This is a genomic window from Pseudomonas sp. UF-293 (assembly GCF_058245595.1).
Map to the genome: position 1 here is coordinate 112481 of NZ_JBSICA010000004.1, position 57344 is coordinate 169824.

The window sequence follows — 57344 nt, forward strand, 5'->3', positions numbered from 1 at the left end:
AACAGCAGCCAGAACCGAGGCATGCACGTGGAGAAAGTCGAGATCCATAACAACAAACCTATGACTCAGCTGGAGATGGAAAACATGGTGAACATGGCGGTACCGGGATGAGCGAATACATCGACCTGCTGATCCACGACAACGACCTGGTGCTCGATCCGTCCCGCCAGCCCGAGCTGATCGATGACCGGGCCAGCATCGCCCAGGACATCGCCCACATGATCCGCGACAGCGGCCTGCTGGTGACGTTGGTGGCCGAGCGCAACCGCCTGAAACAGCGCGACTGCATTCAACAACTTGAGCTGCTGGTCGAGGCAGACGAACGCCTCGTACCGGGTACGGCACTGATTACCCAGCTTGAGCCTGGGCAGTTCCTGGTGACGGCCACAACCCTGAAATTCGGCAGTATCGAGGTGACGTTGTGAGTGACGTGGATTTCAAACAAGCCCTGTCCGACGCCGGCATTCCGACCACTGAGGCCGGCCTGCGCCAGGCGTGGGAAGCGGAAGTACTTGCCCAGGGCAGCAAACTGAGCAACACCAGCACCTGGTCACCGTTCTGGCGGGTAGTCACCGCGCTGGTGACCAAACCCGTACTGTGGATCCTCGATTTCTTTGTCTCCACGGTGCTGCCGAATTTCTTCGTCAAAACCGCTGTGGATGCTTGGCTGGACATGCTGGCCTGGGGCGTAAACGTCGAGCGCAAGGGCGCGACCAAAGCCAGCGGCCTGCTGCTGTTCACCCGTGTCGCCCCCGGCGGTGCGCTTGAGGTCGCCAAAGGCACGGTGGTGCAATCCGCCGCGATCAATGGCCACGTTTACCAACTGGTGACTACGGCGGTCGGAACCTTCACCGATGGCCTGATGCAGTTGCTGGTTCCGGTCGAAGCGGTGGATGTTGGCAGCGGCTTCAACTTGGCGCCCGGTTACTACGCCGTGTTACCGGTGCCGATTCCCGGCATCGCCCAGGTCGTCAACGCTGACGGCTGGCTGACCACGCCAGGCGCGGACAGGGAGCCCAACGATGAACTGCGTTTGCGTGTGCGCAATCAGTTCTCGGCGGTCAACCAATGGCACACCGACGCGGTGTACCGGGCGATGATTTCAGCGTTCCCGGGCGTGCGTCCGGATGGCGTGTATTTCGAACATGGCGCGCCACGTGGTCCGGGCAGTGCCAACGCCTTCGTGCTGTTCGATGCTGACGTGCCTGCAGCGACTTACCTGGAGCAAATCAACTCGCACATCCGGGACCAGGGCAACCATGGCCACGGTGACGATCTTCTGGTGATGGTCATGCCGGAAACCCTGCACGCGTTGCGGGTGACCCTCTGGCCGCGCTCCACCCTGAGCGATGCCCAGCGGCAAACCCTGCAGGACGAAACCGCGCTGTTCATCCGCGCGGCGTTTCGCGAAAGCACCGCCAGCGACTACCAGCCGACGCTGACTTATCCACAGTCGCGCTTTTCATTCAGCCGCCTGGCTGAAGAGCTGCACCAGCAATTCCCGGGGATCGAGTCGTTGCACTTCGACAACGACGACATCCTGTCAGAGCTGAACATCCCCCGGATCCAGAGTCTGGAGGTGCTGACGAATGATTAAGCTCGAGCTGAAATTCTGGTTGGCTGGTACCGAGCTGACCAAGCTCAAGGACGCCGCGCAGTCCTGGTGGGGCAAGGTCGAGGGCTGGTTGCGCTGGCCGCTGCTGCAGCTGGACGCTGGCACCTGCCATTTGACCATGCTCGATTTGCTGGCCTGGCAGCGCGACATCACCCGCTTCAAAGGCGAGCCCGAAAGCATGTACCGCTTGCGCGTGAAGTTCGCCTTCATCAACGCGGTCGACGCCGGCAGCACCGCCGGGATGAAACGCATCCTGCAGCGCTTGGGCGTCGGCTACATCGAGATCGAGGAGCGCATGCCCGATCGGGATTGGGACGTCGTGCTGCTGCGTTTCTCCGACACCCAGCTTTCACAGAACCCGGAACTGCTGCGGGTTTTGATTCAGCAATACGGCCGCACCTGCCGCCGTTATGACTTCGTGACCATCACGCCGGTGCCGTTTCGCATCGCTCTGGTCGACTTCAACGACGACCAGCAAACGCTGGTTGCCAGTCTTTAGGAGCCCCCATGGGAGCCAGTATTACCCTTGCGGGTGAAAGCCTGATCGCACAGAAACACGCCGCCCAGCTGGGCCTCGATGTCACGCGCTTTATTTTTGCCAACGTGCCCGGGCTTGATCCGAGCGGGCCGGTTGATCGCGCCGCGCCGAAACCTGCCGCCGCGCAGATCGTTCACGTTTACGATATTCCCAAGGAGAACGCCGGCTACGTGAACCCCAACCAGGTGGTCTACAGCTCGCAGATCGGCTCCGACGTCGGCGACTGGGACTTCAACTGGATCGGGCTCGAGACGGCCGAGGGCGTGCTGTTCGCCGTGGCCTATGTGCCGCTGCAGATCAAGCGTCGCAACATTCCGCCGCTGCAGATCGGCAACAACCTGACGCGCAACTTTCTGGTGGCGTTCGACGGTGCCCAGGCGCTGACCGGCATCACGATCGATGCCAGCACCTGGCAGCACGACTTCACCGTGCGCTTGGCCGGCATCGATGAGCGTGAGCGATTGAGCAACCGCGACGTCTTTGGTCGTGCGTGTTTCTTCGGCGCCTCGCTGCAGTTGGTGAAGGTCGGCAGCGCTTATCAGCTGCAACCGGGCAGCGCCTACGTCGAAGGCATTCGTCTGGTGCGCTCTGCCGCGCTTGCGGTAGTGCCGCCGGCATTCCCCACCACAGCGTGGCTGGACGTTTCCCTGCAGCGAGAACTCAGCGATGTCGTGGCCAGCTGGAACGTGGTGTTCGCTGCCGATCGTCCGGACTACACCGACAGTGCCGGCGTGCGCCATTACTGCGTGGCACTGGCGGATTTGCCGAGCGCCGGCACCGTCACCGATCGCCGAAGTGTCGAGCTGATCGACGGGTCGCTGGTGAAGCACTTCGCGGCGCGCACGGGTGATTACGAGTTCCTGCGCGCCCGCGCGACCACCAAAGAAGACGTGGACCTGGGCAATCTGCCGAACGCCAAGAGCGACGACCCCAGCACGAACAGTAGCGAGATTCTGGCTACGACAGCGGCACTCAACAGACTCCAGCAACAGGTCGGTGAATCGTTAACGGGCATGGTGGCTTCGTTCGCGATGAGTACAGCGCCAACTGGCTGGCTCAAGTGCAACGGCGCCGTGGTGTCGCGCACTACATTTGCCAGCCTCTTTGCGCGTATCGGTACGGTGTTTGGGGCCGGTGACGGCACCAGTACCTTCGGCGTACCTGATCTGCGTGGCCTGTTTCTTCGCGGCCTGGACGATGGACGCGGTATCGATGCCGCTCGGGTACTTGGCGCTTATCAAGAAATGATGCATCAGTCCCACACTCACACTGCGTCGGCCGGTGCAGATGGTAATCACATCCACGGCGCGTGGACTGATTCGCAAGGGGCGCACACCCACGTGACTGCAGGCGCGCCCGGCATTGGTCAAGGTGCGCCCGGCGTCAACTCGGTGCAACAGTCGAGCGGTGCGCATGAAACTGCATGGGCTGGAGCCCACTCGCACAACGTAGGTATGAATGGCAGCGGAAACCACTCTCACGCGATCACCGTTAATGCTGCCGGCGCCGCCGAAACGCGGCCAAAGAACATCGCCCTTCTTTTCTGCATCAAGTATTGAGACCGAGCATGACTGACAAACTCGTTTATCAGACAGACCATCTGGGTATGTTCATTGGTACCACTGAGGCTGACGAATCGCCTCTTGAACCGGGCGTGTACCTGATCCCCGGGGGCTGCGTTGAAACACCCCCACCTGCTGCTCCCGAACATCAAGTTGCTTGCTGGAACGGCGAGAATTGGCAACTTGTGGACTACTTGGGCGGCGTAGTGGTCTACAACACGGAGTCCGGCGAGCCCCGCACCCTGGAAGGATTTGAGCGGATACCGTCCGGATACACCATGAAAAAGCCCGGGCCGAATCAGGTCTGGAAAAACGGCGCTTGGGTGGATGACATCGACGCAGTGTTGACTGCACTGCAGGGCCAAAAACTGCTGATGATCGAAGCGGACTACGCGGCTTTTATCGCCGGTGGCTTCAACTCCAAGGCTTTGGGTGAGGTACACCGCTATAGCAGTGCCATTGATGACCAGGTGGATCTCAATGGCCAGGTGCTGCTGGGCGTGGACGACGTTTACCCATGTTGGGACGCCGAACAGGTGAAGGCATTTCGACCGCACACCATCGCCCAGTTGCAGCGTGTCAGTCAGGATCTGGTGCGTTTCAAGCAGGGTGCTCAGCAACACGCGGACAGCTTGCGTGAAACCTTGGACAAAGCTCGGCAAAGCAAAGATCTCAAGATGATGAAAGCCGTCACCTGGAAGCTTTCGGCATGACCTGGTCACCGGTGACCATGCGCTGGCCAGAACAAGCCACGCAATGGATGGAAGGACTGAGCGCAGCTCAGGATCTGGCCGGCGGCGAGCTGGCCAGCACTGCGTTACGTCTGGCGAGCCTCGACGGCATGACCAGCACGAACCCGGGGCCAGTCGGCGACGCGGCGAAAGGTGCGATCGCCGCCGGCCGTGCAGCGATGGCGGGGCAGTTGGGTGAGGCGCCTGCTTGCCTGGTGGTGACACCGTTCCAGAGCGGCATTGGCCAGGGACGCGGCAATCAGCGTTTTCTGTCTGCGCCGAATCTGCTGCAGCAGCTGGCCGGCAAACTGATCGACGCCACCGACACTGGTCGGCCGACCGGACCGCAGTACGCGCTGTCACTAATGTTCCTTGGCACCAATTACGCCCAACTGGCCGCCACGCTGTCGCGCTTCAATGCGCTGCTACCGATCCCGGACCTGGTGCGCACCGAACGTCGGGCCGGACATCTGTCGACGCTGGAGACAGACAAGTGGGTGATCCCCAGTTCTGGCCCGCTGCCGCGTTGGCAATCGCTGCCGCTTGAGCGCTGCACGTTGGTCAAAGCTGCGAAGCAATCGATGTCCGGCCAACTGGCGGTGCTTGAGAGCTACGCGGCGGACAGTTCACCGATGGCCGATCTGGCAGCGCTGGCCACACGTAAAGCGGCGCAGCAGCAGGGCCGGGATCAACAGCTGAATGACCTCAAGGCGCTGCTGGCCGGAGGCTCGGCAGATACCAGCATGCGCGCACGGCTGATCGGCCCGGGCGATGTCAATGAACTGCGCCGCTCGCTACTCGAAGGCGAAGCACCAGGTCATGAGTGGGTGCTGTCTGCAGGCGTGCTGCTGGTGGGGTCGCTGGAAGGCTTGAGCTTCGTGCGGGAGCTGGTCGGCCTATGACGCTATTACTCGACGGCGAGCAGGTTCTGGGCAAGCGGATGAAGATCACCGCCAACCTGCGCATCGAAGCCGATGACATGTCTGGCCAAACCAGCAATACCGAGACTGCCCACAAGGGCTTCAAGCCGAAAACCCTAGCGGTGTCGCTGATGATCCCCTTCGTTGATGCGGTGCAGATGCGCACGATCATGCGTCTGGCCGAGGCCACGGCCGGCGGTGGCCAGCTCAAGATGTACCGGATCGTCAACGATACCGCCGCAGCGTTCGGTATTCGTGAGGTGCAGTTTTCGGACGGTGTCAGCGCCCGGGAAGACGACACGCTGGCCGCTTGGCTGGTCCAGTTCACACTGTCGGAAAAAGCCTCGAACCCCGAGAAGGTCGAACAGCGACGGGCAGCGAACGGCGTCAGTGCTCAGTCTGCACCTGGTCAGGCGGTCGGCGGCGCCGCAGGCGGTGCGGCCGGTGGTGGGACTGGAAGCGAGGCCCAAGAAATGAGCGGCTTTGAAAAGACCCTCAAGAAGCTGGATGACTACCTGGCGCCCAAAACATGAAGCTGCATAAGGTTTTGACGATCGCCGGCCAGGTCTACCCGCTGATCAAGGACGAAGTGCGCCTGGACATCAAAAGCCCTGGCCGTGCGACGTTCACGGTGCAGGCCGGCGAATCGTTGAAAGGGCTGGTGACGCTGGATATCGGCTACAACGAGCGCACGCTGCAGCGTCACTTCCTTGGCTACGTCGAACGGTCGACCGCCGCCAACAGGACCCAGCAGCTGGTGGCTTGCCGCGAGTTATCCTCGATCCTGGCCAACCCTTTGCCGTTGAACCTGCGTCACGTCGACCTGCAGGCCGTGCTGGCCGAGATCAGCGATAAAACCGGGCTGGGCTTCCGGGTTCCGGACAAGGCTTATGCCAAGGTCAAAGCGCCGTATTTCTACAGCCTGGCGGCGGGTTATTTGGCGATGGACAGTCTGGCCAACGTCTTCAACATCCCCGACTTCATCTGGCAGCAGCAGGGCGACGGCGAAGTGTTCGTGGGCAGTTGGGCCGACAGCTTCTTCGGTACCCGCACTGCGCTGCAGCTGCCGGTCGAACTGTTCGACGGCTACCAGGGCAATCAAAGCGCGGTGATCGCGCCCCTTCCGGGGCTTCGACCAGGCGCAACCATCAACCAGGGCGAGCGAATCACCAGTGTGACGCTCGCCGGCAATCAAATGGCGATCAAATGGACGACGCAATAAAGCGCAGCGTAGCGCGCCAGTTTCCTGAATTGAGCGGCGGTTACCACCTGCCGCGCTTTGGCCGCGTGGTTGCGGTACCGGATGCGCCGGCGGCGCCCGGGCTGTGTGACGACTTCCGGCCGCGCTTTGGCGTCGACGTCGAAGTGCTGCTTGCCGATGGCGAGCCTGATCCGGATCTGCCGATCCTCGAAGGCCTGCCATTGCCGGCGCCGATGGGCGGACAAGAAGCGGGGATGTTTGGCTTTCCGGAGGAGGGAACCACCGTTGTGATCAGCTTCGCCTATGGCCTGCCACACAAGCCGTTTATCACGCAGATCCTGCCGCACGGTCTGAGTCTGCCCCGGGTGCCGAAGGGCGACCAGGTGTGGCAGCACAGCGAGGCATGCCAGCAGCGCGTCGACGCCGATGGCAACTGGTTGCGCCAAACCGATGGCAAGATCCAGGACAAGGCGATCGAGCGCGAGGTCGAAGCCCTGGACAACACCGAGGCCTTCCAGAATCACACTAGGACAGTGGACGACCATTCAACCGAGACCGTGGGCGGCATCAAAAAGATCGAGGCGCTGGGTGCGCTCAAGTTGCTGTCCGGTGGGTCTGCAAGTCTGGCGGCTGTGGGTGATTTGCACCAAGGCACTGGCCGCGACTTGAATCTGGTGGTTGGGCAAAAGTACAACGCCACGGTGGGCGACGACATGGACGAACGCATTCAAGGAATGCGTAAGAGCGTGGCGGCGGTGAGCCAGCACTTTCAATCACCAAAAACCTGGTTAGGGTCGGACAGCGTCAATGTACTGCAAGTGCTATGCGACCTTATAGAGTTGGTAGGCCAAATGAACATTCAGCTCGCTGGCCATGTGCATACCCCAGGGCCGACGCCTGGCCCAACCGATGTCGCAATGTTCAATGAAAAGCTCGCGACAGCGAGCCTACTAAAACTGAAGTTAAAGCCAATAATAAAAACTTAGATATTAGATTTTATTAAGTTTTTTTAGTCGTTGATATTCTCGCACTTGTCTATGCATGTAAAGTTTGAATTGCTTGTCCTCTTTAAGGTTTGGGGCGGCTACATGTTCAAATAGTGATTTCTTTATGATTTCTATTTGCGGGGTCAGATGCAATAAAAAGGCTGGGGCTTTTTCAATGAAAGGGTCTACTATAGTTAGTGTGTGGTGGGGCGATGAGCATAACCATTTGGTTAAGATTTCGTTTATATGCAAATCACCGAAGCCATAGCCGATGCATGTAAGATGCTTTACATGATAAATATCTGACCGGAATTTGTCGAACATTACAGTCAGTCCCTTGTGATAGGTGCTGTTTTGTTTTTGAAACTTGAATGCACCGGTAATCAAGCTTCGGTCAAAAAATTGCACTTCGCGAGCGGAATCTCTCATTGTAAGCATCTGAATTGTTCGTATTCCGTCCTCCATCTCGACTTTATGGTTCGCGTTGTTGAGATCTACGAGTAGTTGAATATGGTCACCGGGTAGCCTCCCAGGCGAGCAAAAACGGATGTAATCATTGCAGGAGTTAAATAGGTAAGTGTCTAACCCTCCGTGTAGTTTGTATAAATTTACTCCCCGCTCTCCCGGTGCAAAAAAGTCTAATTGACCATTGCTCATTTGCTCGCTAGTTAGTACTTCGAAGTTGAATGCGAGTGAGGCACCATTAAATGCATTTTCGCAGTAGGCTTTATTGCTGTAAAATCCCGCTTTTAAAGGCTCCGCCATGAAAGAGCAGATTTCCTCGATCATCACGTCGTGATTCAAGCTGAATATTCGTAACGGCTCGTCGTCTCGAAAATATCTGCGAATGCCTTCCAGATAGCTCAGCCCCAGAATAGTCATTTGCTTTTTACCTGAGTGTTCGCTGATCAAGTAACGAGACACCATGTCCACCAAATGAGTGCGAATGTTCTCATAACTCGCTTTAGATGGTCCCTGTCGCTGAGCCATAACTTCAATAGCACCGATAACCGCCTCATAGTGCAAGTCGCCGTGTGCTAGCAACTTTAGAAAAAAATCGGTTGAATCTTCACTCCAGTTTGAATGCTTGGAAAATTTTCTAACCAATTCAGGGGTGTGGTCCGCCCTCACAGTCTCGGTTAGCTCCACTACTAAGGGCATTCCGAGTTCGTAAGAAGCTCCTGCTCCTAGAAAAAGTCCCTGCATGATCGATTCCCTATAGATTCTGATAGCAGCGTAGAGCGTAGCACTCTGTCTACTTTTCAGCGTTGTCTACGTGTCTTGGACTACGTACAGAAAAATATCTGGTAACTCACATCCTTTTATCAATAGAGGGCGGTACACCTATTTGGTCGACTTGTTACGCTAATCGGCACCACCAGGATTGCGCATAAGCGCAACCATCGATGTATTCAATTCCGCTCAAGACAAACCCGGTCACAGCCATCCCCGCCAGCGTTGCGTCCAGCAGCCGTGGTAAAGGCTCTGGATCGAGAGGCATACCCACGTCAATACGGGCCACATTGGCACTCCGACCCAGCTCGGCACTGTTCTCCGAATTCACCATCACATTGCCTTTTATCGCTGGATAGCGCCGCCGTGCCTGAGGCGTCAGTGCAACGCCTCGACATCTCATTGGGGTGATCAACATATGCATACGCTGGCCCGCTTATCCCCCAAGTTCACGGTCAAAAAGGGCTTCGACCGCATAAGCCAGAGCGCCATCCGCTTGCTCCAGCAGATCGCTGAGCTCGTCACGGTCGATTATCTGATCTCGGTGCAAAGCGTAGGCATGTGTCAGCAGGGCTTTGTGATGAGACCCCGGATGCTCTAGCAAAGCAGCTTCATCACGCAGCAATGTGTGCCACAGCGCAACAGCGGTGGCGTGGTCGACCGACCTTTCAAGATGTTCTTCGATCATCGGTGCTCTCGCTGGATACTGTACGTATGAACAGTATATCCATGGATGGCATCTGAGCTATATCGGGCCGATGAAGTGCTGGTCTGTGCAGGCGGGGTCTGGCATTGGCGCAAACCGATGAGTGAAGAAAAAAACGCATGAAAAAGCACTTATCCCCCTCCCGCCAACGGACCTTGTGTCCTTTTTTTGTGCAAATGCGGATGTAGTGCAAACGCACCTGCAGCACAGGCGGGCCGTGGGGCTCTACAGACAATCGGCCATTGCACACAGTGCAAAGTTTTGAAGAGAATTGCAGCGCAGTTGCACAACAGCGCACGGTGTCATTGAAGCGCTGGGTACGCTGGACGCCCCGGATTCATTGGGCAAGAGCTTTTAAAACGAGCAGTTCAGTGCATTTTCATAAATGCGCACGATCTTTTTTTTGAGGAAGTCAGCCTGTATCGGGGGCAAGCTGATTACTCTGCAAACCGCGCTGGGCGCGGGGTGTGGTGTGTTCGCTGGATTTCAAAAGACTGCACTAGTCTTCCCATCTTTCTGTCGGTTCAGGTAGACCCCCCTTACACGAGTCAGGTAGAGAGTCGTAATAAGCCTTCCATCGAATGTCCCAGGTTGGAATTTCTTCACAATTAAGATGTATCGTCTCATCTTGGGGGCCTCCGAAATAACTGACGATTTTGGAGTGCGTGGTATCAGAAAACTGAACGTAAGGCATTAGTGAATTTCCTTAGTGGTTAGCCGGCGAAATGTGATAGGTGGTCGATGAGTTCGACGGGGATAATCAAAAATAATATTTTATATGCGCATATGAGGATGCTTAATATCGCCAGTGAAATCGGTGTTAGAAAGTCAACTGCTCCTTTGGATATGGTCGATGCTCGTAAAATAGTTAGTACTTCGATTTTGAATCGTTCAATGCGGGAGAACTCGAAGTTATACTTCGCTTCTTTGTCAGTCGATGTGAATGTTTCTCCTCGTTTGTCTGTAATTTTATATGTGATACCAATTCTTCCGGCAGAGCAATTTTTATCCCAGAAATAAATTAGCTTGAACATGGGTCGGGTAATTGGAAATAAATCATTTTGACCGTCGACTGGAATTAGATGAGGCATCCAAGCTGGTGGCGTGCCAGTCTTGAAGTATCTATGCACTTGACGGTTTATTCTTTTAGATGCGTTTTTTACCTTTAAAACAGTGTACTCGGATTTGAATTTTTTTAGGTCGTCTTTGACTTGGTCTGAGTATATGTATCGAAGAAAGAAGTATGCTAGAAGTACAGCTAAAAGTAGCCATATTTTTATTGGTGTAATATTTGATATATCTACGAATCCAAGAATGGTGCCCGAGGTTTTTAATGTTAAGTTAAGTGACCAAGTCAACAGTATTGTCGTGCTGATCATCATTACGTTTCGTCGTAGTTTTTCCGGTACGTCTTCCATTTTTGTTTTCCTGTGATCCAGATTTTTCAAGTGCTAATGTTTAACATGTTTTCTAGGGTCTCGGAAATGCATGTCGCTGACGAGTAGTCAATCTCGTTGTATCGACAGAAGTTTTGCGCCTTCTATTTAGTCAATGCTGAAGTACATTTCAGTCAATCAAATTGGCTAGAGAGGCGGAGGCAGGAGTATCGAGATTTGAGGTGAGGCGAATGGGTTGGTGCTGCAGTGGTACGCCGGGGAGGCGATCGTGAAAGGCTGGAAATTTGCGCTAAAAATCGTCAGGCGGCCCAATCCGGAAGAAACCCCTTTCTAGGTCACCCCTTCCGGACGCGTAAGTGGTGTCGAAAGTGTCAAAAAACGGCTGGAAGCCCCGTATTTGCTGGGGATCATCACTTACAGTACGAGTGTAGGAAACTGTAAGTGGAGTAAGGCAAAGAAAAAAAGCCTTATAAATCAGGTGTTTGTGAGGTTCTTTACTTACAGTTTAAAAGTGTATGGAAAAACTAGCAGTCCGACACATCACTTACAGTTTTGTGAATCCTCAACCCCTTGATTTGTAAGGGTTTAAGAGGATATAGAAATCTCACTTACACTTCTTACATGTTTTTTAGGGTAGGACCGGAAAACTATTTACCCTCGCATAAGGGGTCAGTGTCTGAGGCGTGGACACTCATCGCGGACTTTAGAAATCGGGACTCTCAAGCACGCTTGTCACCCGCTGGCTACCCTGGCTATACGGCAGCTGCAGCATGCCCTGTTCGCGACGCTCGACAGGGGAGGGCGATTAGATGGCGTAAAAAATACGGTTACGCCATTTTTACGCCGCCCATAAAAAAAGGCCTTGATAATCAAGGCCTTTCTTCATTGTGCTGGTGCCCCGAGGGAGACTCGAACTCCCACTCCTTTCGAAAACGGATTTTGAATCCGCCGCGTCTACCAATTCCGCCATCAGGGCTCAATGGCGGCGAAGTATAGAGAGGTGATTACCGTTGGTCAATCACGTTTCATGGTCAATTTTTGATATTTCCGCTAGACTTTCCGGCCCTGCTAGACGAACCCCATCATGCGCGTTGCTGACTTTACTTTCGAGCTTCCTGATTCGCTGATCGCCCGCCATCCGTTGGCCGAGCGTCGCGGTAGTCGCCTGCTGACCCTTGATGGGCCGAGCGGCGCCCTGGCACACCGTCAATTCACTGATTTGCTTGAGCATTTGCGCCCGGGCGATTTGATGGTGTTCAACAATACCCGGGTGATTCCGGCGCGGCTGTTCGGGCAGAAAGCGTCCGGCGGCAAGCTGGAAATTCTCATCGAGCGCGTGCTCGATGCGCACCGCGTGCTGGCGCATGTGCGCTCCAGCAAGTCGCCGAAACCGGGTTCGAAGATCCTTATCGACGGCGGTGGCGAAGCCGAGATGCTGGCGCGTCATGATGCGCTGTTCGAGCTGGGTTTTGCCGAGGAAGTCTTGCCGTTGCTCGACCGCGTCGGGCACATGCCTTTGCCTCCTTATATAGACCGCCCGGATGAAGGCTCGGATCGCGAGCGTTATCAGACCGTGTATGCCCAGCGTCTGGGCGCGGTAGCGGCGCCGACGGCGGGGCTGCATTTCGATGACCCGCTGATGCAGGCGATTGCTGCGAAGGGCGTCGAGACTGCATTCGTGACGTTGCACGTCGGCGCGGGGACGTTCCAGCCGGTGCGTGTCGAGAAGATCGAAGATCACCACATGCACAGCGAGTGGCTGGAAGTCGGCCAGGATGTGGTCGATGCAGTCGCTGCGTGCCGTGCGCGTGGCGGTCGGGTGATTGCGGTCGGCACCACCAGCGTGCGTTCGCTGGAAAGTGCGGCGCGCGATGGTGTGCTCAAGCCGTTCAGTGGCGACACCGACATTTTTATCTATCCGGGCCGGCCGTTTCATGTGGTCGATGCCCTGGTGACCAATTTTCATTTGCCGGAATCCACGCTGTTGATGCTGGTTTCCGCGTTTGCCGGTTATCCCGAAACCATGGCCGCCTACAAGGCCGCCGTGGAAAACGGATACCGCTTTTTCAGTTACGGGGATGCGATGTTCATCACCCGCAATCCCGCTCCAACTGCCCCTGAACAGACAGGCCCAGAGGAAACAGAATGAGTCGCGAATGTCGAATGTCCTTTGAGCTGCTGGCCACCGATGGCAAGGCTCGTCGTGGTCGCCTGACCTTCCCCCGTGGCACCGTCGAGACCCCGGCGTTCATGCCGGTCGGCACTTACGGCACGGTCAAGGGCATGCTGCCGCGTGACATCGTCGCCACCGGCGCGGAAATCATTCTGGGCAACACCTTTCACCTGTGGCTGCGTCCCGGCACTCAAGTGATCAAGGAGCACGGCGACCTGCACGATTTCATGCAGTGGAAAGGCCCGATCCTCACCGACTCCGGCGGCTTCCAGGTGTTCAGCCTCGGCGCGATGCGCAAGATCAAGGAGGAGGGCGTGACCTTCGCTTCTCCGGTCGACGGCGCCAAAGTGTTCATGGGCCCGGAAGAGTCGATGCAGGTGCAGCGCGATCTCGGTTCCGACATCGTGATGATCTTCGACGAATGCACGCCGTACCCGGCTGACGAAGACGTTGCGCGCGTATCGATGGAATTGTCGCTGCGCTGGGCGCAGCGTTCGAAGAATGCCCACGGTGACAACACCGCAGCGCTGTTCGGCATCGTCCAGGGCGGCATGCATGAAAACCTGCGCATGCGCTCGCTCGAAGGCCTCGACAAGATCGGCTTCGACGGCCTCGCCATCGGCGGTCTGTCGGTGGGCGAACCGAAGCACGAAATGATCAAAGTGCTGGATTATCTGCCGGGCCAGATGCCCGCTGACAAACCTCGTTACCTTATGGGCGTTGGCAAACCGGAAGATCTGGTTGAGGGTGTGCGCCGCGGGGTGGACATGTTCGATTGCGTGATGCCAACCCGTAATGCCCGCAATGGGCATCTGTTCATCGATACCGGTGTGCTGAAGATCCGTAACGCGTTCCATCGCCATGATGAATCGCCGCTGGATCCGACCTGCGATTGCTACACCTGCCAGAACTTCTCGCGTGCTTATCTGCATCACCTGGACAAGTGCGGCGAAATGCTCGGCAGCATGCTCAATACCATCCATAACTTGCGCCATTATCAGGTGCTGATGGCTGGTTTGCGCGAGGCTATTCAACAGGGTACATTGGCCGCCTTTGTCGATGCCTTCTACGCCAAACGCGGACTTCCCGTCCCGCCTTTGGACTGAGTTTTCTGACCCCAAGATTCAACATTTGCAACTGGAGTGCTAAATGAGCTTTTTTATCTCTAACGCCATGGCTGACGCAGCTGCACCGGCTGCTGCAAGCCCAATGGGCGGCGGCTTCGAGTGGATTTTCCTGGTCGGCTTCCTGGTCATCTTCTATCTGATGATCTGGCGTCCACAGGCCAAGCGCGCCAAAGAGCAGAAGAACCTGCTGAGCAGCCTGCAGAAGGGCGACGAAGTCGTGACCACTGGCGGCATCGCCGGCAAGATCACCAAGGTTGCCGATGACTTCGTGGTTCTGGAAGTGTCCGACACCGTGGAAATGAAGTTCCAGAAAGGCGCCATCGCCGCCACGCTGCCAAAAGGCACGCTGAAAGCGATCTAAGAGCAACAACTTCTACTCAATCGACGGGGCGCGCAAGGCGCCCCGCGTTCATAACGGGCGGCGTGATGCTGAACAAATACCCTCTGTGGAAATACATTCTGATCCTGGCGGTGCTGGCGATCGGTCTGATTTATTCCGCTCCCAATCTTTACCCTGATGACCCGGCCATTCAGATCAGCGGCGCCAGCACGGCTCTGCAGGTCAATGACGCCGATCTGGCTCGTGTCAGCACAGCGCTGAAAGAGTCCGGCATCAACGTCAAGGCGGCCACGCTGACGGCAGGCGGCAAGGGCGGTCTGATCCGTCTGAGCAAGGCTGAAGACCAGTTGCCGGCCAAGGACGTTGTGCGCAAGGCATTGGGTGATGACTACGTCGTCGCGCTGAACCTGGCTCAGACCACCCCGCAATGGCTGCGCAATCTCGGTGCGCACCCGATGAAGCTGGGTCTGGACTTGTCCGGTGGTGTGCACTTCCTGCTCGAAGTGGACATGGACAAAGCCCTCGATGCGCGGCTGAAAGTCTACGAAGGCGACGTCAAGAGCCTGCTGCGTAAAGAGAAGCTGCGCTATCGCAGCCTGCCGCAACTGGGCGGTGCCATTCAGTTGGGCTTCAGCGATGAAGATTCCCGCGAACAGGCCCGTGCGCTGATCCGCAAGAACTTCAACGATTTCGACATTGTTCCGGCCGACCTCAACGGTCAACCGGTGCTGCGTCTGGCGATGACCCCGGCCAAGCTGGCGGAAATCCGTGAATACTCCATCAAGCAGAACCTGACCACGGTACGTAACCGCGTCAACGAGCTGGGTGTTGCCGAACCGATCGTGCAGCGTCAGGGCGCCAACCGCATCGTGGTTGAGCTGCCGGGCGTGCAGGACACTGCCGAAGCCAAGCGTATTCTCGGCAAGACGGCCAACCTTGAGTTTCGTCTGGCCGCCGAGCCGGGCGCTTCGAAAGCCACTTCCGAGTCGTTCGAATTCCGCGAAGGCAACCGTCCGCCAGCGCAGATCGAGCGTGGTCTGATCATTACCGGTGACCAGGTCACCGACGCCAAGGCCGGTTTCGGCGAGCACGGCACGCCTGAAGTGAACATCCGTCTGGATGGTCACGGTGGCGAGCTGATGAGCCGCGCGACCCGCTCCAATGTCGGTCGCAGCATGGCGGTGATCTTCATCGAACAGCGCCCGGTCACCACTTACACCAAGCAAGTGGTTGATGGCGTCGAGAAAGACGTGCCGGTGCAGACGTTCAAGGAAGAGAAAAAGATCATCAGCCTGGCGACCATTCAGTCGCCGCTGGGTGCGCAATTCCGCATCACTGGCCTGAACGGTCAGGGCGAGTCGTCCGAACTGGCGCTGCTGCTGCGTGCCGGTGGTCTGGCTGCACCGATGTACTTCGCTGAAGAGCGCACAATCGGTCCGAGCCTGGGTGCTGACAACATCACCAAAGGTATCGATGCTTCCCTGTGGGGCATGCTGTTCGTATCGCTGTTCATCATCGCCATCTACCGCTTCTTCGGCGTCATCGCCACCGTCGCGCTGGCGGTGAACATGGTGCTGCTGCTGGCATTGATGTCGCTGTTGGGCGCCACGCTGACCCTGCCGGGTATCGCCGGTATCGTCTTGACGATGGGTATGGCGGTCGACGCCAACGTACTGATCTTCTCGCGGATTCGTGAAGAGATCGCCGCCGGCATGACTGTGCAGCGGGCAATCAACGAAGGCTTCGGCCGGGCGTTTACTGCGATTCTCGACGCCAACCTGACCACCTTGCTGGTCGGCGGCATTCTCTTCGCCATGGGCACCGGCCCGGTGAAGGGCTTCGCAGTGACCATGTCCCTCGGGATCTTTACCTCGATGTTCACGGCCATCATGGTGACCCGCGCAATGGTCAACCTGATCTTTGGCGGACGTGACTTCAAGAAGTTGTGGATTTAAGGGGCTGCCATGTTACGTACAATCAACTTCATGGGCGTTCGCAACTTCGCGTTCGGCGTCACATTGCTGCTTACCGTCATTGCCTTGTTCAGCGTCGCCACCAAGGGCATGAACTGGGGCCTGGACTTCACCGGCGGAACGCTCATCGAGCTGACCTACGAGCGTCCGGCCGACGTCACCAAGGTGCGCGAGCAACTGGCGACTTCCGGTTATCACGAAGCCGTGGTGCAGAACTTCGGCGCCACTACTGACTTGCTGGTGCGCATGCCAGGTGAAGACCCGCAGCTGGGCCATCAGGTCGCAGACGCATTGCAGAAAGTCGGCGGCGACAACCCGGCGACGGTCAAGCGTGTCGAGTTCGTCGGCCCGCAGGTCGGTGAAGAGCTGCGCGACCAGGGCGGCCTCGGCATGCTGCTGGCGCTCGGCGGCATCCTGATCTACCTGGCGTTCCGCTTTCAGTGGAAGTTTGCGGTCGGCGCCATTGTGTCGCTGATCCACGACGTGATCGTGACCGTTGGTATCCTCTCGTACTTCCAGATCACCTTCGATCTGACAGTGCTGGCGGCGGTGCTGGCGATCATCGGTTACTCGCTCAACGACACCATCGTGGTGTTCGACCGGGTGCGTGAGAACTTCCGCGTGCTGCGCAAGGCGACGCTGATCGAGAACATCAACATCTCGACCACGCAGACCCTGCTGCGCACCATGGCGACGTCGATCTCCACTCTGTTGGCGATCGCGGCACTGTTGTTCTTCGGCGGCGACAACCTGTTCGGCTTCTCCATCGCGCTGTTCATCGGTGTACTGGCGGGTACCTACTCGTCGATCTACATCGCCAACGTGGTGCTGATCTGGCTGAACCTGACCACCGAGGATCTGATTCCTCCGGCCAACACCGATAAGGAAGTCGACGACCGTCCATAACGGCCAGCGATGTCCCGGCTGTCAGCTGACAAAAGGCGCGAGTTGAACTCGCGCCTTTTTTTGTGCTCCAAGGCTGGGAGAAGCGCGGGCGCGTCCCGCATGTGATGGTCAGGAGGTTCATGTGAACAAGTCGTTGCTGGTTGGTGCGGTATTGGGTGCTGTCGGTGTCACAGCCGGGGGTGCTGTTGCCACCTACAGCCTGGTTAAAAGCGGCCCTGAGTATGCGCAAGTATTAGCCGTTGAGCCGGTCAAGACACAGATCAAGACTCCACGTGAAGTGTGCAAGGATGTAACGGTGACTCGGCAGGCACCGGTCAAGGATCAACACCAGATTCTCGGTACTGCGATAGGTGCCGTAGCCGGCGGTTTGCTGGGTAATCAGGTGGGTGGCGGTACCGGCAAGAAGATTGCCACGGTTGCCGGTGCAGTTGGCGGCGGTTATGCCGGTAACAAGGTGCAGGAAGGTATGCAGAACCGTGACACCTACACCACCACGCAAACCCGCTGCAACACGGTCAATGACATCAGCGACAAGGTCGTCGGCTACGACGTGCGTTACTCGCTCGATGGCAAGGAAGGCAAGGTGCGGATGGATCGCGATCCGGGCAACCAGATTCCGGTCGACAAGGAAGGCAAGCTGATCCTGTCGCAGAATGAGCCGGGTCAGTAAGGCTTTACGGTTTTGAAAAGAAGCACCCTGCGGGGTGCTTTTTTTGTACTCGCGATTCAGGGCTGTCCGTGACCCTCTGTGGGAGCGAGCCTGCTCGCGAATGCATTCCGAGAGCCGACATTGATGTTGGCTGATGCACCGCATTCGCGAGCAGGCTCGCTCCCACAGGAAATTGTGGTGTTTGGAATTGCGGGCATAAAAAAAGCACCCCGGAGGGTGCTTTTTGGTTTCGCGGAAAGCTTAGCGCTTCAGCGAAGCCGGCAGGTGCGGCTGGATCGCCGTCAGCACTGCCTTGAAGCATTTGGTGTTGCCGGCAACGATGTGGCCTTTTTCCAGGAAGTCGTGACCGCCGGTGAAGTCGCTCACCAGGCCGCCGGCTTCTTGAATCAGCAGGGCGCCTGCAGCCATGTCCCACTCGGACAGGCCCGACTCCCAGAACGCATCGAAACGACCGGCAGCCACGTAAGCCAGGTCCAGGCTCGCCGAACCGGCGCGGCGGATGCCGGCAGTCTGGCCAACCAGGGCGCGGAACATGCCCAGGTAGTTGTCGAGGTTGTCCATCTGGTCGTCACGGAACGGGAAGCCGGTGCCGAGCAGGGCGCCGTCGAGGCTGGTGCGGCCGCTGACGCGCAGGCGGCGACCGTTCAGTTGAGCGCCGCGACCACGGCTGGCGGTGAATTCTTCCTGGCGAACCGGGTCCAGAACCACTGCGTGTTCCAGGCGACCACGATATTTGCAGGCAATGCTCACTGCAAAGTGCGGAATGCCACGGAGGAAGTTGGTGGTGCCGTCCAGTGGATCGATGATCCACAGGTACTCTTCGCCTTCGATGCCGGTGCCAGCGTGCAGGCCGGTTTCTTCACCCTGGATCGAGTGATTCGGGTAAGCCTTGCGCAGGGCATCGATGATTTTCTGTTCAGCGGCGCGATCAACCTCGGATACGTAATCCTTGGCGTCTTTTTCGTCGACCTTGATGGTATCCAGGCGCTCGATGGAGCGGAAGATCAGTTCACTGGCGCTGCGGGCGGCGCGCAGCGCGATATTCAGCATGGGCTGCATGGATGTGTCACCTAAGGTTGTTAAAGAAAGCCGCGCATTCTATCAGAACTTTTCTTCAGGTGAAGGACGCTGTTCGCTTTCATAGCTTAACGGTAGGCTGTTCTGTAAGATTTGCCCCCCTTTCCTGTGTCCGAGAGCGCCTCCCTTGCTGCAGAACATTCGTGTCGTCCTGGTCAACACCAGCCACCCCGGCAACATCGGCGGGGCCGCGCGCGCCATGAAAAACATGGGTCTGTCGCGACTGGTGCTGGTCGAACCGCGGTTCTTCCCGCACCACGAGGCCGATGCTCGTGCCTCCGGTGCCGGTGACATCCTTGAAAACGCGCAAGTCGTCGCCACTCTGGAAGACGCTTTGGTCGGTTGCAATCTGGTGCTCGGCACCAGCGCCCGCGACCGGCGTATTCCCTGGCCGCTGCTCGATCCGCGCGAATGCGGTAACAAAGTGGTCGAGGAAGCCGGGCAGGGCGCGGAGATTGCTTTGGTGTTCGGTCGTGAAGACTCCGGCCTGACCAACGAAGAGCTGCAGCGATGTCACTTCCACGTGCACATCCCTTCCGATCCGACCTTCAGTTCGCTGAACCTCGGGGCGGCGGTGCAGGTGTTGAGTTATGAAGTGCGCATGGCCTGGCTGGCTGCACAGGGTCAGCCGAGCAAGGTCGAGAAAGAAGAAGTGGCCTCGGTGAAAAGCGCCGAGCTGGCGACCATGGATGAGCTGGAGCGATTCTATGAGCACCTGGAGCAGACGCTGGTTGCCATCGAATTCCTCGACCCGGAAAAGCCACGGCACTTGATGGCGCGCCTGCGCCGGTTGTATGGACGCAGCTCGGTCAGTCGGGCGGAAATGAATATTTTGCGTGGCATCCTCACGGAAACCCAGAAAGCGGCCCGTGGCGAGCTTCTAAAGCGGAAGGATTGAATGATGTTTGAGCGTTTGCGTGAAGATATCCAGAGCGTATTCCATCGAGACCCGGCGGCGCGTAACGCTTTTGAAGTCCTGACCTGCTACCCCGGCATGCATGCGATCTGGATTCATCGTCTGGCCGGCATGCTCTGGCGCAACGAACTGAAATGGCTGGCGCGGCTGGTGTCGAACTTCGGTCGCTGGCTGACCGGGATCGAAATTCATCCGGGTGCCAAGGTGGGTCGGCGTTTCTTCATCGATCACGGCATGGGCATCGTCATTGGTGAAACCGCCGAGATCGGCGACGACGTCACCATCTATCAAGGTGTGACCCTCGGCGGCACCAGCTGGAACAAAGGCAAGCGCCACCCGACGCTGGGTGATGGCGTCGTGGTCGGTGCTGGTGCCAAAGTTCTCGGCCCGTTCACGGTCGGTGCAGGCGCCAAAGTCGGCTCCAACGCTGTGGTCACCAAGGAAGTGCCGCCGGGCGCCACGGTGGTGGGGATTCCGGGGCGGATCATCGTCAAGACCGATGAAGAGCAGGACGCCAAGCGCAAAGCCATGGCGGAAAAGATCGGTTTCGACGCTTACGGCGTCAGCGAAGACATGCCCGACCCGGTGGCCCGCGCCATCGGCCAGTTGCTCGACCATCTGCAAGCGGTGGACGGGCGTCTGGAAGGCATGTGCGGCGCGCTGAAGGATCTGGGCAGCAATTACTGTGCGAAAGATCTGCCTGAGCTGCGTGAAGAAGACTTCGCCTGCGTCAAGGGCAAGGACGAATCGAAAGCAGGCTGAACCGCGGCGCTGCTTTTCGCGAGCAGGCTCGCTCCCACAAGAGCAATGCATTCCAATGTGGGAGCGAGCCTGCTCGCGAAGAACGATCACGCGGTTGCGCTGGCTGTCCGCGCCCCGTCTTTGCTATAGTGCGCGCGCTCTTTCGCGGGTAAACCCGACTAAAGCACTAGGTCTTATAGTTGACTTAAATGCTCGGGAATTGCATACTCCCGCCCATTCCGAACTCCGTGGTAACTGTCCATGCGACTGACTACAAAAGGCCGATACGCCGTGACCGCCATGCTTGACCTGGCGTTGCACGCGCAGCACGGGCCGGTGTCTCTGGCCGATATCTCCGAGCGCCAAGGCATCTCCCTGTCCTACCTCGAACAGCTGTTCGCCAAGCTGCGCCGCAGCAATCTGGTTTCCAGCGTTCGCGGTCCGGGTGGTGGCTACCAGTTGTCCCGCGACATGCAGGGCATCCAGGTCGCCCAGGTGATCGATGCGGTGAACGAATCGGTCGATGCCACCAAGTGCCAGGGCCAGGGCGATTGCCATTCCGGCGATACCTGCCTGACCCATCATCTGTGGTGCGACTTGAGTCTGCAGATTCACGAATTTCTGAGCGGTATCAGCTTGGCCGACCTTGTGACTCGCCGTGAGGTACAAGAAGTGGCCCAGCGTCAGGACCAGCGCCGTTGCAGCAGCAAGGCGCCACGCCTGGACAAGATTGAAGCGTCCGCCGTCGAATGACAGCCGAAGAGCTACCCGCGGCACGCCAGCCCTGATTTAGGAGATAGTCCATGAAATTGCCGATTTACCTTGATTACTCTGCAACCACCCCGGTTGATCCGCGCGTTGCGCAGAAAATGAGTGAATGCCTGCTGGTCGACGGAAACTTCGGTAACCCGGCTTCCCGTTCCCACGTGTTCGGCTGGAAGGCTGAAGAGTCCGTCGAAAACGCTCGTCGTCAGGTGGCCGATCTGGTCAACGCCGACCCGCGCGAAATCGTCTGGACCTCCGGTGCCACCGAGTCCGACAACCTGGCGATCAAGGGTGCGGCACATTTCTACGCCTCCAAGGGCAAGCACCTGATCACCAGCAAGATCGAGCACAAGGCTGTCCTCGACACCATGCGCCAACTGGAGCGTGAAGGTTTCGAAGTGACCTACCTCGAGCCGACCGAAGACGGTTTGATCACCCCGGCCATGATCGACGCCGCACTGCGCGAAGACACCATTCTTGTGTCGGTCATGCACGTGAACAACGAAATCGGCACCATCAACGACATCGCTGCCATCGGCGAGATGCTGCGCGCCAAAGGCGTGCTGTTCCACGTCGACGCTGCTCAGTCCACTGGCAAGGTCGAGATCGACCTGCAGAAGCTGAAAGTCGACATGATGTCGTTCTCCGCCCACAAGACTTATGGCCCTAAAGGCATCGGCGCGCTGTACGTCAGCCGCAAGCCGCGTGTGCGCATCGAAGCGACCATGCACGGCGGCGGTCACGAGCGCGGCATGCGTTCCGGCACCCTGGCGACCCACCAGATCGTCGGCATGGGCGAAGCGTTCCGTGTGGCCAAGGAAGACATGGCTGCTGAAAACGTACGCATCAAAGCCTTGAGCGATCGTTTCTACAAGCAGGTCGAGCATCTGGAAGAGCTGTACGTCAACGGCAGCCTGACCGCCCGCGTTCCGCACAACCTGAACCTCAGCTTCAACTACGTTGAAGGCGAGTCGCTGATCATGGCGCTCAAGGATTTGGCGGTATCGTCCGGTTCGGCCTGTACCTCGGCGTCGCTCGAGCCTTCGTACGTACTGCGCGCCCTGGGCCGCAACGACGAACTGGCACACAGCTCGATCCGCTTTACCTTCGGCCGTTTCACCACCGAAGAAGAAATCGACTACGCCGCGCAGAAAGTCTGCGAGGCGGTTACCAAGCTGCGCGCTCTTTCGCCGCTGTGGGACATGTACAAAGACGGCGTCGATATCTCGAAAATCGAGTGGGCGGCACACTAACTATAGAAGCCGCCGGATACAGATCCTGTAGCGACGCGGCGTTAACGCAGCGCAGTTGCAGGGTCTCAAGAGCGGCCCTGATGAGTGAGGATTGAGAATCATGGCTTACAGCGAAAAGGTCATCGACCACTACGAAAACCCGCGCAACGTCGGCAAGATGAACGCGGAAGATCCTGATGTCGGCACCGGCATGGTCGGCGCTCCGGCGTGCGGCGACGTGATGCGTCTGCAGATCAAGGTCAACGATCAGGGCGTTATCGAAGACGCCAAGTTCAAGACCTACGGTTGCGGTTCGGCGATCGCCTCCAGCTCCCTCGCCACCGAGTGGATGAAGGGCAAGACCCTGGACGAAGCCGAAACCATCAAGAACACTCAGCTGGCCGAAGAACTGGCTTTGCCGCCAGTGAAAATCCACTGCTCCGTGCTCGCAGAAGACGCTATCAAAGCGGCTGTCCGCGATTACAAGCAGAAGAAAGGCTTGATCTGAATTTCAAGATTCGGCGACGAGTAAGGAGTCAACGATGGCTATCAGCATGACAGAAGCGGCTGCTCGACACGTGCGGCGCTCCCTCGACGGGCGCGGCAAAGGTGAAGGGATTCGTCTGGGTGTTCGCACCACGGGCTGTTCCGGCCTTGCCTACGTGCTGGAGTTTGTCGACGAGGTAGTGGCGGAAGATCAGGTGTTCGAGAGTCACGGCGAAAAAGTGATCATCGACCCGAAAAGCCTGGCCTACCTGGACGGCACCGAGCTCGACTTCGTCAAGGAAGGGTTGAACGAAGGCTTCAAGTTCAACAACCCCAACGTGCGCGGTGAATGTGGCTGCGGCGAAAGCTTCAACATCTGAGGCTGGTCGTGGGTATTCCTTGTCATTTCGCTTTGTTCGAGCTGCAACCGAGCTTCCGCCTGGATCTCGAGCAGTTGGCCACGCGCTATCGTGAGTTGGCGCGTGGCGTCCATCCTGACCGTTTTGCCGATGCATCCGAGCGCGAGCAGCGCTCTGCGCTCGAGCAATCGGCGCGGCTCAACGACGCCTACCAGACGCTCAAGAGTCCGGCCCAGCGTGCCCGCTACCTGCTGAAGATCAGCGGGCATGAGGTGCCGATGGAAGTCACCGTCCACGATCCCGAGTTTCTTCTGCAGCAGATGCAATGGCGCGAAGAACTCGAAGATCTGCAGGACAGTGCCGATCTCGACGGCGTTGCGGTGTTCAAGCGTCGCTTGAAAGCCGCTCAGGAAGAACTCAATGAGAGCTTCGCAGCCTGTTGGGATGATGCAGCGCAGCGTGAACAGGCCGAACGCCTGATGCGGCGCATGCAGTTCCTCGACAAGCTCACCTACGAAGTGCGCCAGCTGGAAGAGCGCCTCGACGATTAACCCAGTGCTGCGCTCAATTGCACGCTGACAGACAGACAAGACCTGATCACCATGGCTCTACTGCAGATCGCCGAACCCGGCCAAAGTCCTCAACCGCACCAGCGTCGTCTGGCGGTGGGCATCGACTTGGGTACTACCAATTCGCTGGTCGCTGCGCTGCGCAGTGGTCTATCCGAACCGCTGGCCGACGCTAACGGGCAGGTCATCCTGCCTTCCGCCGTGCGTTATCACGCCGACCGCGTCGAAGTCGGCGAGTCGGCCAAGCTCGCCGCATCCTCCGATCCTTTGAACACTGTGCTGTCGGTCAAGCGCTTGATGGGTCGTGGTCTTTCCGACGTCAAGCAATTGGGCGAGCAACTGCCATACCGTTTTGTCGGCGGCGAATCGCACATGCCGTTCATCGACACCGTGCAAGGACCGAAAAGCCCGGTTGAAGTCTCCGCCGATATTCTCAAGGTCCTGCGTCAGCGTGCTGAAGCGACCTTGGGCGGCGAACTGGTCGGCGCGGTAATCACCGTCCCTGCCTACTTCGACGATGCGCAGCGGCAAGCCACCAAAGATGCGGCCAAGCTCGCCGGTCTGAACGTGTTGCGTCTGCTCAACGAGCCGACCGCTGCTGCTGTGGCGTATGGTCTGGATCAACACGCTGAAGGCCTGGTTGCGATTTATGACCTTGGTGGCGGTACCTTCGATATTTCGATTCTGCGTCTGACTGGCGGCGTCTTTGAAGTTCTGGCCACTGGCGGCGACAGCGCGCTGGGCGGCGATGATTTCGATCACGCGATTGCCGGCTGGATCATCGAGAGCGCTGGCCTGTCCGCCGATCTCGATCCGGGCGCACAGCGCAATCTGCTGCAAACTGCCTGCGCGGCCAAAGAAGCTTTGACCGACGCTACCAGCGTTGAAGTGGCTTACGGCGACTGGAAAGCCCAGTTGACCCGTGAAGCCTTCGATGCGCTGATCGAGCCGATGGTCGCGCGCAGCCTGAAAGCCTGTCGCCGCGCCGTTCGCGATTCCGGTATTGAGCTGGAAGACGTGCACGCCGTGGTCATGGTCGGCGGTTCGACCCGCGTGCCACGTGTTCGTGAAGCCGTTGCCGAAGCGTTCGGTCGTCAGCCGTTGACGGAAATCGACCCGGATCAAGTGGTGGCCATCGGGGCCGCGATCCAGGCCGACACCCTGGCTGGCAACAAGCGCGATGGCGGCGAACTGCTGCTGCTCGACGTGATTCCGTTGTCCCTGGGGCTGGAAACCATGGGCGGTCTGATGGAGAAGGTGATTCCGCGCAACACCACGATCCCCGTCGCCCGCGCCCAGGATTTCACCACCTATAAAGACGGCCAGTCAGCCATGGCGATCCACGTTCTGCAGGGCGAGCGTGAGCTGATCAGCGACTGCCGCTCTCTGGCGCGTTTCGAATTGCGCGGCATTCCGGCGATGGTGGCCGGTGCCGCGAAAATTCGCGTGACCTTCCAGGTCGATGCCGACGGTCTGCTCAGCGTGTCTGCCCGTGAGTTGGGCTCGGGCGTTGAAGCGAGCATTCAGGTCAAGCCGTCCTACGGCCTGACCGACGGCGAAATCGCCAAGATGCTGAAAGATTCGTTCCAGCATGCCAATGACGACAAGGTCGCCCGCGTTCTGCGTGAGCAGCAAGTCGATGCCCAGCGCCTGCTCGAAGCGGTGCAGGGCGCGCTGGAGGCCGATGGCGAGCGTTTGCTTGACGCCGAAGAGCGCATGGTCATCGAACTGCAAATGCAGGAGCTGGCCGAACTGATGAAAGGTACCGATGGTTACGCCATCGAGCAGCAGACCAAGCGTCTGTCGCAAGTGACCGATGCTTTTGCTGCCCGCCGCATGGACCTGACGGTGAAAGCCGCTCTGTCGGGGCGTAACCTGAATGAAATCGAGGATATCTGATGCCGCAGGTCATTTTTCTGCCCCACGAGAAGTTCTGCCCGGAAGGCATGGTGGTCGAGGCTGCGCCCGGCACATCGATTCTCGAGCTGGCTCACGAACACCATATCGAGATGGAAAGCGCGTGCGGCGGCGTCTGCGCCTGCACTACTTGCCATTGCATCATCCGCGAGGGTTTTGACTCGCTGGAAGAGGCCGATGAGCTGGAAGAAGACTTCCTCGATCGTGCCTGGGGTCTGGAGGCGCAATCGCGTCTGGCCTGTCAGGCGATCGTCGGTGAGGAAGACCTCACCGTCGAGATTCCGAAATATTCGCTTAACCATGCGGCCGAAGCGCCGCACTGACTGGTAAGACTGTCATGAGCTACGGTTGGAATGATGTTCAACGCATTGCAGAAGAATTGGCCGAGGCCCACGAGGGACTCGACCCGTATTCTGTAGGTTTTGTCCGTTTGCAGCAGATGATTCTTGAACTGCCTGACTTCGATGCTACTTCTGGCCGGGTCGGCGAGAAGGTGCTCGAAGCGGTTCAGGAGCTCTGGGCCGCAGAATTGGACTGATCGTCTCGCAGGTTAGGCAATACCCAAGAACCCGCGTATAATTCGCGGGTTTAATTTTTCGCAAATTACCGTTTCTGGAGTTACACCATGGCTGTTCAACGTACTTTCTCCATCATCAAGCCTGACGCCGTTGCTAAAAACGTGATCGGCAAGATCACCACTCGCTTCGAAGACGCTGGCCTGCGCGTTGTAGCTTCGAAACTGAAGCAACTGTCCAAAGCCGAAGCCGAAGGCTTCTACGCTGAGCACAGCGAGCGCGGTTTCTTCGGTGACCTGGTTGCTTTCATGACTTCCGGTCCGGTTGTCGTTCAGGTTCTGGAAGGCGAAAACGCTATCGCTCGCAACCGTGAGCTGATGGGCGCTACCAACCCTAAAGAAGCTGCTGCCGGCACCATCCGTGCTGACTTCGCTGAATCGATCGACGCCAACGCCGTTCACGGTTCGGACTCCGAAGCTGCTGCCGCTCGCGAAATCGCTTACTTCTTCGCAGCTACTGAAGTAACCACTCGCTAAGCATTGCTTGCAGAGTGAAGGTGAATCCATGACTACATCGACTGTTAAAACAAACCTGCTGGGTCTGACCCAGCCGGAAATGGAAAAATTCTTCGACTCAATCGGGGAGAAGCGTTTCCGTGCCGGTCAGGTAATGAAATGGATTCACCACTTTGGCGTCGATGATTTCGACGCCATGACGAACGTCAGCAAAGCCTTGCGCGACAAGCTCAAGGCCATTGCTGAAGTGCGTGGTCCGGAAGTGGTCAGCGAGGACATCTCCAGCGACGGCACCCGTAAATGGGTGGTGCGCGTGGCGTCCGGCAGCTGCGTCGAGACCGTTTACATTCCCCAGGGCAAACGCGGCACTCTGTGCGTTTCGTCCCAGGCAGGCTGTGCCCTGGATTGCAGTTTCTGCTCCACCGGCAAGCAAGGCTTCAACAGCAACCTCACCGCCGCCGAAGTCATCGGTCAGGTGTGGATTGCCAACAAATCTTTCGGCAGCGTCCCGGCCACCGTCGACCGTGCGATCACCAACGTGGTGATGATGGGCATGGGCGAGCCGTTGCTGAACTTCGACAACGTCGTCGCCGCCATGCATCTGATGATGGATGACCTCGGCTATGGGATTTCCAAGCGCCGCGTGACCCTGTCCACCTCGGGTGTGGTGCCGATGATCGATGAGCTGGCCAAGCACATCGACGTGTCCCTGGCGTTGTCGCTGCATGCACCGAATGACGCATTGCGTAACCAATTGGTGCCGATCAACAAGAAATATCCGCTTAAGATGCTGCTCGAGTCGTGCCAGCGCTACATGTCCGCCCTTGGCGAGAAACGTGTGCTGACCATCGAGTACACCTTGCTCAAGGACGTCAACGACAAGCTTGAGCACGCCGTGGAAATGATCGAGCTGCTTAAAGACATCCCGTGCAAGATCAACCTGATTCCATTCAACCCGTTCCCGCACTCCGGGTACGAGCGGCCGAGCAACAACGCCATCCGCCGCTTCCAGGATCAGTTGCATCAGGCCGGTTTCAACGTCACTGTGCGCACCACTCGTGGTGAAGACATCGACGCCGCATGTGGTCAATTGGTAGGGCAGGTGCTGGATCGCACCCGTCGCAGCGAACGTTACATCGCCGTGCGCGAATTGAGCGCCGACAGCGATCTGGCACAGAACGCCGCGAACACTAACTAAGAGAGGATCTCTATGTCCCTGCGCTTTGCGCTGCTGTTGCTGTTGGCCAGCCTTTGCGCTGGTTGTGTCCTTTCGGGTGACTACAACCCGATGAAGACCAGCAAGGGCCGCGATGAAGCGCGGGCTGCCTACGTGCAGCTGGGCCTGGGCTACCTGCAGCAGGGCATGACCGAGCGCGCCAAGGTGCCGTTGAAGAAAGCGCTGGAGCTGGACGGTTCCGACCCCGACGCCAATGCGGCGCTCGGTCTGGTGTTTCAGGCTGAAATGGAGCCGGCACTGGCCGACGAGCACTTTCGCAAGGCCTTGTCCTCACGTCCCGCCGATGCACGCATCCTCAACAACTACGGCAGTTTTCTCTACGAAGAACAGCGCTACAAGGAAGCCTACGAGCGTTTTGAACAAGCGGCCGCCGATACCCTGTATCCTGAGCGTTCGCGAGTCTTCGAAAACCTCGGCATGACCGCCGCCAAGCTTGGCCAGCGTGATCTGGCCCAGCAACAGCTGGAAAAAGCCCTGCGCCTGAACCGCCAACAACCGCGCGCATTGCTGGAAATGGCTGAGTTGTCCTTCGAAGACAGGCATTATGTGCCCGCGCGTGACTATTACGACCGTTTCAGCCAGCTCACCGAACAAAATGCACGTAGTCTATTGCTCGGCGTTCGGCTGGCAAAAGTGTTTGAAGATCGCGACAAGGCAGCCAGTTACGGTCTGCAATTAAAACGACTCTATCCCGGTACGCCGGAATATCAGCAATACCTGTCGGAGCAATGATGAAAGCGGCGCATCCCGAAGTTGTAGCAGCGAATCGCGTAAACCCCGGTGAGACCCTGCGCCAGGCCCGCGAAAGCAATGGCTGGTCGCTGGCCGAAGTGGCCCTCAAGCTCAACCTCACCGTGACATCCCTGAGCAATCTTGAAGCCGGCGCTTTCGACAAGCTGCCGGGGCATACCTTCGCTCGCGGTTACATTCGCGCCTATGCCAAATTGCTCGGCATGGACCAGACCGTTCTGGTTCAGCAATTCGACCAGTCCACCGGCACCGACTCCCAGGGCAGCAACGTTCACGCCCTCGGTCGTATCGAAGAGCCGGTGCGGGTTTCCCACACCATTTTGCGTATCGTCAGCCTGTTGCTGCTGATCGCAGTCATCGGCGGCGGTTTCGTCTGGTGGCAGGATCAGACCTCCCAGCGCACCCGCGATCTGACCAGCCTGGCGCCGGAACACGTTGAAGTCGAAGGCGCTGACGGCACCACGCAGATCCACCCGATCGACGAGCCGGAAGACCAGGCTGTCGCCGAAAATCAGGCCGACAGTTCGACAACGCTGGCCTTGCCGCAGTCGGAAACCAGTGCTGAATCGACCGGCGCCGAATCTGCTGCGCCAGCGACCGAGCCAACTGCGCCGGCAGTTGCGCCAAGCGCTCCGGCACAGACGCCTGCGCCAGTGGTGGCAGCTCCGGCCACTCCAGCGCCGAATGTCCCAGCGACACCTGCCCCGACCGCGCCGGTTGCTCAAGCGCCAAGCGCTGAAGCAGCTGCTCCGGTTGCCGGCGAAGGCCAGGTGCAGTTGCAGTTCACCGGCGATTGCTGGGCACAGGTGACCGATGGCCGTGGCAAAGTGATTTTCAGTGGTCTGAAGCATAAAGGCGACAGCGTGAGTGTTTCCGGCAAGCCGCCGCTCGCCGTACGTCTGGGCGTCGCCCGTGCAGCACAGGTCAGCTACAACGGCCAACCGGTCGATATCGCTCCGTTCACCAGTGGCGAGACTGCTCGCCTGAAGTTGGGTCAATAAGTCATGCACGGCGAATCTCCAATCAAACGTCGCGAATCGCGCAAGATCTGGGTCGGCAACGTACCGGTGGGCGGCGACGCGCCGATCGCTGTGCAAAGCATGACCAACAGCGACACCAATGACGTCGCCGCGACTGTGGCGCAGATCAATCGTCTGGAAGCTGCCGGTGTCGACATCGTTCGCGTCTCGGTGCCGGACATGGACGCCGCCGAGGCGTTCGGCAAGATCAAGCAACTGGTCAAAGTGCCGTTGGTGGCCGATATCCACTTCGACTACAAAATCGCCTTGCGCGTGGCCGAACTGGGTGTGGACTGCCTGCGCATCAACCCGGGCAACATCGGTCGCGAAGACCGCGTGCGTGCCGTGGTCGATGCGGCGCGTGATCGCGGCATTCCGATCCGCATCGGCGTCAACGCCGGTTCCCTGGAAAAAGACCTGCAAAAGAAATACGGCGAGCCGACCCCGGCGGCGCTCGTCGAATCCGCGCTGCGCCACGTTGAACACCTCGAACGCCTGAATTTCCAGGACTTCAAGGTCAGCGTGAAAGCCTCCGACGTGTTCATGGCCGTCGAAGCCTACCGCTTGCTGGCAAAGGAAATTGTTCAGCCGCTGCACCTCGGCATTACCGAAGCCGGTGGTTTGCGTTCGGGCACGGTGAAATCCGCCGTCGGCCTAGGTATGCTGCTCGCCGAAGGGATTGGCGATACTATCCGCATCTCGCTAGCGGCCGACCCGGTCGAGGAAGTGAAGGTCGGTTACGACATTCTCAAGTCTTTGCATCTGCGTTCCCGTGGCATCAACTTCATCGCCTGCCCGAGCTGCTCGCGGCAGAACTTCGATGTGGTGAAAACCATGAACGAGCTGGAAGGGCGCCTTGAAGACCTGCTGGTGCCGCTGGATGTCGCGGTCATCGGTTGCGTGGTCAACGGCCCCGGCGAAGCCAAGGAAGCCCATATCGGCTTGACCGGCGGCACGCCCAACCTGATTTACATCGACGGCAAGCCGTCGCAGAAGCTGACGAATGACAATCTGGTGGACGAGCTGGAAAAGCTGATCCGCCAGAAAGCGGCCGAAAAGGTCGAAGCTGACGCTGCCGTTATCGCGCGCGGCTGATCGAACGAATTAAGGAAATTTTGTGAGCAAGTCTCTGCAAGCCATTCGTGGCATGAACGACATCCTGCCCGAACAGACCCCGCTGTGGCGTTATTTCGAAGGCACTGTGGCGCGTCTGCTGGATAACTACGGTTACAAGCAGATCCGCATGCCGATCGTCGAGTTCACCGAGCTGTTCAAGCGCTCGATCGGCGAAGTCACCGATATCGTCGAAAAAGAGATGTACACCTTCGAAGACCGCAACGGCGACTCGCTGACTTTGCGTCCGGAAGGTACCGCGGCGTGCGTACGCGCCGTGCTCGAACACGGCATCACCGGCGGTGGTCAGGTGCAGAAGCTCTGGTACATCGGCCCGATGTTCCGCCACGAGCGTCCGCAGAAAGGCCGCTATCGCCAGTTTCACCAGATCGGTCTGGAAGTGTTCAACCTCGACGGTCCGGACATCGACGCCGAGCTGATCATCATGACCTGGCGCCTGTGGGGTGAGTTGGGCATTCGTGATGCGGTCAAGCTCGAACTCAACAGCCTCGGCACCAGCGAGTCCCGTGGTCGCTATCGTGAAGCGCTGGTCGAGTACCTCTCGGCGCACCACGACAAGCTCGACGAAGACAGCCAGCGTCGCCTGAAAACCAACCCGCTGCGCGTGCTCGACACGAAAAATGCCGACACCCAGGCCGTGCTTGTCGACGCGCCGAAAATGGCCGATTACCTCGACGACGAGTCCCGTGCTCACTTCGAAGGCCTGAAGGCGCGTCTGGATGCCGTCGGCATTCCTTATGTGCTCAACCCGAAACTGGTGCGTGGCCTCGATTACTACAGCAAAACCGTTTTTGAATGGGTCACCGACAAGCTCGGCGCCCAGGGCACCGTGTGCGCGGGCGGCCGTTACGACGGTCTGGTCGAGCAGATGGGCGGCAAGCCAACCCCGGGTGTCGGTTTCGCCATGGGCATCGAGCGTCTGGTATTGATGCTCGAAACCCTCGAGCAGATCCCGGAAGAGATTTCCCGTCAGGTCGACGTCTACCTCTGCGCCTTCGGTGAGGAAGCCGAGCTGGCTGGTCTGGCTCTGGCCGAACGGGTACGCGATGAACTTCCTAACCTGCGTCTGCAAGTCAATGCCGGCGCCGGCAGTTTCAAAAGCCAGTTCAAAAAGGCCGACAAGAGCGGTGCGCTGTACGCATTGATCCTCGGTGACGACGAAATGGCCCAGCAAGTGGTAGGTTTCAAACCCCTGCGTGGCCAGGGCGAACAACAAAGCATTGCCTGGGATGCGCTCGCCGCTCACCTGGCCACCTGCGTCGTGCAGGGTTGAAGCTGTCTTAACAGCCGATTTAGCGATTAAGGAGTATTGGGGTGTCGAGTACCGAAGACGAACAGTTGGCGGATTTGAAGGACTGGTGGACACGCAACGGCAAACCTCTGGTCACCGGCGGCCTGTTGGCGCTGGTCATCGTGTTCGGCTGGCAGGCTTATCACAAATACCAGAGCAACCAGTCGCAAGGCGCCTCGGTGCTCTATCAGCAATTGCTGGAAACCACGCTGACGCCTGACGGCAAGCCCGATGCCGCCCGCGTTGCGGATCTGGCCGGCAAGCTCAACAGCGAATACGGCGGTTCTGCCTACGCGCAGTACGGCAGCCTGTTCGTCGCCAAAGTAGCGGTCGACAGCGGCAAGCTGGACGACGCGGCAACCGAACTCAAAGCCATCGTCGACAAACCGGCCAACCCGGCGCTGGGCGAAATCGCCCGTCAGCGTCTGGCGCAGGTGCTGGGCGCGCAGGACAAGGCCGAAGACGCCTTGAAACTGCTCGACGGCGATGCCGACAAAGCGTTCCTGGCCACTCGCGAAGAGCTCAAGGGCGACCTGCTGGTGCGCTTGGGCCGTACCGATGACGCGAACAAGGCGTATCAAAAAGCCAAGGCGGCACTGTCGGATGAAGCGGCGGTCGGTGGCCTTCAAATCAAGCTCGACGACCTGGCCAAAGGGGATGCGTGACGTGATCCGTTGGAAGCATGCAGCATTGCTGGCTCTGGCCCTTCTGGCCGCGGGTTGCAGCAGCAACAGCAAGAAAGAATTGCCTCCGGCTGAGCTGACCGACTTCAAAGAAGAAGTCGTTCTGCACAAGCAGTGGAGCCGCTCGATCGGTGACGGTCAGGGCGAAACCTACAACATGCTGGTGCCGGCGATCGACGGTGACACCATCTACGCCGCCGATGTGACCGGTGTGGTGATGGCGCTGGATCGCAGCAATGGCGACGTGAAGTGGGACCAGGATCTTGAACTGCCTGTCTCCGGCGCCGTTGGCGTGGGTTACGGTCTGGTACTGATCGGTACCCTGCGTGGCGAAGTCGTCGCTCTGGACACCAGCAACGGTGAAGAGAAGTGGCGTGCCCGCGTCAACAGTGAAGTCCTCGCGCCGCCGGCCAACAACGGCGACGTAGTGGTCGTGCAGACCCAGGACGATCGTCTGATCGGTCTGGATGCTGCCACCGGCAACCAGCGCTGGGTGTATGACAGCACCCCGGCGGTCCTGACCCTGCGTGGCACCAGTGCTCCGCTGGTCACCAACCGCTTGGCGGTGGCTGGCCTGTCGACCGGTAAAGTGGTCGCGCTGGACATCTCCAACGGCGTGCCGGTGTGGGAACAACGCATCGCCATTCCACAGGGGCGTTCGGAACTGGAGCGCGTGGTCGACATCGACGGCGGCCTGCTGCTGTCCGGCGGCACGCTGTACGTCGCCAGCTATCAGGGTCGCGTGGCGGCACTGGACCTGGAAAGCGGTCGTCAACTGTGGCAGCGCGATGCGTCGAGCTACGCTGGTATCGCTCAGGGTTTCGGCAGCGTCTACGTGAGCCTGTCCTCGGGCACCGTTGAAGGCGTCGACGAGCGTTCCACCACCGCACTGTGGAGCAACGACTCGCTGGCTCGTCGTCAATTGTCGGCACCGGAAGTGTTCTCCAGCTACGTAGCTGTGGGTGACCTGGAAGGTTATCTGCATCTGCTGAGTCAGGTCGACGGTCGTTTCGTCGGCCGTGAGCGCATCGACAGCGACGGCCTTCGTGCTCGTCCGCTGGTGGTGGGCGACACGATTTATGTGTATGGCAACAGCGGCAAACTGGAAGCCCTGACCATCAAGTAACAACTATGCTTGGGGTTCATCCCCAAGCGGCCCTGCATCAGCAGGGTTTGCAGCGCCCCCGGGTGTTGCCCCGAGCACCAGCCGCTGCCTCGCAGCGGCTTTTGTATTTTCTGAAATAACGAAGTGGAGAGCCGCATGGTTCCCGTAATCGCCCTGGTGGGCCGACCGAACGTCGGCAAGTCCACCTTGTTCAACCGCCTGACCAGGACTCGTGACGCCATCGTCGGCGACCTGTCCGGTCTGACCCGTGATCGCCAGTACGGTGAGGCCAAGTGGCAAGGGCGTTCCTACATTCTGATCGACACCGGCGGTATCTCCGGTGACGAACATGGTATGGACGAAAAAATGGCCGAGCAGTCGCTGCTGGCCATCGAAGAAGCCGATGTGGTGCTGTTTCTGGTAGATGCCAAGGCCGGTTTTACCGCTGCCGACCAGATGATCGCCGAGCATTTGCGCAAACGTAACAAGCGCTCCCACGTGGTGGCCAACAAGGTCGACAACATCGATCCGGAAATGGCCCGCGCCGAATTCGCCCCGCTGGGCATGGGCCACGCGATCCCGATCGCCGGCGCCCACGGCCGTGGCATCACGCAATTGCTGGAAGCCGCTCTGAGCGAATTCCCGCGCGATGATGACGAGCCGGCTGAAGGCGAAGAGGAAGAAGTCGTTGCCGAAGGCGAGGAAGCCAAGCGCATTCCTGGCCCGAGCGAGAAAGACGGGATCAAGATCGCCATCATCGGTCGTCCGAACGTCGGCAAGTCGACTCTGGTCAACCGCATGCTCGGTGAAGACCGGGTCATCGTGTATGACCAGCCGGGCACTACCCGTGACAGCATCTACATTCCGTTCGAGCGCAATGAAGAGAAGTACACGCTGATCGACACTGCCGGTGTGCGCAAGCGCGGCAAGATCCACGAAGAAGTCGAAAAGTTCTCCGTGGTCAAAACCCTGCAGGCGATCAAAGACGCCAACGTGGTGATCTTCGTCATGGACGCCCGCGAAGGTGTGGTCGACCACGACCTCAACCTGCTGGGCTTCGCGATCGAATCCGGTCGTGCGTTGGTCATCGCGATCAACAAGTGGGACGGCATGACGCCGAGCGAGCGCGACTTCGTCAAAGTCGAGCTGCAACGCCGGCTGTTCTTCGTCGACTACGCCGACATTCACTTCATCTCCGCACTGCACGGCACGGGCGTGGGCAACCTCTACGCTTCGGTGCAGAACTCGTTCAAGTCCGCTGTGACCCGCTGGCCGACCAACCGCCTCACCCAGATTCTCGAAGATGCGGTGGGCGAGCACGCGCCACCGATGGTCAACAATCGCCGGATCAAGCTGCGTTACGCTCACCTGGGTGGTGCGAACCCGCCGATCATCGTGATCCACGGTAACCAGATCGAGAAAGTGCCGAAGTCGTACGTGCGCTATCTGGAAAACACTTACCGTCGTGTGCTCAAGCTGGTCGGTACGCCGATCCGCATCGAGTTCAAGGGCGGCGAGAACCCGTACGAGGGCAACAAGAACACGCTGACCGACCGCCAGGTCAACAAGAAGCGTCGCTTGATGTCGCACAACAAGAAAGCCAGCAAAAAACGCCGCGACAAGAAATAGAAGCAGCTGCGAGTTGCAAGCTGCAAGCTTCAAGTAAAAGCGGTAAAGCAGAGAGGGCTTCGTATGAAGCCCTTTTTTGTGGGCGCGGGTTTTTGCTTGCAGCTTGCAGCTTGACGCTTGAAACTTGCAGCTCACCTGCAAGGGGCTTCCGATGATCACCAGCAAGCTGCCGAATGTCGGCATCACTATTTTCACGCAGATGTCTCAGCTCGCGGCGCAGACCGGCGCGATCAACCTGTCCCAGGGTTTCCCGGATTTCGACGGCCCGCAGTCGCTGCGTGATGCGGTCGGGCGGCATATCGCCAGTGGCCATAACCAGTATTCGCCGATGACCGGTTTGCCGGCGTTGCGTCAGCAGATCGCGGCCAAGATCGCGCGCAGCTATGGCGTGACTGTCGATGCCGATCATGAAGTGACGGTAACGCCCGGCGCGACCCAAGCGATTTTCTGTGCGATTCAGGCAGTTATCCACAGCGGCGACGAAGTCATCGTGTTCGATCCGTGCTACGACAGCTACGCCCCGGCGACGGAGTTGGCGGGCGGTCGTTGCGTGCATGTGCAGCTGAATCCGGACGACTTCTCCATCGACTTCGACCAGCTCGCAGCGGCGCTGAGCCCGCGGACGAAAATGATCGTCATCAACACCCCGCATAACCCCAGCGGCGCATTGATCAGCCGCGCCGAGCTCGATCAACTGGCGGCGTTGATCCGTGATCGCGACATCTATCTGATCAGCGACGAAGTCTACGAACACCTGGTTTTCGACGGTGTGCCGCATGTCAGCGTGCTCGCCCATGAAGAGCTGTATCAGCGCGCGTTCGTGGTCAGCTCGTTCGGCAAGACTTACCACGTCACTGGTTGGAAAACCGGCTACGTCGTCGCCCCGCCGGCGCTGACGGCCGAGCTGCGCAAGGTGCATCAGTACGTCAGTTTCTGTGGCGTCACACCGCTGCAATACGCGCTGGCCGATTACATGGCCGAGCACCCGGAGCACGTTGAAGAATTGCCGGGCTTCTATCAGGCCAAGCGCGATCTGTTCTGCGATCTGCTCGCGCCGTCGCGCTTCAGCTTCACCCGTGTCACCGGCACTTATTTCCAGCTGGTCGATTATTCGCAGATCCGTCCAGATCTGAATGATGTCGACATGGCCATGTGGATGACTCGCGAGCACGGTGTCGCGAGCATTCCGGTGTCGGTGTTCTACCAGAATCCACCGCAAGGCCAGCGCCTGATACGCCTGTGCTTTGCCAAACGCGAGGAGACGCTGCGTGAAGCAGCGGCGAAACTATGCGTGATCTGAGTGCATTGCCAGACCTGACTCTGGCGCTGATCCAGACCAGCCTGGCCTGGCACGACCGCCAGGCCAACCTCGAGCACTTCGAGCTGTTGCTGGAACAGGCCCGTGGCGCCGATCTGATTATCCTGCCGGAGATGTTCACCACCGGTTTTTCCATGGAATCGGAAACCCTCGCCGAAGCCGAAAACGGCCCGACCAGCAAATGGCTGCGGGTGCAGGCGGCCAAGTTCGATGCGGTCATCACTGGCAGCGTGATCATCCAGGCGGCTGACGGCAGCCATCGCAACCGCTTGCTGTGGGCGCGGCCGGACGGTGAAGTGCTGCATTACGACAAACGTCACCTGTTTCGTATGGCTGGCGAGCACAACCATTACACGCCGGGCGAGCGTCAGGTGCAGTTCGAGCTCAAAGGCTGGCGGATTCGTCCGCTGATCTGCTACGACCTGCGCTTCCCGGTGTGGAGCCGCGATGCGCAGGACACCGATCTGCTGCTGTACACCGCCAACTGGCCGGGCGCACGGCGCCTGCACTGGAACCGCCTGTTGCCGGCGCGAGCGATTGAAAATCTCTGCTATGTGGCGGCGGTCAATCGGGTGGGCAGCGATGGCAAAGGCTTCGCCTATACCGGTGACAGTCAGGTGCTGGATTTCCAGGGCGAGACGTTGCTGGCGGCGGGGGAGGCGGATGGCGTGTTCAAGGTGATTCTGGAAGCGGCGCCGTTGGCGGCGTATCGCGAGCGCTTTCCGGCGAACCTGGATGCCGACACGTTTGAGTTCACCTGAAAAGCAAAAGATCGCAGCCTTCGGCAGCTCCTACAGGATGTACGCCGTCCCAATGTAGGAGCTGCCGAAGGCTGCGATCCTTTGATCTAAAAAAAAAGGCCCCGGAGCTCACACTCCGGGGCCTTTCGCATTTCAGTGGTCGGATTACGCTGCTTTCGCCTCTGGCTGGCTCAGCGAGCGGTTCAGCGCGCTGAACAATGCCTTGAAGCTGGCGGTGGTGATGTTTTCATCAATACCCACGCCGTGCACTGCACGTTCACCGTTCACCCGCAGTTCGATATAGGCGGCCGCTTTGGCATTGGTGCCCGCGCCGATCGCGTGTTCGTTGTAGTCCATGATTTCCACCGGAATCGGCAGGCCGGCGACCAGTGCTTCCAGCGCGCCGTTGCCCTTGCCGCGCCAGTGCAGGTTGGTTTCGCCCTGACCTTTGCTGGCCACTTCGACTTCGACGGCGCTGTTGCCGTTCTCTTCCTGCAAACGATGGCTGACCAGCGCGTACGGGGTGTTGGCCTGCAGGTATTCGCTGATCAACAGCGAGTGAATCTGCTTGGCGGTCATCTCCAGGCCGAGGCGATCGGTTTCCCGCTGCACCACCTGGCTGAACTCGATCTGCATGCGCCGTGGCAGGCTGATGCCGTATTCCTGCTCCAGCAAGTAAGCGATGCCGCCCTTGCCCGACTGGCTGTTGACGCGGATCACCGCCTCGTAGCTGCGACCGATGTCGGCCGGATCGATCGGCAGGTACGGCACTTCCCACAGGGTGTCCGGTTTCTGCTGGGCGAAGCCCTTGCGGATTGCGTCCTGGTGCGAGCCGGAGAATGCGGTGTGGACCAGGTCGCCCACGTACGGATGACGCGGGTGCACCTGGATCTGGTTGCATTCTTCGACGACCTTGCGCACGCCGTCGATGTCGGAGAAGTCCAGCTCAGGGTCGACGCCCTGGGTGTACATGTTCAGCGCGACGGTGACGAGGTCGACGTTACCGGTGCGTTCGCCGTTGCCGAACAGGCAGCCTTCGACACGGTCGGCGCCGGCCATCAGGCCCAGCTCGGTAGCAGCCACGCCAGTGCCACGGTCGTTGTGGGTGTGCAGGCTGATGATCACGCTGTCACGACGGTTGATATTGCGGCCGAACCATTCGATCTGGTCGGCGTAGACGTTCGGCGTCGCGCATTCAACTGTGGCCGGCAGGTTGAGGATCATCTTGTGCTCAGGCGTCGGGTTCCACACCTCGATCACCGCGTCGCAGACTTCCTTGGCAAATTCCAGCTCGGTTGCGCTGAAGGTTTCCGGCGAGTACTCGAAGGTCCACTCGGTGTCCGGCTGCATCGCCGCGTATTTGACGAACAGCTTGGCGGCGTTGACGGCGATGGCCTTGATGCCGTCCTTGTCCTGGTTGAAGACGATGCGACGGAAAGAAGGCGAGGTGGCGTTGTACAGGTGAACGATGGCTTTCTTCGCCCCGCGCAGGGATTCGAAAGTGCGCTCGATCAGGTCTTCACGGCCCTGGGTCAGCACCTGGATGGTGGTGTCGTCCGGGATGTGGCCTTCTTCGATCAGGGTACGCACGAAGTCGAAGTCGGTTTGCGAAGCGGCCGGGAACGACGCTTCGATTTCCTTCACGCCCACCTGCACCAGGGTTTTCCAGAAGCGCAGCTTCTTCGCCGCGTCCATTGGTTCGATCAGCGACTGGTTGCCGTCACGCAGGTCGGAGCTGCACCAGATCGGCGCGGCGTCGATGGTTTTCGACGGCCAGGTGCGATCCGGCAGGTTGATGACGGGAAACGCGCGGTATTTCGAAGACGGGTCTTTGAGCATGCTCATCGGGAAATTCCTTGTTGTCTGGGCCGAAAAGAGGCGGCCTGCCGGTTGAACGATTGTTCTTGGAAAAGCGTAGGACGAGGCGCAGCGATTCAGCCTGGCAGTCGTGCGCTGACGAGGCACAGGCTGCGGTGCTGGCGAAGCTGAATGAGGGTGTGAGAGGTTTTCATGGCTTCAACCCTAACCGCGAGGGGAAAGGATGGCAAGCAGTCGGAAAAAATTGAGAGGAATACCCGGAAAGCGGGATTTTGCAGGAATTTATTGCGCTTAAGGCGGTGGAAGTTATTGATGTTTGCGTGAGGCTAGATGGGAGCGCAATTGAGTTTTTGGAGATTCATTGAGTAAGGCGGTGTTTTATAGGCCGCCTTCGCGAGCAGGCTCGCTCCCACACTGGATCTTATTCACAGCAAAGATCCCCTGTGGGAGCGAGCCTGCTCGCGAAGAGGCCGGTCGCCTCAACACATATTCAAGGTTGGAAGGCCCCAATGAAAATCGCCGGATCCACCCGCGCATCGTTCAGGCTGACGTTCCAGTGCATGTGCGGCCCGGTCGCCCGGCCAGTTGCGCCGACCTTGCCCACCACCGCGCCGCGCGCCAGTTGCTGGCCGTTCTTCACGTCGATCTTCGACATGTGGCAGAACATGCTGATAAAGCCCTGGCCATGGTCAACAAACACCGTGTTGCCGTTGAAGAAATAATTGCCGATCAGAATCACCTTGCCCGCCGCCGGGGTCTTGATTGGCGTTCCGGCCGGTACCGCGAAATCGAGGCCGGCATGAGGATTGCGTTCTTCGCCATTGAAGAAACGACGCACACCGAACTTGCTCGACAGCGGCCCGTTGACCGGTTTGTCCAGCAGCAGATTGCTCGGCGTGTTCGGGCTGAAACTGCGGTAAGCCGCGATCTGCTCCGCCAGTTCACCCTCGATGCGTTTGAGGTTGTCGGCGTTCGGATTGACCTGCTGTTTGTTCTTCAGGGTGATGTGCTGTTCCGGGTATTTCTTGCTGCCCACGATAAACGGCAGGTTGCGCCCGCCACTGCTGATCTGCTGTGCACCAGGCTTGACCGTCAGCGGTACGCCAACGATCGCCAGCCAGTTGTTCTGCTCCTTGACCACCAGCACCGGTTTGCCCTGATAAGTAGCTTTCGGCGCCTGCGCGGCAGCGCCCAGATCCACCACGGCGACGCCGCCCGGCACCGGTTTGTTCAGCAGCCGGGTGATGTAACTGTCGGCGTGGGCGTTGAAGGTCAGGCAGAGCAACAGCAGCGGAGCGAGAAAACGCGGCATGGATCAGTCCAGTAAAGAGAGGGTGACGGGCGTCAGGTGATTGTCCTCGACGCGCACTTGCAGTTCGCCTTCGCCAAGCTTGGCTTTCAGGCGCTGGCCGGTGTGGGTCTGCGCGGCGTTGCGGATCGCGTGGCCACGCTCGTCGAGCAGGATGCTGTAACCACGACCGAGAGTCGCCAGCGGGCTGACCACGTGCAGGGTCTGCATCTGACTGTGCAATTGCTGCCGGCGCTGTTTAAGAGCATCGCGCATGGCCCGGGGCAGACGTTCGGCGAGGCTGTCGAGACGCTGGCGGAGCATTGCCAGTTGACGCCCTGGATGTTGCCCGGCGAGCCGGGTTTCCAGGCGAATCAGGCGTTCGCGGCGAGTATTCAGGCTACGCTCGAAGGCCCGGCGCATGCGCATGTCCAGATCATCCAGACGTTGCGCCTGCTGGCGCAGACGTTCGCCGGGATGACGCAACCGTCGGGCCATGCCTTCGAGACGCAGGCGATCACGCATCAAGCGGTCACGCATGCGCATCACCAGACGCCGGTGCAGGCTCTCGACCTGACGGATCAGATGGCTGGAATCCGGGGCGAGCAGTTCGGCGGCGGCCGAGGGCGTCGGTGCGCGGACGTCGGCAACAAAGTCACTGATCGACACATCGGTTTCATGGCCGACGGCGCTGACGATCGGCGTCACGCAGGCATCGACCGCGCGCGCCACGGCTTCTTCGTTGAAGCACCAGAGGTCTTCCAGTGAGCCGCCGCCACGGGCGAGGATCAGCGCGTCGAAGCCACGGGCATCGGCCATTTTCAGCGCGCGGACGATTTGTGCGGTGGCCTCGCGGCCCTGTACGGCGGTCGGAATCAGGGTCAGTTGCACCTGCGGCGCACGGCGGCGAAACACGCTGATGATGTCGCGAATTACCGCGCCGGTCGGCGAGCTGATGATGCCGATGCGCTGCGGATGCGCGGGCAGCGGCACTTTGCGTTCGGCACTGAACAGGCCTTCGGCGCTGAGCTTCTCCTTCAGCGCATCGAAGGCCAGACGCAGCGCGCCGTCGCCGGCCGGCTCCACGGTGTCGAGGATCAGCTGATAGTCGCCACGGCCTTCGAACAGCGAAACCTTGCCGCGTACCTTGACCGCCAGACCGTCCTTCAACGCCTGACGCACGCGCGCGGCGTTCTGCCGGAACAGCGCGCAACGCACCTGCGCGCCGCTGTCCTTGAGGGTGAAGTAGACGTGGCCGGACGCCGGGCGCGCGAGGTTGGAGATTTCGCCCTCGACCCAGATGTTGCTGAACACGTCTTCAAGCAACACCCGCGCGCGGCCGTTGAGCTGGCTGACGGTCAGGACTTCTCGGTCCAGGCCAAGTCTTGCAAAGGGATCTTTAATCATGGGGCGCAGTTTAAAGGCATTCTTCTGCTCATTGCACGAACCCTGTAGGAGCTGTCGAGTGCAACGAGGCTGCGATCTTTTGATCTCGTTTTTTCAGGATCAAGATCAAAAGATCGCAGCCTTCGGCAGCTCCTACAGGCGAGTATTGATAACTTGATAAGGAAATTCGGTGATGAGCGTAATGGAACTGTTGGGGGCGTGGTCGTGGGGAGCTGGTGGTTGGGCAGTCATCGGGTTGGCCATTGGCCTGGCCTACATCGTCTTCGGTATCGCCGGTTTCGGCACGGCGCTGGTGGCGGGGCCGATTCTGATTGTGTTCATGCCACTGTCGAAAATCGTGCCGTTGCTGGTGTTGCTGGATTTTGTCGCGGCGTTCGGCAATCTGCTGCCCTCGCGGCGCGCCGTCGCCAAGCCGGAATTGCTCAGGCTGCTGCCGTGCATGGCGATCGGCTGCACGCTGGGGGTGATCTTCCTGCTGAACCTGAAATCCGATCTGTTGCTGTTGTTGATGGGGCTGTTTATCAGCGCCTATGCGGTTTACAGCCTGTGGGTGAAAGCGCGGCCGGCACAGTTGTCGGCCGCGTGGGCGGTGCCGATGGGCACAGTGGGCGGGTTGTTCGGCGCGTTGTTTGGCAGTGGTGGCTTTCTTTACGCGATCTATCTGAACAGCCGCCTGCCCAAGGATGCGGCGCGGGCCACGCAAAGTGCCTTGATCAGTTGCAGCACCGTGGTGCGCCTGAGCCTGTTTGTCATCGCCGGTGTGTATGCCGAGCTACCCTTGTTGATGCTTGCCCTGTGTCTGTTGCCGGCGATGGCGCTGGGCTTGTGGATCGGGCGGCGGCTGACCATGCGATTGTCCCGCGAGGCGTTTGTGCGGCTGGTGACGTGGCTGGTGCTGGCCAGCGGAATAGCCTTGATCGTGCGCTATTTCAGCACTTGACCGGATTTCGTCAGGGATTAAGCTGCCGGCCGCAGTTCCTTGTGGAAGCGAGCCTGCTCGCGAATGCGGTGGGTCAGCAACAAAAAAGCTGCCTGACACTGCGCTTTCGCGAGCAGGCTCGCTCCCACATTGGAAATCTTGAATATTGGCAGCAGGCTCCACCATGAACTCGCAAAGCATCATCGTCCCGAAAATCTCCACCCTGCAGGTGCACGAGCCCCGGGCGCGGGCGATCGTGCGCTGGCTGGTGCGCAAGAACATCATCGAAGAACAATTGACCACCTGCGGCCGCACCGGCAACCGTATGGCTCACGCCATCGCCGACGGTGCTCGTGCGGTGGTGCTGTACCCCGAAGCGCTGCCGTTCGGCGAGCCGATCAATGGCCTGGAGATCGTCACCAAACGCTGCATCTATACGCCGGCCAAGGGCTTTCTCGAAGAGGCCGGTTGCGCCGAGTGTCGCCGCGAAGTGGGCGAGGCGCTGTTCGAAAGCCTTGAGGACTGGTTTCCAGGGCGCACCGACAATTTCACCTGCCCGGAATGTGGGCATGAGGACGACATCAACGGCTTCCTGTTTTTGCAGGAGTGCGCGTTTTCCAACCTCGGCTTCATTTTCAATAATTGGCTGGAGGCGGGGTTCAAGCAGAGCTTTATCGACGAGTTCGCCGATTGGCTCGATCAACCTGTAAGTTGGGTAAAGGTCGAGCTCTGATCCCTGTAGGAGCTGCCGAAGGCTGCGATCTTTTGACTTTGCTTTTCAAAGGCAAGATCAAAAGATCGCAGCCTTCGGCAGCTCCTACAGAAAGCGGGCTTTTCCATCTATCAATTAGGCTGAGTTTTACATTGAACAGCAGGGGGTGTCTGACTATAATGGCGCGCTTCCATTTTCCCGCTCGGGAGCCCCCGCGATGCTGCGTATCAGCCAAGAAGCTCTGACATTCGACGACATTCTCCTAGTGCCCGGTTATTCCGAGGTGCTTCCCAACGAAGTCAGTCTGAAGACCCGTCTTACCCGTGGCATCGAACTGAATATTCCTCTGGTTTCTGCCGCCATGGACACCGTTACTGAAGCCCGTCTGGCAATCGCCATGGCTCAGGAAGGTGGCATCGGCATTATCCACAAGAACATGACCATCGAGCAGCAAGCTGCCGAAGTGCGCAAGGTCAAGAAGTTCGAAGCCGGTGTGGTCAAGGATCCCATCACCATCGAGGCCGATGCCACGGTGCGTGATCTGTTCGAACTGACCCGTCTGCACAACATTTCCGGCGTTCCGGTACTGCACGATGGCGACCTGGTCGGCATCGTCACCTCCCGCGACGTACGTTTCGAAAACCGTCTGGAAGCCACTGTCCGCGAAGTGATGACGCCTAAAGAGCGTCTGGTCACGGTCAAGGAAGGCGCCGACAAGAACGACGTCCGTGAACTGCTGCACAAGCACCGCATCGAGCGCGTGCTGATCGTCGACGACAAATTCGCCCTCAAAGGCATGATGACCGTCAACGACATCGAAAAAGCCAAAGCCTATCCGCTGGCCAGCAAGGACGATCAAGGTCGTCTGCGCGTTGGCGCTGCGGTCGGCACCGGTAAAGACACCGGCGATCGCGTGACCGCACTGGTCAACGCCGGCGTGGACGTGGTGGTGGTCGACACCGCACACGGTCACTCCAAAGGCGTGATCGACCGCGTTCGCTGGGTCAAGGAAAACTTCCCTGAAGTGCAGGTGATCGGCGGCAACATCGCCACCGGCGCAGCCGCCAAGGCGCTGGCCGAAGCGGGCGCCGACGCAGTCAAGGTCGGTATCGGCCCAGGCTCGATCTGCACCACCCGTATCGTCGCCGGTGTCGGCGTGCCGCAAATCAGCGCCATCGCCAACGTTGCCGCCGCCCTTGAAGGCACCGGCGTGCCGTTGATCGCCGACGGCGGTATCCGTTTCTCCGGTGACCTGTCCAAGGCCATCGTGGCCGGTGCGTCCTGCGTGATGATGGGCTCGATGTTCGCCGGTACCGAAGAAGCGCCGGGCGAGATCGAACTGTTCCAGGGCCGTTCGTACAAGGCTTATCGCGGCATGGGTTCGCTGGGCGCCATGTCCCAGGCTCAAGGCTCGTCCGACCGTTACTTCCAGGACTCCTCGGCAGGCGCCGAGAAACTGGTTCCGGAAGGCATCGAAGGCCGTGTGCCGTACAAAGGCACCCTGAGCGCGATCATTCACCAGTTGATGGGCGGTCTGCGTTCTTCGATGGGTTACACCGGCAGCGCCAACATCGAAGAAATGCGTACCAAGCCCGAGTTCGTGCGGATCACCGGTGCCGGCATGGCCGAGTCCCACGTTCACGACGTGCAGATCACCAAGGAAGCGCCGAACTACCGCGTAGGTTGAGGCTTCCAGCAAAACGTTAAATCACCGGGGCTGTTCATTCAGCCCCGAGTTGTTTCTGATTCACTACATGAGAATGAGTCATGGCCCTCGACATTCACGCTCACCGCATCCTGATCCTCGACTTCGGTTCGCAATACACCCAGCTGATTGCCCGCCGCGTGCGCGAGATCGGCGTGTACTGCGAACTGCACCCGTTCGACATGGACGAAGATGCGATCCGCGAATTCGCCCCTAAAGGCGTCATCCTCGCCGGCGGCCCCGAGTCCGTGCACGAAGCCAACAGCCCGCGCTGCCCGCAGGCGGTGTTCGACCTGGGCGTTCCGGTATTCGGCATCTGCTACGGCATGCAGACCATGGCCGAGCAACTGGGCGGCAAGGTGGAAGGTTCCGAACTGCGTGAGTTCGGTTACGCCCGCGTTGACGTGGTTGGCAAGAGCCGTCTGCTCGACGGCATCGAAGACCACATCGACGCCGACGGCCTGTTCGGCCTCGACGTGTGGATGAGCCACGGTGACAAAGTCACGAAGATGCCGGAAGACTTCCACATCCTCGCCAGCACCCCAAGCTGCCCGATCGCCGGTATGTTCAACGACGACCGCGCTTACTACGGCGTGCAGTTCCACCCGGAAGTGACCCACACCAAGCAGGGCGGTCGCATCCTGTCGCGCTTCGTGCTCGACATCTGCGGCTGTGAAGCCCTATGGACGCCGTCGAAGATCGCTGAAGACGCCATCGCCAACATCCGCGCTCAGGTCGGTACCGACAACGTGCTGCTGGGTCTGTCCGGCGGCGTTGACTCCTCGGTGGTTGCCGCGCTGCTGCACAAGGCCATCGGCGATCAACTGACCTGCGTCTTCGTCGACAACGGCCTGCTGCGCCTGCACGAAGGCGAGCAAGTGATGGCCATGTTCGCCGAGAACATGGGCGTCAAGGTGATCCGCGCCAACGCTGAGGAGCAGTTCCTCAACAACCTGGCGGGCGAAGCCGACCCGGAGAAGAAGCGCAAGATCATCGGCCGCACCTTCATCGACGTGTTCGATGCCGAATCCTGCAAGCTGGACAACATCAAGTACCTCGCCCAAGGCACCATCTACCCGGACGTGATCGAGTCGGCTGGCGCGAAAAGCGGCAAGGCGCACGTGATCAAGTCGCACCACAACGTGGGCGGCCTGCCGGAAGAGATGAACCTGAAACTGGTCGAGCCACTGCGCGAACTGTTCAAGGACGAAGTCCGTCGTCTGGGCCTGGAGCTGGGCCTGCCGTACGACATGGTCTACCGTCACCCGTTCCCGGGTCCGGGCCTGGGCGTGCGCATCCTCGGGGAAGTGAAAAAGGAATACGCCGACCTGCTGCGTCGCGCCGACCACATCTTCATCGAAGAACTGCGCAAGGCCGACTGGTACCACAAGGTCAGCCAGGCCTTCGTGGTGTTCCAGCCAGTGAAATCGGTTGGCGTGGTTGGCGACGGCCGTCGTTACGCATGGGTGGTTGCCCTGCGTGCCGTAGAAACCATCGACTTCATGACCGCACGTTGGGCACACCTGCCATACGAGCTGCTGGAAACCGTTTCCGGCCGCATCATCAACGAAATCGAAGGCATCTCGCGCGTTACGTATGACGTGTCGAGCAAGCCGCCGGCGACGATTGAGTGGGAGTGATGCAGCAAGCCGGCTCGTCCGGCCTCCGCTAGGCGCCAGGTTTACAGGCGCTTGCCATGCTCTTGAAAATGCCAGTCAGTTTTGCTGACTGGCATTTTTATTGATCGCCGAAAACTTCAGGCACGGCTATGTGTTCAGTAGCCAGCAAATCTGCCGCAGATATCAAAGATATTCAGACCGAATCAGATCCGTATCGAACGGCGTCAGCCCTTGTTCAGGTGCGAACACCCTCTGCGCCTGCTCTGCAGAGGCCACTCGTTCGCCTCGTGCCCGCACATGTAAATCGAAAAGTGTGTGCAGATCCGGCCTTGGTGTATGCACCAGGGCGCGCAGCATCAACGAAACTCCGCTGAGGTTATTGTCGACGTTGTTCCAGCGGGGCGATGAAGTCAGCCCCAGATCGGCCCAGATCATGCGTCGCTCCTGTAGGTCCATCACGAACGGCAGGCAGATACTCGTATCGGAGGCGATATCGATGCGGTCGACCACGGAGCGAGGCTCGAACACTTCCCCCGATGCAGTGTCGGCACGGGCCATCCAGCCCGCGAAGCATTCAGGAAGGTCACAATATGGCTGCTGGGTAAATGAGTTGAGGGACGTAACGACATAGCGGACGCCCTTTTTGACGAGAGCATCAAGGTCGAGGTCGATGAACTCGGAAGCGCCATTAGGCGCGTCGACGATGTCGCCGCTGTGGTAACCGCCATAACCTTTGAGGTTGTAATAGGCGACCGCTTCCTTGAAGAGGAAGTCGGTGTCGAAGAAGGCGGCCGACAAGTCGATGTCCGTGCGGTCACGACCATTCTTCCACCAGAGGAACAGGCGAATGAATCGCGTGTCGGGCATTGGCAAGCGACTGCCGCGTACAAGTGTCCGCAGTGACTTCGCTGCGGCGCGCTGTGCCAGTGGCACTCGGTAGTCGCGCAATGCCGGATCGATGAAACAACGTCCCAGTGGTGGCAGCAACGTGAAACGCGCGATCAGGGCGTTCTCGCAAATCTGTGCGGCACGTGCCAATACCTGCGGTGCGATCGACTCTCGACGATCAGCAGTGCCGAAGACTTTCGCCAGCGCTCCTTTAGGTGTGAACGCCCGCAAGGGCAGGGGGCGCGGGGCATTTACCTGGGCCAGCAATTGCAGCAGCACCGGTGAGGACACTTGCGCCGCGACAGCCGCAAAGGCGTCGAGCACCGCGTCCGGTTCTGTGGCACGCCGTAACATCACGTCCAGACGGCGCGCGAATTCTCCGGGACGATCCTGCAGCACCGACGTAAGCGCGGCGATCTGGTGCTGGGCAAGCATGGTTTCGACACGCGACCCGAACGAGGCCGGTGGATCGTTGCGTCGCGCTGCGGTGATGGCCGCGAATGCCCGCGGATACTTCTCAGCGTAATCGCCTGGATGCAGGACTTCGGCCAGACGTTTCCAGCGTTCCGCCTGGCGCATCACATCCTCGGTAGCGTTGGGCATGCGGTCGAGCAGGCGCAACAGCTTGCGACGCATCGAACGTTTCATTTTGCTAAAGCGCGTCAGAGCCGTTGCCAGCGATACGTCTCCGCCATGCAGTGCGATCGCCACGCGCAGCACGTCGGTTGCAGTTTCGACATTTTGCTCAAGGAATTCCTCGACCCGGGCATCGTCACCGATATGCAGGATCAGCGCGCCGCCAACCAACGCGCGAATCTCGCGGAACGGGATAGTCTCGGGCAGCAGACGGAACACGTCGTTTCTGTAAGTTCGGATAAACCAAGTGACATCCGCGGCTTCCTCTTCGGACAGCGAGGTGCGCGATGAGACCAGCGGCTCGAGCAATGCCTCGAACTCGCTGACACTTCCTGGTTCGATAACCCAATGGATGAAGTTGCCTTCAAGCATGGCTGGCCGAACCTGTTCGCTGGGTGGCAGGCGCCGAAGTGTGTGGTAGTGAATGACGGCGTTGAGATACAACTCCGCCTCTGTCGCTTCGAGGACTTGATTGGGGAAGTCAGGATAAAACGGTCGGTGATGTACGTGAGCACCGCTGCGACGCCGCAGGACGCGAATGACTTCACGCAGCCAATTTTTGAGTTCTACCGCAGAGAGCAAGCCGATCTGCTCGATCAGCGACTCGGAAAGTACACATCGGAACGCAGCGACTTCTTTGACAGCCGATGCGACCTGCGCGCGTGTGGCTCCGCCAGTACCCGCTGGGACATGGAGTTTTGTACGGCGCCGCAGGAACAGCTCCTGATTCATCATGATTTCTTCCTTGGTCGCCGTTTCCAGTGAGGTGAAGCTCACTGCGCAATCGATACGAAAACGCCTGCAATAAGCAGGCGCGGTGTGGAGAGCGGAACCCCTAGTTCAGAGGGGTAGAAGGAAGGTGTTCCATAGCCACGGCGGCATATTAGCGGAGGTCGGTCTGGTTTGTCAGCGAATCACATATTTTGAAACGGGCTCGCCTGTTAGCGAATGTCAGCGCCGCGCCACATCCGAAAAATAGAACTTGTCCAGCGTATGCCGTGATTCGGTGTATTCAAACTGGCGGCCGTCCTGCAGAAAGGTCTGGTTGCTGACCACGATGACATGGCTCTGGCCGTCGAGGTCCAGGTGTTGTTGGTCGTCTTTGCTGGACGGCACGGCTTCGATGGTGCGCTGGGCGTAGGCGATCTGCAGTTGCAGGGTCTGTTCGATGTGGGCGTAGATCGAATGTTCGGCGATGTCTGCAGACAGGTCGGGAATCACTGCGCTGACGAAGTGGTTGATGTCGAGGATGACGCGCTTGCCGTCGATGCGCCGTACCCGCTTGATGCGGGTGATCGGGCTGCCGGGCTCGGCGTTGATGTGTTCGAGCAGCGCACCTTCCAGCGGGACCTGGCACATCTCGACCACTTCGGTGCTGACGTCGTTGCCCAAGCGCGGGTGGGTCTCCTGAAAACTGACGATGCCGCCCAGCTGAAATTCGATCGGGTTGGTCGACAATACGAACGCGCCTTTGCCGTGAATCTTCTGGGCAAACCCGCGCTCCTGCAACTGATCGATAGCCTTGCGCACAGTGCCACGGCTGGCCTGATAGGTGTCCATCAGCTCGGTTTCGGAGGGCAGCCGGGCGCCGCGCTCCAGGCGCTGGGTGGTGATGCTGGCAAGCAAATCGCTGTAGATCTGGTTGTATTTGCTCATGGCTGGGTTCTGTGCCGACGGTGCTCAAAACCCTGAACCTTAAGGGTAGGGTAGGGCTTTGTCCATGCGGAGGACGGAAAACATCTTAGGTCCAAGTAGGAAAAATCCCTGCTGATCTGATGTTCATCCACGCACACAAACTCGTACAGACGAGTTGTTGCATTAACTCGTACAGACGAGTATTTTTCCTCTCGGCGTGCTGCCAATAACAACAATCCACGACGGAAGAACAAGCATGAGCCATGACTATCCGAACATCGCCAAGGAACTGCTGGAAAGCCTCGGTGGCCGCGACAACATCGAGCAGGCGGCGCATTGCGTGACGCGCTTGCGCCTGGCGTTGAAGAACCCGGCACTGGTGAATGTGGCCGCACTCAATGGCGTCGATCTGGTCAAGGGCTCGTTCTTCACCGGCGGGTTGTATCAGGTGGTCATCGGCCCGGGCGATGTTGAAAAGGTCTACGCCGAACTGCGCCAACAGACTGGTCTCGCGGCGTCGACCATCGCCGACGTTAAACGGACAAGCGCCGAGAAGATAAACGCCATGCAGCGGCTGGTGCGGGTGTTTTCCGATGTGTTCATGCCGATCCTGCCGGCGCTGATCATTGCCGGCCTGTTGATGGGTATCAACAACCTGCTCGGCGCCAAGGGCATGTTCATCGAGGGCCAGACACTGCTCGATGCCTATCCAAACCTCGACGGGTTGTGGAGCCTGATCAACCTGATGGCCAACACCTCGTTTGTGTTCCTGCCGGCGCTGGTCGGCTGGTCGGCGGCCAAGCGTTTCGGCGGCAGCGAAATCCTCGGCATCGTCCTCGGTCTGATGCTGGTGCACCCTGACCTGCTTAACGCCTGGAACTACGGCAAGGCCGTCGCCGGACTGGATGGGCAGCAGCTGCCGTATTTCGACATTCTCGGCCTGTTCCAGGTGGAAAAGGTCGGTTACCAAGGGCAGATCCTGCCGATCCTGCTGGCGGCGTACGTGATGAGCGTCATCGAAAAATGGCTGCGCGCGCGAGTGCCCAACGCCGTGCAATTACTTGTGGTGCCGATCACCACCATCGTTGTCACTGGCGTGCTGGCGCTGGCGATCATCGGCCCGGTGACCCGGCATATCGGCATCTACATCACCGAAGGGCTGGTGATGCTCTTCGATCTGGCGCCGCTGGTGGGCGGTCTGATTTTCGGACTGTTGTATGCGCCGCTGGTGATCACCGGCATGCACCACATGTTCCTCGCCGTGGACCTGCAACTGATTTCCAGCCAGGGCGGCACATTCATCTGGCCGATGATTGTCATGTCCAACCTGGCGCAGGGCAGTGCGGCACTGGCGGTGTTCTGGATGACGCGCAATGCGCGGGACAAGAGCATGGCCTCGACCTCGGCGATTTCCGCCTACTTCGGAATCACTGAGCCGGCGATGTTCGGCGTCAACCTGCGCTACAAGTTTCCGTTTTACGCCGCGCTGGCCGGTTCGGCGCTGGGTTGCATGTTCCTCTCGCTGAACAAGATCCAGGCCTCGGCCATTGGCGTTGGCGGCCTTCCCGGTTTCATCTCGATCATTCCGCAGTTCATTCCGATGTTCGTCATCGGGATGCTGATTGCGATGCTCGTGCCGTTTGCCCTGACCTGCGTGCTGAGCATGAAGATCGTCCGTCCGGGTTACCGGGTTGCCTGAAATTCAACCTACACGGCTCCTGATATTCAAGAGGAAAATTCGCCATGCAAGACTGGCAACGTTCGGTGATCTACCAGATCTACCCGAAGAGCTTTCACAGCCATGCGGGCAACGCCACTGGCGACCTGCTCGGCATCGTCGCCAAGCTCGATTACCTGCAATGGCTGGGGGTCGATTACCTGTGGATCACGCCGTTCCTGCGCTCGCCGCAGCGCGATAACGGCTACGACATCAGCGACTACTACGCGGTCGATCCGAGCTACGGCAGCATGGCCGATTGCGAACTGCTGATCGCCGAAGCGGGCAAACGCGGAATCAAGCTGATGCTCGACATCGTGGTCAACCACACCTCCATCGAGCATGTCTGGTTCCAGCAGGCGCGCAGCAGCCTCGACAACTCTTACCGCGACTTCTATATCTGGCGCGACCAGCCGAACAATTGGGAATCCAAGTTCGGTGGCTCGGCCTGGGAATACGAGGCGCAGACCGGCCAATACTATCTGCACCTGTTCGACCACACTCAGGCCGACCTCAACTGGGACAACCCCAAGGTCCGCGACGAAGTGTTCAAGATGATGCGTTTCTGGCGCGACAAGGGCGTCGGAGGCTTTCGTCTGGACGTGATCAATCTGATCTCCAAACCGGCGGACTTCCCCGAAGATGACAGCGACGGTCGGTGCTTCTATACCGATGGGCCTAACGTGCATGCGTACTTGCAGCAAATGCACCGCGAAGTCTTCGAGGGGCATGAGCTGATCAACGTCGGCGAGATGTCGTCGACCCGCCTCGAACACTGCATCCGCTACTCCAATCCGCAGTCAAAAGAATTGTCGATGACCTTCAACTTTCATCACTTGAAGGTCGATTACCCGAACCTGCAGAAATGGGTCCGCGCCGATTTCGACTTCCTCCAGCTCAAGCAGATTCTTTCCGACTGGCAGACCGGCATGCAGGCGGGCGGCGGCTGGAATGCGCTGTTCTGGTGTAACCACGATCAGCCACGCGTGGTCTCGCGGTTCGGCACTGACGGCGAACACCGCGAGCTGTCGGCGAAGATGCTCGGCACGGCGCTGCACTTTCTGCAGGGCACGCCGTTCGTTTATCAAGGTGAAGAACTGGGCATGACCAATCCCGGCTTCGAGAGCATCGAGCAGTACCGCGATGTCGAGACGCTGAATATTTTTCGCCTCAAGCGTGAAGCGGGGGCAAGCGATCTCGACAACATGGCGGCGATCATGCAGAAATCCCGCGACAACGGGCGCACGCCGATGCACTGGCATGCCGGGCACAATGCTGGTTTTACAAGTGGTGAATCCTGGATTGGCGTGCCGGCCAATGCTGCGCAGATCAACGTCGCCCATCAACTGCACGACCCGGAATCGGTGCTGCATCACTATCGCCGCCTGATCGCCTTGCGCCGCACTGAAGCGCTGATCTCCGACGGCGTCTATCGCCAGTTGTTGCCGGAGCACCCACAAGTCTGGGCGTACCTGCGCGAGGGGGCGGGTGAACGTTTACTGGTGGTGAACAACTTCTATGGCACCGCGTGTGATGTCGAGCTACCGGCGCTGATCGACGAATCCCAGGAACAGCGTTTGTTGATCAGCAACTACCCGGACTGTCCGCAACGCACACGGTTGCTGCACTTGCGACCTTACGAATCCTTTGTGCTGCACCTGACCGACCCCTGATTTTTAACTGAATAACAACCTTTGAAAAAACACGCAGAACGCTGCGCGGGGGATTTGTGCGCGCTGAATTCCTGCGACCACACAATAAAAACAATGGGTGGCATATGAAAACAACCATGAATTACAGCTTGGCAGTCGCCGGATTTTGTCTGGCAATGCCTACGTCTTCACAGGCGCTGGAGTTTGGCGGCTATCTGCGCAGCGGTGTCGGCACTTCGGTCAACAGCAGCAGCCAGTCGTGTTTCCAGTTGCCTGGCGCGCAGACCAAATATCGCCTTGGTAACGAATGCGAGCAGTACGGCGAGATCGAGTTGCGCCAGGATCTGTACACCCTCGACGACGGTTCGGTGCTGAGCGTCGACGGCATGGCGTCGTTGTACAACCGCTACGATCGCAGCCTGACATTCAAGGAAGACAACGGCTCGATTCGCTTGCCGCAGGCGTACGCACAATGGTCGGCGATGCCTGCGCTCAATGGTGGCTCGCTGTGGGCGGGGCGGCGCTACTACAAACGCAACGACATCCACATTTCCGATTTCTACTACTGGAACCAGAGCGCCACCGGCGGCGGTATCGAAGACGTGTTGATCGGTGGCTTGAAATACAGCTACGCCTTTTCGCGCAAGGACAATCTTTACCAAAAGGATTACATCAATCGGCACGACTTCAACGTCGGCGGTTTCAACAGTAACCCGGGCGGTGAACTGGAGTTTGGCCTGAGCTACATCGACAAGCCCGACAGTCGCGACGCCCACCGTGGCTGGGCGATCACCACTCAGCACGTGCAGCAGGCCTTTTTCGGCGGCAAGAACAAACTGGCGCTGCAATACGGTGAAGGGCCGGGCACCGGTTTGGGCTATACCGGTAACGTCAGGCTCGATGACCGCAACAAGAGCTATCGCATCGTCGAGTTCTTCGACTGGCAAATGACGCCGCGTTTTGGCGGACAATTCCAGGCGGTGTATCAAAAGGATATTCGTCAGGGCGGCGCCGACCAGAACTGGTTGTCGCTCGGCGTACGCCCGGCCTATGCGCTGAGCGAGCAGTTCAAACTGGTGACCGAACTGGGTCACGACCAGGTCGAGGCGGCGGACGGCACGCGCAAGCTGAGCAAATTCACCTTCGCGCCGACGTGGTCACCCAAAGGCCCGGAATTCTGGGCGCGCCCTGAAGTGCGTCTGTATTACACCTATGCCAGCTGGAATCAGGCGGCCAAGCGTGCCGCCAACCTGTTGGCCAAAGGTTCGGCGCTGTCCGACACGGGGGCCTTCGGCAACGCACGGCACGGCGCCAATGTCGGGCTGCAGGTTGAATACTGGTGGAAATAAGCAAAGCGGCTGCGACCGCTCATTCAATCAATACAAGCTCAGGTGATGTCATGGCCACACCCCAACAATTGCAGCTGCTGGCTCCTTTATCCGGCGTGCTGATGGCGCTGGATCAGGTCCCCGACCCGGTATTTGCCGGGCGGATCATCGGCGACGGTTTGTGCATCGACCCGACTTCGTCAACCCTCTGCGCACCATTGGCCGGCGTGGTCAGTGATGTGCAGGCCAGCGGGCATGCGCTCACCATCACCAATGATGCGGGTGTTCAGGTGTTGATGCACATCGGCCTGGACACGGTGAATCTCGCCGGCGAAGGATTCACCCGCCGCGTTGAAGCCGGGCAGCGGGTCGAAGCGGGGCAGGCGCTGATCGACTTCGATGCTGACTATATTGCCCTGCATGCGCGCAGTTTGTTGACCTTGATGCTGGTGGTCAGCGGCGAGCCGTTCGATTCACTCGTAGGCTCAACCGGGTGGGTCGAGGTGGGCCAGCCAGTACTGGACGTCGTGGTCGGCGCAGCCGCCGGCGAACATCCAGCGCCGGTGCCGGGCGATGCGATGTTCTCGCCGCCGATCAACCTGCCCAATCCCAATGGTCTGCACGCGCGGCCGGCGGCAGTCTTCGCCCAAGCGGCGAAAGCATTTTCAGCGACCATCCATCTGCACAAACTGCAAGCGCAAGCCAATGGCAAATCCCTGGTGGCGATCATGGCTTTGCAGACGGTCCATGGCGACAGCGTGCGGGTCAGCGCCGAAGGTGAAGACGCCGAGGCGGCTGTCGAAGCGCTGACCCGCTTGCTGACTGAAGGCTGCGGCGAAGCTGTCACGGCGCCCGCGCCAGTCGAAGTCGTCGCCGCAGAAATGCCGAACATCCTGCGCGGTGTCTGTGCCTCGCCCGGTTCGGCACTGGGGCAAGTCATGCAGATCGTCGAAGCATCGCTCATGGTCAACGAGTTCGGCGCCGAGCCGCCAGTCGAACTGGAGGCGTTGAGCCAGGCACTGATCGAAGCCGACATGGCTTTGCAACATCTACGTGACACCGCCAGCGGCCAGGCGCAGGCGGAGATTTTCAAGGCGCATCAGGAACTGCTGGCCGACCCGAGCCTGCTGGATCAGGCCAGGGCGCTGATCGACGCGGGCAAAAGCGCGGCGTTTGCCTGGAAGACCAGCACCGACGCAACGGCGGCAATGTTTCGCTCGCTGGGCAACGCCTTGCTGGCCGAACGTGCGGCGGATCTGGATGATGTCGGCCAGCGCGTGCTGAAGCTGATCCTCGGTGTTCACGAGCAGACGCTGGAGTTGCCGGACGACACCATTCTGATCGCCGATCAGTTGACTCCTTCACAGACTGCCGGGCTCGATACGCGCAAGGTGCTCGGGTTTGCCACCGTTGGCGGCGGCGCCACCAGCCATGTCGCGATCCTCGCGCGAGCCTGCGGCTTGCCGGCGATTTGCGGTATGCCGCTGCAAATGCTCGGGCTCGGCAACGGCACGCGGGTGCTGCTTGATGCCGACAAAGGCGAATTGCAGTTGCACCCGGACGCCGAGTCCATCGATCAATTGCGCACGCGGCATGAGCGCCAGCGCCAGCGTCATCAGCAGGAACTGGCCCAGGCCAGCGAGGCGGCCTGCACCCGTGACGGTCAGCACATCGAAGTCACCGCCAACGTTGCCTCGCAGGGCGAAACCGCCCAGGCCATGGAGCTGGGCGCGAGTGGCGTTGGCCTGCTGCGTTCGGAGTTTCTCTACCTGGGGCGCCAGCAAGCGCCGAGCCACGATGAACAAGTGGCCACCTACAGCGCCATCGCCCGCACCATCGGGCGGGCACACAATCTGGTGGTGCGCACCCTCGATGTCGGCGGGGACAAGCCGCTGGCCTATGTACCGATGGACAGCGAAACCAATCCCTTCCTTGGTTTGCGCG

The 57344-nt window shown here is 59.3% G+C and carries 55 protein-coding genes and 1 tRNA gene (2 of these 56 running past the window's edge); 45 read left to right on the forward strand and 11 right to left on the reverse strand.

From position 1 onward, the window contains the following. The 10 genes in view from AC4IHP_RS07045 to AC4IHP_RS07090 are tightly spaced (at most 8 nt apart) and all read left to right on the forward strand, a layout consistent with a single transcriptional unit that may run on beyond the window. Positions 1-111, forward strand: partial view of a phage tail tape measure protein gene (locus AC4IHP_RS07045; protein WP_490831297.1) — the final stretch only. 1875 nt of this gene lie to the left of the window's left edge; the window shows 111 of its 1986 coding nt (coding positions 1876-1986); its start codon lies beyond the left edge, outside the window; the stop codon is at positions 109-111. Next, entirely contained in the window at positions 108-425 is a 318-nt protein-coding gene (locus tag AC4IHP_RS07050) for a DUF2590 family protein (RefSeq protein WP_123533180.1), read from the forward strand. Before AC4IHP_RS07045 ends, AC4IHP_RS07050 begins: the two co-directional genes overlap by 4 nt. Continuing rightward, on the forward strand, positions 422-1597 hold the full coding sequence (locus tag AC4IHP_RS07055) for a baseplate J/gp47 family protein (RefSeq protein WP_490831298.1): 1176 nt from the start codon (positions 422-424) through the stop codon (positions 1595-1597). Before AC4IHP_RS07050 ends, AC4IHP_RS07055 begins: the two co-directional genes overlap by 4 nt. Beyond that, a complete protein-coding gene (locus tag AC4IHP_RS07060) occupies positions 1590-2114 on the forward strand; it encodes a phage tail protein (RefSeq protein ID WP_490831299.1) in 525 nt (174 codons plus the stop codon). Before AC4IHP_RS07055 ends, AC4IHP_RS07060 begins: the two co-directional genes overlap by 8 nt. Positions 2115-2122: 8 nt before the next feature. Beyond that, positions 2123-3712, forward strand: coding sequence for a phage tail-collar fiber domain-containing protein (locus AC4IHP_RS07065; protein WP_490831300.1), 1590 nt, complete (start codon positions 2123-2125; stop codon positions 3710-3712). Between the two features lie 8 nt (positions 3713-3720). Further along, the gene (locus AC4IHP_RS07070; RefSeq protein WP_490831301.1) at positions 3721-4428 is read left to right on the forward strand and encodes a hypothetical protein; all 708 of its coding nucleotides are present in this window, start codon (positions 3721-3723) and stop codon (positions 4426-4428) included. Continuing rightward, positions 4425-5348 carry a hypothetical protein gene (locus AC4IHP_RS07075; protein WP_490831302.1) on the forward strand — a complete coding sequence of 308 codons (924 nt, stop codon included), beginning with the start codon at positions 4425-4427 and terminating at the stop codon, positions 5346-5348. Before AC4IHP_RS07070 ends, AC4IHP_RS07075 begins: the two co-directional genes overlap by 4 nt. Further along, positions 5345-5899 (forward strand): baseplate complex protein, encoded by a 555-nt coding sequence (locus AC4IHP_RS07080; RefSeq protein ID WP_490831303.1) that lies wholly within the window; start codon positions 5345-5347, stop codon positions 5897-5899. Before AC4IHP_RS07075 ends, AC4IHP_RS07080 begins: the two co-directional genes overlap by 4 nt. After that, a complete protein-coding gene (locus AC4IHP_RS07085; protein ID WP_490831304.1) occupies positions 5896-6588 on the forward strand; it encodes a hypothetical protein in 693 nt (230 codons plus the stop codon). Before AC4IHP_RS07080 ends, AC4IHP_RS07085 begins: the two co-directional genes overlap by 4 nt. Further along, on the forward strand, positions 6573-7553 hold the full coding sequence (locus tag AC4IHP_RS07090; RefSeq protein WP_490831305.1) for a hypothetical protein: 981 nt from the start codon (positions 6573-6575) through the stop codon (positions 7551-7553). The genes AC4IHP_RS07085 and AC4IHP_RS07090 overlap by 16 nt, the downstream gene beginning before the upstream one ends. A 3-nt stretch (positions 7554-7556) precedes the next feature. On the opposite strand, the gene AC4IHP_RS07095 is transcribed toward AC4IHP_RS07090, so the two are convergent. The 5 genes from AC4IHP_RS07095 to AC4IHP_RS07115 all read right to left on the reverse strand — a co-directional run bounded on the left by AC4IHP_RS07095 (position 7557) and on the right by AC4IHP_RS07115 (position 11865). Beyond that, positions 7557-8759: a hypothetical protein gene (locus AC4IHP_RS07095; protein ID WP_490831306.1), complete on the reverse strand. Its 1203-nt coding sequence runs from the start codon at positions 8757-8759 to the stop codon at positions 7557-7559. Between the two features lie 154 nt (positions 8760-8913). Next, complete coding sequence (locus AC4IHP_RS07100) at positions 8914-9210, reverse strand: hypothetical protein (protein WP_490831307.1); 297 nt, start codon at positions 9208-9210, stop codon at positions 8914-8916. A 12-nt stretch (positions 9211-9222) separates the two neighbouring features. Further along, positions 9223-9474, reverse strand: a complete 252-nt coding sequence (locus AC4IHP_RS07105; protein WP_490831308.1) for a hypothetical protein — start codon at positions 9472-9474, stop codon at positions 9223-9225. Between the two features lie 731 nt (positions 9475-10205). Continuing rightward, positions 10206-10910: a hypothetical protein gene (locus tag AC4IHP_RS07110; protein ID WP_490831309.1), complete on the reverse strand. Its 705-nt coding sequence runs from the start codon at positions 10908-10910 to the stop codon at positions 10206-10208. An 870-nt stretch (positions 10911-11780) separates the two neighbouring features. Beyond that, positions 11781-11865 (reverse strand) — tRNA-Leu (locus AC4IHP_RS07115). A 108-nt stretch (positions 11866-11973) separates the two neighbouring features. Here AC4IHP_RS07115 and queA point away from each other — a divergent pair. The 6 genes from queA (at position 11974) to AC4IHP_RS07145 (ending at position 18078) form a co-directional block, all read left to right on the forward strand. Further along, positions 11974-13038 (forward strand): tRNA preQ1(34) S-adenosylmethionine ribosyltransferase-isomerase QueA, encoded by a 1065-nt coding sequence (queA, locus tag AC4IHP_RS07120; RefSeq protein ID WP_490831310.1) that lies wholly within the window; start codon positions 11974-11976, stop codon positions 13036-13038. A 14-nt stretch (positions 13039-13052) separates the two neighbouring features. Further along, positions 13053-14168: a tRNA guanosine(34) transglycosylase Tgt gene (gene tgt, locus AC4IHP_RS07125; protein ID WP_160768392.1), complete on the forward strand. Its 1116-nt coding sequence runs from the start codon at positions 13053-13055 to the stop codon at positions 14166-14168. Between the two features lie 43 nt (positions 14169-14211). Beyond that, positions 14212-14550: a preprotein translocase subunit YajC gene (yajC, locus tag AC4IHP_RS07130; protein ID WP_016773317.1), complete on the forward strand. Its 339-nt coding sequence runs from the start codon at positions 14212-14214 to the stop codon at positions 14548-14550. A gap of 65 nt (positions 14551-14615) precedes the next feature. After that, complete coding sequence (secD, locus tag AC4IHP_RS07135; protein ID WP_039761424.1) at positions 14616-16484, forward strand: protein translocase subunit SecD; 1869 nt, start codon at positions 14616-14618, stop codon at positions 16482-16484. Between the two features lie 9 nt (positions 16485-16493). Then, complete coding sequence (gene secF / locus AC4IHP_RS07140; protein ID WP_110603668.1) at positions 16494-17408, forward strand: protein translocase subunit SecF; 915 nt, start codon at positions 16494-16496, stop codon at positions 17406-17408. Between the two features lie 121 nt (positions 17409-17529). Further along, complete coding sequence (locus AC4IHP_RS07145; RefSeq protein WP_039761427.1) at positions 17530-18078, forward strand: glycine zipper 2TM domain-containing protein; 549 nt, start codon at positions 17530-17532, stop codon at positions 18076-18078. Positions 18079-18318: 240 nt separating this feature from the next. Here the strand turns inward: AC4IHP_RS07145 and suhB are convergent, their stop codons facing one another. Next, a complete protein-coding gene (gene suhB, locus AC4IHP_RS07150; RefSeq protein WP_016773320.1) occupies positions 18319-19137 on the reverse strand; it encodes a type III secretion system regulator SuhB in 819 nt (272 codons plus the stop codon). Between the two features lie 145 nt (positions 19138-19282). Here suhB and trmJ point away from each other — a divergent pair, with 145 nt between their 5' ends. From trmJ to AC4IHP_RS07255, 21 genes are all read left to right on the forward strand, one after another. After that, positions 19283-20053, forward strand: a complete 771-nt coding sequence (gene trmJ, locus AC4IHP_RS07155; protein WP_490831311.1) for a tRNA (cytosine(32)/uridine(32)-2'-O)-methyltransferase TrmJ — start codon at positions 19283-19285, stop codon at positions 20051-20053. Positions 20054-20056: 3 nt separating this feature from the next. After that, entirely contained in the window at positions 20057-20833 is a 777-nt protein-coding gene (gene cysE, locus AC4IHP_RS07160; RefSeq protein WP_024014221.1) for a serine O-acetyltransferase, read from the forward strand. A gap of 240 nt (positions 20834-21073) precedes the next feature. Further along, on the forward strand, positions 21074-21565 hold the full coding sequence (iscR, locus tag AC4IHP_RS07165) for a Fe-S cluster assembly transcriptional regulator IscR (RefSeq protein WP_016773323.1): 492 nt from the start codon (positions 21074-21076) through the stop codon (positions 21563-21565). Between the two features lie 50 nt (positions 21566-21615). Further along, positions 21616-22830 carry an IscS subfamily cysteine desulfurase gene (locus AC4IHP_RS07170; protein ID WP_016773324.1) on the forward strand — a complete coding sequence of 405 codons (1215 nt, stop codon included), beginning with the start codon at positions 21616-21618 and terminating at the stop codon, positions 22828-22830. Positions 22831-22930: 100 nt separating this feature from the next. Continuing rightward, positions 22931-23317: a Fe-S cluster assembly scaffold IscU gene (iscU, locus tag AC4IHP_RS07175; RefSeq protein WP_003227907.1), complete on the forward strand. Its 387-nt coding sequence runs from the start codon at positions 22931-22933 to the stop codon at positions 23315-23317. Between the two features lie 34 nt (positions 23318-23351). Further along, positions 23352-23675 (forward strand): iron-sulfur cluster assembly protein IscA, encoded by a 324-nt coding sequence (iscA, locus tag AC4IHP_RS07180; protein WP_003227904.1) that lies wholly within the window; start codon positions 23352-23354, stop codon positions 23673-23675. Positions 23676-23683: 8 nt separating this feature from the next. Further along, entirely contained in the window at positions 23684-24205 is a 522-nt protein-coding gene (gene hscB, locus AC4IHP_RS07185) for a co-chaperone HscB (RefSeq protein WP_039761432.1), read from the forward strand. A gap of 51 nt (positions 24206-24256) precedes the next feature. Beyond that, positions 24257-26122, forward strand: coding sequence for a Fe-S protein assembly chaperone HscA (gene hscA / locus AC4IHP_RS07190; protein WP_490831312.1), 1866 nt, complete (start codon positions 24257-24259; stop codon positions 26120-26122). Further along, positions 26122-26463 carry an ISC system 2Fe-2S type ferredoxin gene (gene fdx / locus AC4IHP_RS07195; protein WP_016773327.1) on the forward strand — a complete coding sequence of 114 codons (342 nt, stop codon included), beginning with the start codon at positions 26122-26124 and terminating at the stop codon, positions 26461-26463. The genes hscA and fdx overlap by 1 nt, the downstream gene beginning before the upstream one ends. 14 nt (positions 26464-26477) lie before the next feature. Then, the gene (gene iscX / locus AC4IHP_RS07200; RefSeq protein ID WP_016773328.1) at positions 26478-26678 is read left to right on the forward strand and encodes a Fe-S cluster assembly protein IscX; all 201 of its coding nucleotides are present in this window, start codon (positions 26478-26480) and stop codon (positions 26676-26678) included. Between the two features lie 87 nt (positions 26679-26765). Further along, the gene (gene ndk / locus AC4IHP_RS07205; protein WP_024014216.1) at positions 26766-27191 is read left to right on the forward strand and encodes a nucleoside-diphosphate kinase; all 426 of its coding nucleotides are present in this window, start codon (positions 26766-26768) and stop codon (positions 27189-27191) included. Positions 27192-27219: 28 nt separating this feature from the next. After that, positions 27220-28368, forward strand: a complete 1149-nt coding sequence (gene rlmN / locus AC4IHP_RS07210; RefSeq protein WP_024014215.1) for a dual-specificity RNA methyltransferase RlmN — start codon at positions 27220-27222, stop codon at positions 28366-28368. A 12-nt stretch (positions 28369-28380) separates the two neighbouring features. Further along, positions 28381-29139, forward strand: a complete 759-nt coding sequence (gene pilW, locus AC4IHP_RS07215; protein WP_016773330.1) for a type IV pilus biogenesis/stability protein PilW — start codon at positions 28381-28383, stop codon at positions 29137-29139. After that, entirely contained in the window at positions 29139-30158 is a 1020-nt protein-coding gene (locus tag AC4IHP_RS07220) for a RodZ domain-containing protein (protein WP_460121266.1), read from the forward strand. The genes pilW and AC4IHP_RS07220 overlap by 1 nt, the downstream gene beginning before the upstream one ends. 3 nt (positions 30159-30161) lie before the next feature. Next, positions 30162-31271, forward strand: a complete 1110-nt coding sequence (gene ispG, locus AC4IHP_RS07225) for a flavodoxin-dependent (E)-4-hydroxy-3-methylbut-2-enyl-diphosphate synthase (protein ID WP_016773332.1) — start codon at positions 30162-30164, stop codon at positions 31269-31271. 22 nt (positions 31272-31293) lie between these two features. Then, complete coding sequence (hisS, locus tag AC4IHP_RS07230; protein WP_056790156.1) at positions 31294-32583, forward strand: histidine--tRNA ligase; 1290 nt, start codon at positions 31294-31296, stop codon at positions 32581-32583. A 41-nt stretch (positions 32584-32624) separates the two neighbouring features. After that, a complete protein-coding gene (locus AC4IHP_RS07235; protein ID WP_016773334.1) occupies positions 32625-33266 on the forward strand; it encodes a tetratricopeptide repeat protein in 642 nt (213 codons plus the stop codon). Continuing rightward, entirely contained in the window at positions 33259-34410 is a 1152-nt protein-coding gene (gene bamB / locus AC4IHP_RS07240; RefSeq protein WP_039761439.1) for an outer membrane protein assembly factor BamB, read from the forward strand. Before AC4IHP_RS07235 ends, bamB begins: the two co-directional genes overlap by 8 nt. 135 nt (positions 34411-34545) lie before the next feature. Continuing rightward, positions 34546-36018 carry a ribosome biogenesis GTPase Der gene (gene der / locus AC4IHP_RS07245; RefSeq protein ID WP_024014210.1) on the forward strand — a complete coding sequence of 491 codons (1473 nt, stop codon included), beginning with the start codon at positions 34546-34548 and terminating at the stop codon, positions 36016-36018. 151 nt (positions 36019-36169) lie between these two features. Beyond that, positions 36170-37318: a pyridoxal phosphate-dependent aminotransferase gene (locus tag AC4IHP_RS07250; protein ID WP_460142311.1), complete on the forward strand. Its 1149-nt coding sequence runs from the start codon at positions 36170-36172 to the stop codon at positions 37316-37318. Beyond that, positions 37306-38097: an amidohydrolase gene (locus AC4IHP_RS07255; RefSeq protein WP_490831313.1), complete on the forward strand. Its 792-nt coding sequence runs from the start codon at positions 37306-37308 to the stop codon at positions 38095-38097. The genes AC4IHP_RS07250 and AC4IHP_RS07255 overlap by 13 nt, the downstream gene beginning before the upstream one ends. Positions 38098-38241: 144 nt before the next feature. Here AC4IHP_RS07255 and leuA read toward each other — a convergent pair whose 3' ends face one another. The 3 genes from leuA to xseA all read right to left on the reverse strand — a co-directional run bounded on the left by leuA (position 38242) and on the right by xseA (position 42589). Next, a complete protein-coding gene (gene leuA, locus AC4IHP_RS07260) occupies positions 38242-39921 on the reverse strand; it encodes a 2-isopropylmalate synthase (RefSeq protein WP_042608332.1) in 1680 nt (559 codons plus the stop codon). Positions 39922-40384: 463 nt separating this feature from the next. Then, entirely contained in the window at positions 40385-41206 is an 822-nt protein-coding gene (locus AC4IHP_RS07265) for a peptidoglycan DD-metalloendopeptidase family protein (RefSeq protein ID WP_490831314.1), read from the reverse strand. A 3-nt stretch (positions 41207-41209) separates the two neighbouring features. Then, positions 41210-42589: an exodeoxyribonuclease VII large subunit gene (gene xseA, locus AC4IHP_RS07270; RefSeq protein WP_024014206.1), complete on the reverse strand. Its 1380-nt coding sequence runs from the start codon at positions 42587-42589 to the stop codon at positions 41210-41212. A 172-nt stretch (positions 42590-42761) separates the two neighbouring features. Between xseA and AC4IHP_RS07275 the strand changes: the two genes are divergently transcribed. The 4 genes from AC4IHP_RS07275 to guaA all read left to right on the forward strand — a co-directional run bounded on the left by AC4IHP_RS07275 (position 42762) and on the right by guaA (position 47565). After that, a complete protein-coding gene (locus AC4IHP_RS07275) occupies positions 42762-43529 on the forward strand; it encodes a sulfite exporter TauE/SafE family protein (RefSeq protein ID WP_490831315.1) in 768 nt (255 codons plus the stop codon). Positions 43530-43692: 163 nt separating this feature from the next. Next, a complete protein-coding gene (locus tag AC4IHP_RS07280) occupies positions 43693-44241 on the forward strand; it encodes a sugar ABC transporter ATPase (RefSeq protein WP_490831316.1) in 549 nt (182 codons plus the stop codon). 196 nt (positions 44242-44437) lie between these two features. Beyond that, complete coding sequence (gene guaB / locus AC4IHP_RS07285; protein WP_016773343.1) at positions 44438-45907, forward strand: IMP dehydrogenase; 1470 nt, start codon at positions 44438-44440, stop codon at positions 45905-45907. An 80-nt stretch (positions 45908-45987) separates the two neighbouring features. Further along, positions 45988-47565, forward strand: a complete 1578-nt coding sequence (gene guaA, locus AC4IHP_RS07290; protein WP_016773344.1) for a glutamine-hydrolyzing GMP synthase — start codon at positions 45988-45990, stop codon at positions 47563-47565. 162 nt (positions 47566-47727) lie between these two features. Here the strand turns inward: guaA and AC4IHP_RS07295 are convergent, their stop codons facing one another. Further along, positions 47728-49845 (reverse strand): TerD family protein, encoded by a 2118-nt coding sequence (locus tag AC4IHP_RS07295; protein ID WP_460121252.1) that lies wholly within the window; start codon positions 49843-49845, stop codon positions 47728-47730. Between the two features lie 174 nt (positions 49846-50019). After that, the gene (gene treR / locus AC4IHP_RS07300) at positions 50020-50724 is read right to left on the reverse strand and encodes a trehalose operon repressor (protein WP_460121250.1); all 705 of its coding nucleotides are present in this window, start codon (positions 50722-50724) and stop codon (positions 50020-50022) included. A gap of 235 nt (positions 50725-50959) precedes the next feature. Here treR and treP point away from each other — a divergent pair, with 235 nt between their 5' ends. The 4 genes from treP to ptsP form a co-directional block, all read left to right on the forward strand. After that, positions 50960-52402: a PTS system trehalose-specific EIIBC component gene (treP, locus tag AC4IHP_RS07305; protein WP_460121248.1), complete on the forward strand. Its 1443-nt coding sequence runs from the start codon at positions 50960-50962 to the stop codon at positions 52400-52402. Between the two features lie 44 nt (positions 52403-52446). Then, complete coding sequence (gene treC, locus AC4IHP_RS07310) at positions 52447-54093, forward strand: alpha,alpha-phosphotrehalase (RefSeq protein ID WP_490831317.1); 1647 nt, start codon at positions 52447-52449, stop codon at positions 54091-54093. A gap of 104 nt (positions 54094-54197) precedes the next feature. Next, on the forward strand, positions 54198-55421 hold the full coding sequence (locus AC4IHP_RS07315) for a maltoporin (protein WP_490831318.1): 1224 nt from the start codon (positions 54198-54200) through the stop codon (positions 55419-55421). Between the two features lie 50 nt (positions 55422-55471). Beyond that, a protein-coding gene (ptsP, locus tag AC4IHP_RS07320) for a phosphoenolpyruvate--protein phosphotransferase (RefSeq protein ID WP_490831319.1) crosses the window boundary here: on the forward strand, positions 55472-57344 show its 5' portion. The gene runs 656 nt beyond the window's last position; only the first 1873 of its 2529 coding nucleotides appear in the window; its start codon is at positions 55472-55474; its stop codon lies beyond the right edge, outside the window.

Excerpts from the sequence above, each read along its gene's own strand:
- AC4IHP_RS07255 (WP_490831313.1), top strand. The coding sequence starts at position 37,306 with ATGCGTGATCTGAGTGCATTGCCAGACCTGACTCTGGCGCTGATCCAG.
- AC4IHP_RS07105 (WP_490831308.1), bottom strand. The coding sequence starts at position 9,474 with ATGATCGAAGAACATCTTGAAAGGTCGGTCGACCACGCCACCGCTGTT.
- ispG (WP_016773332.1), top strand. The coding sequence starts at position 30,162 with ATGCACGGCGAATCTCCAATCAAACGTCGCGAATCGCGCAAGATCTGG.
- secF (WP_110603668.1), top strand. The coding sequence starts at position 16,494 with ATGTTACGTACAATCAACTTCATGGGCGTTCGCAACTTCGCGTTCGGC.
- AC4IHP_RS07085 (WP_490831304.1), top strand. The coding sequence starts at position 5,896 with ATGAAGCTGCATAAGGTTTTGACGATCGCCGGCCAGGTCTACCCGCTG.
- AC4IHP_RS07170 (WP_016773324.1), top strand. The coding sequence starts at position 21,616 with ATGAAATTGCCGATTTACCTTGATTACTCTGCAACCACCCCGGTTGAT.
- xseA (WP_024014206.1), bottom strand. The coding sequence starts at position 42,589 with ATGATTAAAGATCCCTTTGCAAGACTTGGCCTGGACCGAGAAGTCCTG.
- AC4IHP_RS07265 (WP_490831314.1), bottom strand. The coding sequence starts at position 41,206 with ATGCCGCGTTTTCTCGCTCCGCTGCTGTTGCTCTGCCTGACCTTCAAC.
- treP (WP_460121248.1), top strand. The coding sequence starts at position 50,960 with ATGAGCCATGACTATCCGAACATCGCCAAGGAACTGCTGGAAAGCCTC.
- tgt (WP_160768392.1), top strand. The coding sequence starts at position 13,053 with ATGTCCTTTGAGCTGCTGGCCACCGATGGCAAGGCTCGTCGTGGTCGC.
- treC (WP_490831317.1), top strand. The coding sequence starts at position 52,447 with ATGCAAGACTGGCAACGTTCGGTGATCTACCAGATCTACCCGAAGAGC.
- hscA (WP_490831312.1), top strand. The coding sequence starts at position 24,257 with ATGGCTCTACTGCAGATCGCCGAACCCGGCCAAAGTCCTCAACCGCAC.
- AC4IHP_RS07065 (WP_490831300.1), top strand. The coding sequence starts at position 2,123 with ATGGGAGCCAGTATTACCCTTGCGGGTGAAAGCCTGATCGCACAGAAA.
- bamB (WP_039761439.1), top strand. The coding sequence starts at position 33,259 with ATGCGTGACGTGATCCGTTGGAAGCATGCAGCATTGCTGGCTCTGGCC.
- AC4IHP_RS07220 (WP_460121266.1), top strand. The coding sequence starts at position 29,139 with ATGAAAGCGGCGCATCCCGAAGTTGTAGCAGCGAATCGCGTAAACCCC.
- suhB (WP_016773320.1), bottom strand. The coding sequence starts at position 19,137 with ATGCAGCCCATGCTGAATATCGCGCTGCGCGCCGCCCGCAGCGCCAGT.
- iscA (WP_003227904.1), top strand. The coding sequence starts at position 23,352 with ATGGCTATCAGCATGACAGAAGCGGCTGCTCGACACGTGCGGCGCTCC.
- secD (WP_039761424.1), top strand. The coding sequence starts at position 14,616 with ATGCTGAACAAATACCCTCTGTGGAAATACATTCTGATCCTGGCGGTG.
- guaA (WP_016773344.1), top strand. The coding sequence starts at position 45,988 with ATGGCCCTCGACATTCACGCTCACCGCATCCTGATCCTCGACTTCGGT.
- AC4IHP_RS07275 (WP_490831315.1), top strand. The coding sequence starts at position 42,762 with ATGAGCGTAATGGAACTGTTGGGGGCGTGGTCGTGGGGAGCTGGTGGT.
- AC4IHP_RS07110 (WP_490831309.1), bottom strand. The coding sequence starts at position 10,910 with ATGGAAGACGTACCGGAAAAACTACGACGAAACGTAATGATGATCAGC.
- AC4IHP_RS07280 (WP_490831316.1), top strand. The coding sequence starts at position 43,693 with ATGAACTCGCAAAGCATCATCGTCCCGAAAATCTCCACCCTGCAGGTG.
- yajC (WP_016773317.1), top strand. The coding sequence starts at position 14,212 with ATGAGCTTTTTTATCTCTAACGCCATGGCTGACGCAGCTGCACCGGCT.
- AC4IHP_RS07250 (WP_460142311.1), top strand. The coding sequence starts at position 36,170 with ATGATCACCAGCAAGCTGCCGAATGTCGGCATCACTATTTTCACGCAG.
- cysE (WP_024014221.1), top strand. The coding sequence starts at position 20,057 with ATGTTTGAGCGTTTGCGTGAAGATATCCAGAGCGTATTCCATCGAGAC.
- AC4IHP_RS07070 (WP_490831301.1), top strand. The coding sequence starts at position 3,721 with ATGACTGACAAACTCGTTTATCAGACAGACCATCTGGGTATGTTCATT.
- AC4IHP_RS07100 (WP_490831307.1), bottom strand. The coding sequence starts at position 9,210 with ATGCATATGTTGATCACCCCAATGAGATGTCGAGGCGTTGCACTGACG.
- pilW (WP_016773330.1), top strand. The coding sequence starts at position 28,381 with ATGTCCCTGCGCTTTGCGCTGCTGTTGCTGTTGGCCAGCCTTTGCGCT.
- der (WP_024014210.1), top strand. The coding sequence starts at position 34,546 with ATGGTTCCCGTAATCGCCCTGGTGGGCCGACCGAACGTCGGCAAGTCC.
- treR (WP_460121250.1), bottom strand. The coding sequence starts at position 50,724 with ATGAGCAAATACAACCAGATCTACAGCGATTTGCTTGCCAGCATCACC.
- iscU (WP_003227907.1), top strand. The coding sequence starts at position 22,931 with ATGGCTTACAGCGAAAAGGTCATCGACCACTACGAAAACCCGCGCAAC.
- rlmN (WP_024014215.1), top strand. The coding sequence starts at position 27,220 with ATGACTACATCGACTGTTAAAACAAACCTGCTGGGTCTGACCCAGCCG.
- AC4IHP_RS07050 (WP_123533180.1), top strand. The coding sequence starts at position 108 with ATGAGCGAATACATCGACCTGCTGATCCACGACAACGACCTGGTGCTC.
- iscX (WP_016773328.1), top strand. The coding sequence starts at position 26,478 with ATGAGCTACGGTTGGAATGATGTTCAACGCATTGCAGAAGAATTGGCC.
- AC4IHP_RS07095 (WP_490831306.1), bottom strand. The coding sequence starts at position 8,759 with ATGCAGGGACTTTTTCTAGGAGCAGGAGCTTCTTACGAACTCGGAATG.
- AC4IHP_RS07315 (WP_490831318.1), top strand. The coding sequence starts at position 54,198 with ATGAAAACAACCATGAATTACAGCTTGGCAGTCGCCGGATTTTGTCTG.
- fdx (WP_016773327.1), top strand. The coding sequence starts at position 26,122 with ATGCCGCAGGTCATTTTTCTGCCCCACGAGAAGTTCTGCCCGGAAGGC.
- ndk (WP_024014216.1), top strand. The coding sequence starts at position 26,766 with ATGGCTGTTCAACGTACTTTCTCCATCATCAAGCCTGACGCCGTTGCT.
- AC4IHP_RS07090 (WP_490831305.1), top strand. The coding sequence starts at position 6,573 with ATGGACGACGCAATAAAGCGCAGCGTAGCGCGCCAGTTTCCTGAATTG.
- AC4IHP_RS07060 (WP_490831299.1), top strand. The coding sequence starts at position 1,590 with ATGATTAAGCTCGAGCTGAAATTCTGGTTGGCTGGTACCGAGCTGACC.
- queA (WP_490831310.1), top strand. The coding sequence starts at position 11,974 with ATGCGCGTTGCTGACTTTACTTTCGAGCTTCCTGATTCGCTGATCGCC.
- leuA (WP_042608332.1), bottom strand. The coding sequence starts at position 39,921 with ATGAGCATGCTCAAAGACCCGTCTTCGAAATACCGCGCGTTTCCCGTC.
- iscR (WP_016773323.1), top strand. The coding sequence starts at position 21,074 with ATGCGACTGACTACAAAAGGCCGATACGCCGTGACCGCCATGCTTGAC.
- AC4IHP_RS07075 (WP_490831302.1), top strand. The coding sequence starts at position 4,425 with ATGACCTGGTCACCGGTGACCATGCGCTGGCCAGAACAAGCCACGCAA.
- guaB (WP_016773343.1), top strand. The coding sequence starts at position 44,438 with ATGCTGCGTATCAGCCAAGAAGCTCTGACATTCGACGACATTCTCCTA.
- AC4IHP_RS07080 (WP_490831303.1), top strand. The coding sequence starts at position 5,345 with ATGACGCTATTACTCGACGGCGAGCAGGTTCTGGGCAAGCGGATGAAG.